General features: G+C 40.8%; 26 protein-coding genes and 5 pseudogenes (1 of these 31 running past the window's edge). 13 read left to right on the plus strand and 18 right to left on the minus strand.

Annotated elements, in window-relative coordinates:
• Positions 1-210 (plus strand): hypothetical protein (locus tag RMY32_RS12450; protein ID WP_322713448.1); only part of this gene is annotated, 210 nt, incomplete at its 5' end.
• Between the two features lie 110 nt (positions 211-320).
• Here RMY32_RS12450 and RMY32_RS12455 read toward each other — a convergent pair.
• Both RMY32_RS12455 and RMY32_RS12460 read right to left on the minus strand, forming a co-directional pair.
• A pseudogene (locus tag RMY32_RS12455) lies at positions 321-605 on the minus strand (hypothetical protein); the annotation flags it as partial.
• 553 nt (positions 606-1,158) lie between these two features.
• Positions 1,159-1,641 carry a tetratricopeptide repeat protein gene (locus RMY32_RS12460; protein ID WP_322713449.1) on the minus strand — a complete coding sequence of 161 codons (483 nt, stop codon included), beginning with the start codon at positions 1,639-1,641 and terminating at the stop codon, positions 1,159-1,161.
• A gap of 355 nt (positions 1,642-1,996) precedes the next feature.
• Here RMY32_RS12460 and RMY32_RS12465 point away from each other — a divergent pair, with 355 nt between their 5' ends.
• Complete coding sequence (locus tag RMY32_RS12465) at positions 1,997-2,152, plus strand: hypothetical protein (protein ID WP_322713450.1); 156 nt, start codon at positions 1,997-1,999, stop codon at positions 2,150-2,152.
• A gap of 530 nt (positions 2,153-2,682) precedes the next feature.
• Positions 2,683-3,087, plus strand: a complete 405-nt coding sequence (locus tag RMY32_RS12470; protein ID WP_322713451.1) for a DUF2294 domain-containing protein — start codon at positions 2,683-2,685, stop codon at positions 3,085-3,087.
• Here the strand turns inward: RMY32_RS12470 and RMY32_RS12475 are convergent.
• Positions 3,068-3,451: a PleD family two-component system response regulator gene (locus tag RMY32_RS12475; protein WP_322713452.1), complete on the minus strand. Its 384-nt coding sequence runs from the start codon at positions 3,449-3,451 to the stop codon at positions 3,068-3,070. The two genes, RMY32_RS12470 and RMY32_RS12475, sit on opposite strands and share 20 nt — an antisense overlap.
• Before the next feature lie 500 nt (positions 3,452-3,951).
• Complete coding sequence (locus tag RMY32_RS12480) at positions 3,952-5,256, minus strand: CCA tRNA nucleotidyltransferase (protein ID WP_322713453.1); 1,305 nt, start codon at positions 5,254-5,256, stop codon at positions 3,952-3,954.
• A gap of 86 nt (positions 5,257-5,342) precedes the next feature.
• Between RMY32_RS12480 and RMY32_RS12485 the strand changes: the two genes are divergently transcribed.
• On the plus strand, positions 5,343-5,591 hold the full coding sequence (locus tag RMY32_RS12485; RefSeq protein ID WP_118167283.1) for a Ycf34 family protein: 249 nt from the start codon (positions 5,343-5,345) through the stop codon (positions 5,589-5,591).
• A 32-nt stretch (positions 5,592-5,623) separates the two neighbouring features.
• Here RMY32_RS12485 and RMY32_RS12490 read toward each other — a convergent pair whose 3' ends face one another.
• Positions 5,624-5,794: a hypothetical protein gene (locus RMY32_RS12490; protein WP_322713454.1), complete on the minus strand. Its 171-nt coding sequence runs from the start codon at positions 5,792-5,794 to the stop codon at positions 5,624-5,626.
• An 11-nt stretch (positions 5,795-5,805) separates the two neighbouring features.
• Here RMY32_RS12490 and RMY32_RS12495 point away from each other — a divergent pair, with 11 nt between their 5' ends.
• The 4 genes and pseudogenes from RMY32_RS12495 to RMY32_RS12510 all read left to right on the plus strand — a co-directional run.
• On the plus strand, positions 5,806-6,381 hold the full coding sequence (locus RMY32_RS12495) for a 6-aminohexanoate hydrolase (protein ID WP_322713455.1): 576 nt from the start codon (positions 5,806-5,808) through the stop codon (positions 6,379-6,381).
• A 160-nt stretch (positions 6,382-6,541) separates the two neighbouring features.
• Positions 6,542-7,198, plus strand: a complete 657-nt coding sequence (gene tsaB, locus RMY32_RS12500; protein ID WP_322713456.1) for a tRNA (adenosine(37)-N6)-threonylcarbamoyltransferase complex dimerization subunit type 1 TsaB — start codon at positions 6,542-6,544, stop codon at positions 7,196-7,198.
• A gap of 436 nt (positions 7,199-7,634) precedes the next feature.
• A pseudogene (locus tag RMY32_RS12505) lies at positions 7,635-8,930 on the plus strand (NACHT domain-containing protein); the annotation flags it as partial.
• Between the two features lie 1,671 nt (positions 8,931-10,601).
• Positions 10,602-10,886: pseudogene (locus RMY32_RS12510) on the plus strand (DUF1257 domain-containing protein); the annotation flags it as partial.
• Positions 10,887-11,025: 139 nt separating this feature from the next.
• Here the strand turns inward: RMY32_RS12510 and RMY32_RS12515 are convergent.
• Positions 11,026-11,943, minus strand: coding sequence for an AEC family transporter (locus tag RMY32_RS12515; RefSeq protein ID WP_322713477.1), 918 nt, complete (start codon positions 11,941-11,943; stop codon positions 11,026-11,028).
• A 102-nt stretch (positions 11,944-12,045) separates the two neighbouring features.
• Between RMY32_RS12515 and RMY32_RS12520 the strand changes: the two genes are divergently transcribed.
• On the plus strand, positions 12,046-12,849 hold the full coding sequence (locus RMY32_RS12520; RefSeq protein WP_322713457.1) for a M15 family metallopeptidase: 804 nt from the start codon (positions 12,046-12,048) through the stop codon (positions 12,847-12,849).
• A gap of 42 nt (positions 12,850-12,891) precedes the next feature.
• On the opposite strand, the gene RMY32_RS12525 is transcribed toward RMY32_RS12520, so the two are convergent.
• From RMY32_RS12525 to mrdA (RMY32_RS12535), 3 genes are all read right to left on the minus strand, one after another.
• Entirely contained in the window at positions 12,892-13,926 is a 1,035-nt protein-coding gene (locus tag RMY32_RS12525; RefSeq protein WP_322713458.1) for a serine hydrolase domain-containing protein, read from the minus strand.
• 157 nt (positions 13,927-14,083) lie between these two features.
• A complete protein-coding gene (gene mrdA / locus RMY32_RS12530) occupies positions 14,084-15,922 on the minus strand; it encodes a penicillin-binding protein 2 (protein ID WP_322713459.1) in 1,839 nt (612 codons plus the stop codon).
• A 341-nt stretch (positions 15,923-16,263) separates the two neighbouring features.
• Entirely contained in the window at positions 16,264-18,111 is a 1,848-nt protein-coding gene (gene mrdA, locus RMY32_RS12535) for a penicillin-binding protein 2 (RefSeq protein WP_322713460.1), read from the minus strand.
• Positions 18,112-18,414: 303 nt separating this feature from the next.
• Here mrdA (RMY32_RS12535) and RMY32_RS12540 point away from each other — a divergent pair, with 303 nt between their 5' ends.
• On the plus strand, positions 18,415-19,542 hold the full coding sequence (locus tag RMY32_RS12540; RefSeq protein ID WP_322713461.1) for an ABC transporter ATP-binding protein: 1,128 nt from the start codon (positions 18,415-18,417) through the stop codon (positions 19,540-19,542).
• A 100-nt stretch (positions 19,543-19,642) separates the two neighbouring features.
• Here the strand turns inward: RMY32_RS12540 and RMY32_RS12545 are convergent, their stop codons facing one another.
• The 8 genes and pseudogenes from RMY32_RS12545 to RMY32_RS12580 form a co-directional block, all read right to left on the minus strand.
• On the minus strand, positions 19,643-20,383 hold the full coding sequence (locus RMY32_RS12545; protein ID WP_409882850.1) for a sensor histidine kinase: 741 nt from the start codon (positions 20,381-20,383) through the stop codon (positions 19,643-19,645).
• 71 nt (positions 20,384-20,454) lie between these two features.
• Complete coding sequence (locus RMY32_RS12550; RefSeq protein WP_322713462.1) at positions 20,455-21,663, minus strand: PAS domain S-box protein; 1,209 nt, start codon at positions 21,661-21,663, stop codon at positions 20,455-20,457.
• Between the two features lie 425 nt (positions 21,664-22,088).
• Positions 22,089-27,983 (minus strand): AAA family ATPase, encoded by a 5,895-nt coding sequence (locus RMY32_RS12555; protein WP_322713463.1) that lies wholly within the window; start codon positions 27,981-27,983, stop codon positions 22,089-22,091.
• 158 nt (positions 27,984-28,141) lie between these two features.
• On the minus strand, positions 28,142-33,994 hold the full coding sequence (locus tag RMY32_RS12560; protein WP_322713464.1) for an AAA family ATPase: 5,853 nt from the start codon (positions 33,992-33,994) through the stop codon (positions 28,142-28,144).
• A gap of 73 nt (positions 33,995-34,067) precedes the next feature.
• Complete coding sequence (locus tag RMY32_RS12565) at positions 34,068-39,899, minus strand: AAA family ATPase (RefSeq protein WP_322713465.1); 5,832 nt, start codon at positions 39,897-39,899, stop codon at positions 34,068-34,070.
• Between the two features lie 75 nt (positions 39,900-39,974).
• Positions 39,975-45,821: an AAA family ATPase gene (locus RMY32_RS12570; protein ID WP_322713466.1), complete on the minus strand. Its 5,847-nt coding sequence runs from the start codon at positions 45,819-45,821 to the stop codon at positions 39,975-39,977.
• A 78-nt stretch (positions 45,822-45,899) separates the two neighbouring features.
• A pseudogene (locus tag RMY32_RS12575) lies at positions 45,900-51,649 on the minus strand (AAA family ATPase).
• 75 nt (positions 51,650-51,724) lie between these two features.
• Positions 51,725-51,919: pseudogene (locus tag RMY32_RS12580) on the minus strand (ATP-binding protein); the annotation flags it as partial.
• Positions 51,920-52,294: 375 nt separating this feature from the next.
• Between RMY32_RS12580 and RMY32_RS12585 the strand changes: the two are divergent.
• From RMY32_RS12585 to RMY32_RS12595, 3 genes are read left to right on the plus strand one after another with little or no spacing between them, the layout of a single operon-like run.
• Positions 52,295-53,380, plus strand: a complete 1,086-nt coding sequence (locus tag RMY32_RS12585; RefSeq protein ID WP_322713468.1) for a spermidine/putrescine ABC transporter substrate-binding protein — start codon at positions 52,295-52,297, stop codon at positions 53,378-53,380.
• Positions 53,381-53,440: 60 nt separating this feature from the next.
• Positions 53,441-54,334 carry an ABC transporter permease gene (locus RMY32_RS12590; protein WP_322713478.1) on the plus strand — a complete coding sequence of 298 codons (894 nt, stop codon included), beginning with the start codon at positions 53,441-53,443 and terminating at the stop codon, positions 54,332-54,334.
• A 54-nt stretch (positions 54,335-54,388) separates the two neighbouring features.
• Positions 54,389-55,096, plus strand: a complete 708-nt coding sequence (locus RMY32_RS12595; protein ID WP_322713469.1) for a Uma2 family endonuclease — start codon at positions 54,389-54,391, stop codon at positions 55,094-55,096.
• A 56-nt stretch (positions 55,097-55,152) separates the two neighbouring features.
• On the opposite strand, the gene RMY32_RS12600 is transcribed toward RMY32_RS12595, so the two are convergent.
• Positions 55,153-57,671, minus strand: partial view of a response regulator gene (locus RMY32_RS12600; RefSeq protein WP_322713470.1) — the 3' portion only. Its footprint extends 1,102 nt past the window's final position; the window shows 2,519 of its 3,621 coding nt (coding positions 1,103-3,621); its start codon lies beyond the right edge, outside the window — the gene reads right to left on this strand; its stop codon occupies positions 55,153-55,155.

Here is a 57,671-nt window from a genome sequence, read left to right on the forward strand (position 1 = left end):
GAAGACACTGTTTGTAGGCGTTTTTTCAGTTCCTCTTCGCTCTCGGCGATCGCAATTTTAAATGGGCGGCTCATGGTTCTGTTAACTTACCTAGTTTGCTTCTCCCCATTATATGCAGATTCATTTTTAATTGGTATTAGAACAAAGTGTTGTTTTCCCAACACCGCCTTTATTGTTGTAGAAGGCATAAATACTAATGCTCATACGTAAGTTCCTTAAATAAAAATGGTGAAATTAGCTAAGTATAAAATAACATATAGTATAAATGATTGCATCGCTTTTACTAAAACACAACTAAAATGCGATCGCACCCCACAAAATCAACTCAAAGAATCTGGATATATCCCCAACCTCCGCAACTCTTGTGCCAGTCTTCGAGTGCGTTGTTCAGCAGTGATTCCTTATTTGTCATACCAATACAACCAATCCCGCGTAATTCCCTGATAGGTTCCCCGTTCATAACCAATTGGTAAACCTATCTCTGATAACCAAACGAAATTTCCTGGTTGCAATACATATTCACCATTTACAAAGCGATAACCTTCTAAAGGTGGTTTTCTTCGGCGTTGGCGATTGTAAACAACATAATATAAAACCTCTATATCCTCTTAGTCTCTCGATTTTCACAACTCATTTAGGATTGCTATAGTTAGAAAAACTTTTAGCTTAACAGAGTAAAAAAGATAAGATCGGCAAAAATTGTAATTGCTGAGTTGGGATGTGCAATAAGATACCAAGGGTCTTTTTTGAAAATTGCTGTAACTGTGGCTATGGCATTCACGGCATCCATGCCATAACTCATAAAAAAATCTACCGTATCCCCATCAACAATTAACTACCACTGAGCGCCTAAAGACCACTCCTCTTTGATAGTTACATCTTAAACTGTAGTCTTTGACCAGTGACATAGGCGCAGTCCGTCGTAGACATCGTTTAGAAAAATCCACCATGTTCTGCTTGTGCTATCTAGTTTGTACTAAAGTTAACTTTATTCAACCGAGAATTGTTAGTTGACAGTTGGTTGCTGTTAGTACAAACAGCAATAACACTGCTATTAATTCAGCTAGAAGTGTATTGAATAAAACTATGGCGAGTAAGGCGATGAATTGTTGTTGATGAGGATGATAACAGATTCATAAAACAGTATGATGCTCTCTCCTATCTGCCGTTGTAGCTGAATCTAAATGTACATTCTAGAATCAACTTTTGATTCACTAGAGAATAGGGCTGAATTTCTAAAGCACGTTGAAAAGCTTGGATAGCTTGACTATACTCTCCTATTGCTGCATAGCATAAGCCCATACCATGAAGCGCCCCAAAATGTATTGGATTTATCTGTACAACCATCTGACAATCAGCCAGAGATTTTTGATAATCGCCAATACTGTAATAGAGGAAAGCTCGACGATTCCAAGCTTCGGCAAAATCTGGCTGGTCTTTAATTAATGCCGTCAGCGCTGTTTCAGCTTCAGCAATTTCACCTGCATCTAGTAACTTTTGACTGCGGTCAATTATTTCCAGCCCATAGATTCCCTTTTGCTGAAACCAGATCCGCCAGATTTTTCTGGTTGCCTTGTCGCGCACTGTGGCATCCGGGTTTTTCAACTCTTCAAGTAAGGAATTGATAAATAAAGAATCCATGAATTTGAGATCAGTGAATATACCTTTGTATTAACTTTCTCACAAAATACATCGATTAAATCATTTTTCAACTCATCTTTAAATTAACTTTGATTAATCGTCAATTATGAAATTTATGTGTGATTTATTGTTTTCAACAATATGACTAATACCATACTAGATATTTAGAGTCATAAAAATAAAAACTGATTAAGGTAGCTAGCAGCTCCCTTTGGCGACATCAATGAACTTCTTGGCATTTGTCGGGAAAAGGGGGAAAGGTTTGTTATTTTCCCTTTCCCCTTTAACCTTTACCCTTTTCGCTTCTCTTGCAAAAAGCACTTTTGCAAGAGGTCTAATATACTAGAACTGCAATATGCAGTTAGACAAAGGTTGTTTGCAGGTAGATAGCAAGATTATGAAACCAGGCGGTAATTTGGTTATTACCAAAGCCGCAGTTGAGCCAGTTTGGTATTTACTAGGAATTACTAAGCGTTATGACATTAGACAATCACAGTTGCTTGGTCCGTAAAGAATATGATGGGCTTTTAAGAATTAATGCCAAATATGTTGTATTAGTTTTTTACAAATTATCTTAGTAGCTAATATACTCTTTAATAGAGCCTAAATTTATCTGCTTACTAGCTGCACCGGAAGGTATAGAGAGTCTTGTGATATACATTACATTCCGATGTAATATTATATGCCTCTGTCAGTGATGACCATTTGGATAAACATGGCTAATTAAGTACTGGGTTATGAGATACAAAGCACGGTAGCTACGCCTAAGCTTATGGAACACACAATAAGCTGATTACCCCAATCGAATGACGCTCAAATCCAGTTATTAACCTAACACTGCACAAATCGTAAGTTAACAAATTTTACTTCATTAAATATGGCAACATTCTTAAATAAATACAGACTAAATACATCACATTGATACAGTAACTTTATATAAAATAGTGATTAGTTTTCTTAGCTATTACATAATCATCTATAATATTGGATAATTTAATTATTTTCCCGATTAAAGCGATAAATATTACATAGTAGGTACTAATGATACAACCGACTATCGCACAATTAGAAACAGAAATATCAAAGCAAATTATCAAATTATATAATGATAGATTAGGAAAGTCTCCTAGCCAAATCATTTGTCATTTTTTTGATACTGAAATCGTAATTTCTATAGAAAACTCGGTTACTCAATCTGAACAAACTTTACTGAAAGGAGGTTATGATACTTTAGCTGAACAAGTACGATTATATTTAGAAAAAATAATTAAACCAGATTTAAAAAATTTGATTGAAGAAATTATTGGTCAACCTGTCATTTACCTGATGACAAACACAAATTTAAGAACAGGTCGTACTGGGATTGTTGTAATTCTCAAAGAATTACCCGAACTTGGTAATTTCGAACCTATTCCCAAGATAAATATTAGGAATTTAGCTGACTGATGTGGCGACTGATTACCACTTCTAATTGATTAAAATCATAGGGTTTAGTAATGCAATCATCAAATGCTGTGAGCATTGTGAAGCGCTCGTTTTGTACTGTTGTTATAGGTGTGACTGCAATGATTGGAATGGTAGCAGTTTTTGAGTCATCTTTGAGATTGTCAATGACTCGGTTCGCACTCAAATTAGATAGCTTCATATCTAGCAGAATTAAATCTGGTTGATGAGTTTGTGCCAACATCACAGCCCTCACCCCTTGTTTGGTACAAATACATGAAAAATTTAATATTCCTAAATGAGAATTAAGTAGCTCTAAATCATGTAAACTCTGTTCTACAACCAAAATTAAAGGTTGTTCATTCATAAGCACTTAATCCTGTCCAATAAAAGCTATTCATCAAAACTTCACCCATCAGAAAAATCTGAAAGTCTTTGTTTATAGCAAGTGTTTAATTGAATGTACCAATAACCAACTAAAGCATAAAAATCAATAGCTTAATATATGGTTCATTCGGTTGTCCATCAGTGCTAATTAGGAAATAACATCGTAAAGCAATCATAACATCAAGCACATATTAGCATAAATGATGTATGTGATTACAAGGATTGACCATAAGAGCTGATTCGGAAATAAAATCTGAAGGGTACTCAACTCATTGCTAGGTCTGAGTTTCAGCGAATAAGTGCTGTATTGACTGAAATTACTGAAACCCTTATTAAACAAGTACTTTACTTGAGTTTACAAATTAGCTCTAAAGATCGGTATTTTAACTCTGTTTTGTCACTCTTGGAAAACAATAATCGAAGCAAGATTTTGAAACTTTGATTGAGTCAACCTTTGAGCCTCAAATTAATTAAGTATATTTAACCATCAAGTAACTTACGTGCATAAGCGATCGCCTCTGTTGGAGTTGAAAGTTTCCCTTCAGCTTGTGCTACGCCAATTTCAGTTAGCAGTTGACCGATAATTGGCGAAGCTGGAATATCTAATGTTGTAATCAACTCCTTCCCGCTTACTAAAGGAGTGGGATGAGCGATCGCATCATCAGGGTTAAGGTAGCGGTCGATCAAAGGTGCTAAGATTTGGTAGCCCATTGCTTTAGTTTCCACTGCTGTCTGTAGTGACTTGTCACCAGATATTGCCTCTAGCAAATTATTAATTGCTACAGCTAGCACTGCCGTAGTCGGGAACACAATATCTGCATCATGAAACAAAAAGTATTGTTCTCGCAACGACATATTAACGACTTGAAATTGCGGTAACAGTTTCAAAGCAGTAGTTACACCTCGGATTTCGGCACGACTATAAGTTAGTTCCTGTAGTTCTATTTCTGCTAATTCTGGATCTGGGTTGACGAGACAAGCAAGTTTGGCAATACCTAGCCAAGTAGTTTTAATACTATCGCGGACATATTCTTGCAGTTGTACGCCTAGTTGTTGCCAATTTTCTGTGAGTAAGGCGGCAGCTGTGTCAACTGCTGCTAGTTTGAGCAAGCTTTCACGGGTGGCATTTTTGAAGAAAGGGGCAAGTAAACCATCTTCCCAAGCCATTGTAATCCAAGGAGTACCTTGAGAATTTGCCAGTAGATAGCCAATTTCTACCCTAACTCTTTCGGCTGCAACTTTGCTAAGATGTGATGCCAAAGAACGAATTGCGGCTTGGGTAGCTGGCTCAATAGTAAAACCTAGTTGGGCGGCTTGGCGATAACCCCGCATTAACCGCAAAGGGTCATCTTTTAGGTTCGCAGGTGATACCATTCGCAAAATGCCCTGTTGTAAGTCTATATAACCTTGCAGAGGATCGATAATTTCTTGCGTATGGGGATTATAAGCGATCGCATTTACCGTAAAGTCCCGTCTGTGTAAATCAACTTCTAAACTATTTCCTTCCTGTTGGGCAAAGTCAGCTGTAGCGTGGGGAAAAACCACACGCGCAATTTGTCGTTCGGCATCGAGTAACACAAAACCAGCTTTGTAATGATGAGCGATCGCTCTGGCTACCTTTACCGCTGTAGATGGTATAACAAAATCTAGATCCAGATATTCACGAGTTCTGCCCAGGATCGCATCTCGGACAGCACCACCTACCATGTAAGCGGGTTGTGGCAAGAATTCCAAGCTAAAAGGCCAATTTTCGGGAGCGAGGGTAGAAGGAATTGATTCGTGCATTGTAATAAAAATCAACCCAGCAACTCATGAATAACAGTTGGGCTTAAGTTAGATTAACAATAAAGGCCCCTGGAGTTGGTTCTATTATGTGTATTTGCGTGAACTGCCACTATGTAGACAGCTGTGTTACCTATCATGCCGTAGAAGGGCAGCACCAACAGCCTCACTTGACTGAAACACCAAATTTTGATCCGAATGAACCTTCTATCAATGTCAACATTCGGACTAAAGATGATGTGATTGAAATGGAATGGGATGTTGTTGGTTGTCTGAGCTTTAAACGGGAAACAGGTAAGTGGTCGAAATTGCGTCCTGGTGAATTAGTGCCGACTTGATAGAAAATGATTGGTGTATGTTACAGCTATTTTCAGCTAAATAGACCACGCGGTAGGGGCGCAAGACTTTGCGCCCCTACAACATATATGGTTAAATACATGATTTCTGCTGTAATGAGATTTTGTCCATCAGCGATCGTGAATTCATGATACAGAAACGAGATGTCAGGAAAGCGATCGTAGAAGATAAAAAAGTCAGCCAAGAGAAAACAGCATGACCAACACACAGCGACTAGACCATGTAGAAGATGAACTCGAAACTGTTAAGCGATTGCTAATATCTACTGCTAGCTACGCAGAATCGGCAAACAGGCGGCTTGATGAGTTGACTATAAAACAAGACCGTACCCAATCTCACCTTGATGAATTGACCATAAAACAAGACCGTACTCAATCTCACCTTGATGAATTGACCATAAAACAAGACCGTACTCAATCTCACCTTGATGAGTTGACCATAAAACAAGACCGTACTCAATCTCACCTCGATCAACTAGAGGTACGTATTGACCGGGTAGGGGCAAAGGTTGACCAACTTTCCGATCGGGTTGATAGTTTTATCACTTACACGCAACGCCTATTTACAAAGGCAGGCAGTGAAATAGAGGAAACAAAGGCACGAACTGAGCGATTAGAAGCACTCATGCTAAAGCTTGACCGCAATTTTGAGGAACAAAAATCTCAGTTTCAGGAGTTTCAACTGACTACAGGTGCTGCCTTAGAGCGAATTGACCGAGTTTTGGACTATCTATTGAGACAGCAAGGCGGTAATCTAAATCCCCCATCCTAGCTGCGATCGCTATTAGAAAGTCAACAGCATTGGCTCTCACAAACCTTGTAACAAGACTGTTTGACTGATTATTACTCAGTAGTTTTTTAATTAAGAACCGCTATGTTATATGCTTAAATAAATCACGTTAACTCTATAAAAATATATATTTTAAGTAACTTTGACAACGGAACTAGAAAACCTTGTAATAAATAAATACGCTTTAGCACTACACACCACCACTCCCGAATTGGGTTTGGCAATTAGTAATTTTGCAGGTGAAACTCGCTTTCAAATTTGGAATCTGGGGCGCGATCTATCTAGCTTAGTGCATCAATATTTAATTGAATTTATCAAACCGCAAACTTGGGCAGATTTGTCTTTTATCGCAGTTGCCAAAGGCCCTGGTGGCTTTACGGGAACTCGGATTGGTGTTGTCACCGCTCGGACTTTAGGGCAACAGTTAGATATTCCTGTATTTGCGATTTCAACTTTGGCTGCGGTAGCTTGGTCAGAAGTAGGTAAAAGTCAAAATCCCAAAACTATTGCTGTGGAAATGCCAGCACAACGTGGTCAAATTTTTGCTGCTATTTATCAGTTTCAGCCAGATACTTCTAAACTAAACGTGTGTTTGTCAGATAGAGTGTTGACACCAGAAGCATGGCAGGAAACTTTAGCAAGCTGGAACACTAATTATCAGCTGATTCAAGCCCAATCTGGGTTAGCAGCGACGGTGACAAGTATTTTGGAATTAGCTAATCTCGATTGGCAAGAGGGCAAGTGTCCTCATTGGTCAGAGGCTTTGCCATATTATGGACAGCATCCTGTAGAACTTTAACTGACATACGTCAATCTATTTGCCACGTTCTAAATAATCCTAATGAATCGCGCGCAAATAGCCTATCTATAGAGCAATACACTTGGTTTAAGGCTAAAACTATTTGTCAAAGTCAATTTTTTTTACGTAGATGCAAAGCGGCTTGCCGCAGGCTACCGCCAAGGAAGCAAAGAACACAAAGTAAGAGAAGGAAGAGGTTAAATTAGAATGATAAGAGGGAGCAACGCAATTTTCTGAAGTTAGACAAAAAAGGAGTAACGATGTTCCACCCAGCAGGAGGCGATCACTAAAGCATAGCTTTCAGTAAAATGTATAAAATGTTCAAGCAGTGCTGGGATTAAGGGAAGAATCGAAAATTTGGATAGGCAAGGGTATTATGGACTGGTTAGTTGTTTGGGGAGTTAGTAACGCTATCGGCTTTCTGTTTCAACCCGTAATGCAACAGTTTGCCCAGGATTTAGGAAAAGATTTGGCAAAAGATGTATTAAAAGACGTATTAAAGGGTATTCCTACGCAGTTTTCACAGAAATTTAAAAAGGAAGAAATACAAATTACTGCTGGTAAAGCAGTGAGAGAATTTCTGGAGTTGGTGCAAAATGATTTACTAGATAGTGGACTATCTGAACAACAAATTAAACAGTATAACCAGCCACTAAAGAAATTTCTAGAGCATGAAATTGTTAAAGAATTACTAGGAAGTGTCTTTAGTAGTGTTTTAAATCATCAATCTGAATTTTTAGAGACTAAGAGATTAGAAAAAATTTGGATTGAACTGAAATTGCTACCTCTACCAGATGATTTTAACTGGAAGAGGCTAAGTAATAAGTATATTATTAAAGTTAAAGAAATTGTCTTAGCATCCAATGCTTTTAGAGATATCTATAATTCTTACACCCTGGAAAAAATAAATGAAAACATAGAAAGAACTGCTGTTATCAACCCAGGTTTTGACTTATATAAATATCAAGAAGCAATTAAAGAACAATACAGCAATCTGAAGTTAGAGAGCTTAGATACGAGCGGTTACGCTTATAATAAACTGAAATTATGGCGGATGTTTATACCGCAAAATCTGCGGGAAGTTCACAAATTTTTACCCCAGGTTCATGAAATCCCCAAAGAGCATCAAAGGCGATTGAAAGAGACTAATCAACTAGAGGTAGAATCCTCCCAAACGGAGTCGGAAAGCTACAAACAAGCTTATTATCAACAATCTCCCCACTGGGTATTCGAGATTTGGAATGATAAGCAAAATAGTCGATATGTGGTAATTCTCGGCGATCCAGGCTCGGGTAAGTCTACTTTGTTGCAATACATTGCGCTTGAATGGGCAGAGTCACCAGTTAAAGACTTGCCGTTACTACCGATTCCACTGCTGATTGAATTATGCACTTACATTCGTAATCGGGACTCTGGTCAGTGTAAAGATTTTCTAGAATTCTTCCACAAAGGAGGTGGTATTATTTGTCGCTTAGATCAGCTTCAACTACATAAACTCTTAAAAGCAGGTAATGCAGTTGTGATGTTTGATGGTTTGGATGAGGTTTTTGATCCAGCGAAACGAGAGGATGTTATCACTGATATCCATCGCTTCACAAACGATTATTCACAAGTGCGCGTAATCGTAACATCTCGGGTAATTGGTTATAAGCCACAACGGTTCGGAAATGCTGGGTTTCGTCACTTTATGCTGCAAGATCTAGAGCAGTACCAAATTGATGACTTTATTCACCGATGGCACGAATTGACTTTCAACGATGAAGCTGAAAAAATCAGAAAGCGCGATCGCCTCCAAGCTGCCATCAATACCTCCTCTGCAATTAGGGAACTAGCAGGAAATCCTCTGCTACTGACAATGATGGCGATTCTTAACCGTAATCAGGAACTACCTAGAGATCGTCCAGAACTCTATAACCAAGCATCACGGGTACTGCTACATCAGTGGGATGTAGAACGTGCCTTAGTGGAAGACCACAGGTTAGATCCCAAAACGATTGACTACAAGGATAAGCAGGCAATGTTGCGTCATGTTGCTTGCCAGATGCAGGCAACAGAGAAAGGACTGGCTGCTAACTTGATTGTCGCCAATGATTTAGAAAAGATTTTGACTGATTATCTGAAAACCATAGAAGTTTCTCAGGCAAGAACTATTGCCAGGTTAATGAAAGAACAGCTGCGGACTCGCAACTTTATCTTGTGTTTTTTGGGTGCAGATTACTATGCTTTTGTCCACCGTACTTTTTTAGAATATTTCTGTGCTTGGGAGTTTGTATGGCAGTTTAAAGAAACGCAAGTTCTATCTATTGAGCAAATGAAAACTGAAGTTTTTGGCAAACATTCTCAGGATGATACTTGGCAGGAAGTACTGAGATTAATCGCTGGAATGATTGAACCAAAATTTGTCATTGATATTATTGAATACTTAATTGGAAGAAGTTGCGTTACAGAAATCAGCATAAATGGTATTAATAAAAAAGTTATTATATTAAAAGAAATTTTTACGAAAAATATATTTTTATCTGCAAAGATTATTTCAGAAGTAAGAAATCGTTTGGTGATTTCAGAAACTAGTGATTGGGTATTTAAAGAAATACAAAAATTAACTAAAGACGAAAGTCTAGAAGCTAAAACTCGTGTTCAGGGAGTTTTAGCAATATCTAATACTTGGCAAGATAATCCAGAAGCATTACTTTTTTTAAAAGATTTGGCTCTATCTACAACTTCCTCCTATGTGTCAAAGGAAGCAGTCATGGCACTGGCAAGAAGTTCTAAAGAAAATTCTGGAGCGTTATCTAATCTCAAAACTCTTGCTCAGTCTGGTAATCAAGTAGCAATAGTACAGTTAGCGCAGGTTGGCAGTGATGATCCTAGCACTTTAGAGATTCTTCAAACTCTTGCTCAGTCTGGTAATCAAACAGCAATGGCTGAGTTAGTGAGAGTTGGAGGTGATAATCCTAGCAGCCTACCTATTCTAAAAACCATTCTTAGATCTAATGTTAATGACAATATAAAATACGCAGCTATAGGAGCGTTAATGAGGTATTGGAAAGATGATCCTGAGATTTTGTTCATTATAAAAAAACTGGCTTGCTCTGGTGACAAAGTAGAAATAGAAGAATTGGCATTGAATTGGCAACACGATGTTGACACGTTATCTATCCTTAAAACTCTTGCTCGGTCAGGCAATGTAAGAGCAGCAATAGAGTTGTTCCTACTCGATAAGATTAATGCTAAAACTCTAAATTTTCTTAAAACAGCTATCAATTCTGATAGAGTTATTCAGGAGTTGAAAGGCACTATAAATCTCCAAGAATTGCAATCATTATTATTAGATAATGAAAGAGACATGAGCTTTAGAAAAAAGGATATCAGAAATATCAGATTGAAGAGAAGAGGAATAGAAATAGAGACAGGTCATTTTAGTACATTGCGTACCAAAATTACCAATCTTGAACGCTTGAAAGCATCTCTGCATAGCTTAGGTATCGAAGTCAAAAGTTATGCTGATGTCCGTGGCTCTAATGGACAGACAGTCAAAAGTGACATTGTTGCTGTTCTTGAAGGCAACTATGATATTGGTTGGTCAGTCAACAGCGATGGAAGTGTTGTCATGATTGCTGACTTGTGGGGTCTTGCCAAGAAGTACAACCAGACTGAACTTATCAATAGTATTAACCAGAGGTATGCAGCGATGATTCAAGGATACAAGCGTTTCTTGAGTTAGAACATTTTTCACATAGTTCCTATTCTGTCGCCGCCCCAATTTATTGATAAGATATGTTTTTCCCGGAGTTTTAAGGATTGCATCACAGTGCATAAATTCAAAATCAAAACAGCCACAGCCAAACTGGGAGAGTAACCAGTAATACTATAGCCCCAGCAGCTAAGGCAGTAACTGCCAGATCGCGATCGAGATTGAATGTCTCAGCAATTACCAGTGTGGCAAAAGCTGGAGGCATAGCCATTTGTAGCACGATTATCTTTGCGATCGCCCCAGTTAATCCAAATAGGGGTAAGATGCTACCCAATATCAAGGGAACTAGCAGCATTTTGATTCCTAAGCTTATCCCTACTTGTGGTAAGCTACGCCAAGATTTGAGCAACGCCAGACGCATTCCAATTAATACCAGGGATAAAGCTACACTACTCCAAGCAAATTTTTCTAACCAGAATTCTGCAACTGTGGGAATTGTCACCTGCCGAAACAGCAAGCCAAATCCGAAACCCCACAGAGCAGGATTAATTAAAATCGCCCTGGTAATCTGCCAATGATTCTGGACACTACCACCAAAACTAGCTGCTAGCAACACACCCAGAGCATAAGTTCCTGGGAATGTACCTAGTAAATCGTAAAATAACGCCCAAGCAAAGTATTCCTTGCCTACCATTGCCAAGGTAATGGGAAAACCAAGATAACCAGTATTACCCAACATTGCGGCTAATATCAAGCTAGCCTGAGTTGATGGTTGGGAAACAGTCTTTCTAAAATAGGCTTGGCCTTTTATCCCTAACCAAGCAAAAAATGCTCCTAGTAAAATAGCTAGGTAAGCGATCGCAGGTGCAATCCAAATTTGCCCTGATAAGCTAGATTGACGCAAAAACGATACTATGCTTATGGGTACTCCCACCCAAAAAAGAAACAGTCCTAAACGTGTAGGAACTGTTACAGGTAGTTTGCGTCCCAGGATAAAACCTACTAGGACTAATCCTCCCAGCTTGACGTATAGTTCTAAAAGGTTTGTCAAGATTGCGCCTAAGAACCACAGATGTAAAATGCTACCTGTTACGTCTACTTTTGTCCAGTGCAAAATCTCTTATGGCTATTCCACAAAAACAGGAGTTTACCCTTGAATAAGGCAGGGTTTTCTGGAAAACCGCAAAACTCATCGAATGACTTTGGTGATGATATTCCAGTGGCTGTACGCGATACCCCTGTTGCAGCACCGAAAATTTGGTTGCAACCCCGAATTATTTTGATTGGGGGAGTAACGGGATTTGTCCTGCTATCTTTAATTAGCGGTTTGTGGTTTTTTATGACTGCACCCAAAAAAACCGCCGATTCTCAACCTTTACCAGCTACTTCTACTCCGGCGACGACCGCAGCATCTAATAATTCCAGCGATACTGTGTTAGGGCATTTTCCATACCCAGAAGCCCCTGAGTCAGAACTAGTAACCATCTCCGCAAATAGGGGCATTAGAATGCGAAAAACTGCTGCCCAAAAATTTGAGGAGATGGTAGCAGCAGCCCGGAGTTCAGGTATAATATTAGTGCCAATTTCTGGCTTTCGCTCAGTCAAAGACCAAGAGCAGTTGTTTTTTGCTGTCGGCGCCCAGCGAAATCAAACGCCAGCAGAACGAGCCGCCCTCAGCGCTCCTCCTGGGCATAGCGAACATCACACGGGTTATGCAGTGGATGTTGGAGACGGATCGGTACCAGCAACTAATCTTCAAACTAACTTTGACAATACCAAGGCTTATCGGTGGCTACAAGCAAATGCAGCGCGTTTTGGCTTTGAAATGTCATTTCCCAAAGATAATGCTCAAGGTGTAAGTTATGAGCCTTGGCACTGGCGTTTTGTAGGCGATCGCAATAGTTTAGAAATGTTTTACAAAGCCAGAAACTTGAAACCCGCTAAGATATCACAATAGGAGCCAAAATAATTCGTAATTCGTAATTATTACCTCTGCTTCTCATAATGGAGGCTGAAGTACTACTTTCTTAAGCGCTGGACAATAATATCCAGCGATTTCTTTAGCGCTCGCATCTGGTCGGGAAATTTTATCTAGATTGCAAAGTAAAATTACGGTAATTTTGTCATCAATAAAGCGGGTAATGTTACTTGCAAATCCTAAAATTGACCCATTATGACCAACTACTCGGCGATCGCCATAATTAAATACCCACCAACCTAAACCTGCAACATATCTTAATTTTTCCCAATCATCACCCTGATTGGGAAAATGAGGAGTCCACATCAAATTCAAGGTTGATTGCTTTAGCAAAGTTTCACCACAAAGCGCCTGTTCCCACTTCACCATATCTTCCACACTGGAAAGTTGACCTCCAGCAGAATAGGTAACTGAGGGACTGTAATAAGGTTTGTTAACAAGCTTGCTGTTTAGCAACCGATAACCAGCAGCCCGGTGCGGCACTATGTCACTGGGATTATTCATCACGGTTGCATTCATTCCCAAAAAAGCAAAAATACGCTCCTGTAACAAATCTCCATAAGATTGTCCAGTTACCTTTTCTAGGAGCAAACCTAGCAGATAGTAGCCTGTGTTGTCATAGGCGCTAAACTCACCCGGTTGAAACTTGAGCGGTAGGTGAGTAACTAGAGCCAAAATTTCAGATTTCGATAAATTAAGATGGGTAATTTCCCAATAGTTTGGGGCATCGGTATAGCTAGGAATTCCAGACTGATGAGACAGAATATGTTGGATTGTGACATTTTGCCAAGCTAGGGGTACGTTGAGATAGTCTGCGAGCGCATCATCTAGCGAAATTACCTCTTGTTCCACCAGCATCATTACAGCTGTAGCGGTGAAAGTTTTACCGACAGACGCAATTTCATAAACTGTGTGTTCAGTAGCTGCAACAGAGTGTTCAGTATTCGCCAGTCCATAGCCCTTAACTAAAACAGGTTCACCTTCCTGCACCACTGCAACAGAAAGCCCCGGAATTTGATTTTGAGTCATTACAGCTCGAATATAGTCGTCAATCATAATTGACCTGATTTTATGTTTGGCGATGTGGAGATGAGGGGGCAGGAAAGCATAGGGGCAGGGGGACAAGGAGATAAACAAAACTCCTAACTCCTAACTCCTAACTCAGCACTCAGCACTCAGCACTCCTAACGCCCAATGCCCCCATGCCCTACGTTTAATTTCGTTTGCTATTTCCTGGGTTCTCAGGCGCTGGTTTCTGATACTTACCTGGATACTTGCGCTGAAAGTATTCCTCCATAATTTGTAAGATCATCGGCGCAGCAATGCTACCACCACCACCACCGGAATGTTCAGCAAATGCTACGATCGCAACTTCTGGCTGTTCAGCAGGTGCATACGCTCCAAACCAAGCGTGATTTTGCTTAACACGGCCTTTCCACGCTTCAGCAGTGCCACTCTTACCAGCCACTGCGGGAACTGTTGGCTGCTTCAAAGCTTTACCCGTACCTTCAGCTACTACTTTCCGTAGTCCCTGACGGAGAACACTTATAGTTGTCGGCTTCATATTTAAAGATGCTCGCCAGCTTTTTGCTTGTTCATTGTCTTTAAGCAAATGTGGCTGGACTCGATAGCCACCATTAGCGGGCACGGCAAACATGATGGCGACTTGTAAAGGTGTCGTTTGTAAAGCACCTTGACCAATTGACATATTAATGCTATCGCCTACAGTCCAAGGTATCTTCCAAGTTTTCTGCTTCCATGCCTCGTCTGGCACTAAACCCTTTGCTTCTTCGTTGACAAACTCAAAACCAGTTTTTTTACCAAATCCATACTTGCGAGTCCACTCAATTAAAGTTGGGCCGCCGACTCCGCGACCAATTTGATAAAAGAAGGTATCACTACTCCACTGTAATGCTCCGACAAAACCCAATGGCCCGAATCCGGCGTGATTCCATTCACCAAATCGTGTGCCGCCAAAACTCAAAGAACCGTAGGTTTGCAGAACTGTGCTAGGAGAAAATTTACCTGATTCTAGACCGGCTGTGGTGGTAACAATTTTGAAGGTGCTAGCGGGTGGAAAGGCGCTGAGGGCGCGATTCACCAAGGGATGATCGGCACCTTGGACAAATTCCCAATCTTTTTGGGTGAGTTTCTGCTTTGAGAAAATATTTGGGTCAAAGGTGGGGTGAGATACCATTGCTAAAACGGCACCGTTCTTGGGGTCAAGGGCAACGATCGCACCGTCGCGATCGCCTAAAGCTTTTTCTGCTGTCTTTTGCATATTTAAATCTATGGTCAAATGCAAATCGTTACCAGGTTTTGCCTGTTTCTCTCCCAAAACCCGGAGCGGGCGACCTGCACCATCCACTTCTACTTGCTGACCGCCCCATTCGCCCCGCAGAGTTTTCTCATAAGCTTTTTCAACTCCCATTTGACCAATTACATCACCCAATCTGTAGCCTTCTTGCTTCTTTTCTTTTAACTGATTGCCGGTCAGTTCTCGCGTATAACCTAATACATGGGCTAATTCCTTGGCGTGGGGGTAGTAACGAACCGCTTCTGTATGAATTTCTACGTCTTTAAGTTCAGTTTGATACTCTTTCAATGCTGTGATTTGCGCTTCGTTCAAATCACGAGCAATTCGGATTAGTGAAGAAGAGTTAGCACCTGCCTCTTCTAGTTTCTTTTCCATCTCTTCTTGGGGAACGTCGAGAATTTGAGATAGACGCGCTCCCACTAATGACCACGCTGGCTTGGTATGTGCCATCGGCCACAAATATACAGAGCGAGGATAGCGAGTACTGGCTAAAAGTTTGCCGTTGCGGTCAAAGATATTGCCTCGTTCTGGTTGTTTGGGGATCATCCGAATTCGATTTGACTCGGCTCGTTTTCGGTGGCTTGCTCCTTCAGTAATTTGCAAATATGCCAAGCGAATGCTGATTCCTGTCAGCATCAATAGAGTAAATATAATTAAAAATATCGGCTGGAAACTTTGTCCAACAGTACGTGTATTTTTTTGTCCGCCAAGTGGAGATGGTTTCAGGTAAGTCATAAGGAAAAGAGGATTGTAAAATTAAGATTATCTGTAAATAACTCTGCTAAATTTTTAACAGGTATTTAAGGGCAAACTAATTGGCAGTAATTAATTGTTTTAAATTGATACCATAAGCTCATCTCTTCTATTGTCTCGACCAAAAGCTTCTTAAATTTTGAACTTTGCACACTAGTGGTCTATCGCATTAATTTTGATGAGTTTGTAGTAAGCACAAAGCGTGCTTAAAAATCTAGGACTAAAGTTAAAGTCGTTACTACGAACTTGTTCATCCTTCAAAACTAATGGGATAGACTAGAAAATCTGACGCTGTATACCTGTTTAACTTTTGCTTTGCAGAACTAATCTCCAGTGCTATGTCCTGAACTTTGAGTTTTAGCTTCTGATGGGTCAGGCTGAGGTTTTTGATACTTACCTGGATATTTGTGCTGAAAATAAGCTTCTAGTACTTGTAAAACCATCGGCCCGCAAATAGTACCACCATGTTCGCCAGTATTTTCCCCAAAGGCCACAACCACAATTTCTGGCTTATTACTGGGCGCATAAGCACCAAACCATGTATGATTTGGGCGACCAACACCAGCTTCAGCTGTGCCACTCTTCCCGGACGCTGGGGCAATTGTCGGCACGTCTAAGCGCTTACCAGTACCTTCACTCACCACCTTTCGCAGTCCGTCGCGGAGAACTTTGATAGTTGTCGGCTTCATATTTAAAGATTCTCGCCAACTTTTTGCTTCTTCGTTATCTTTAAGCAAATGCGGTTGAACTCGATACCCACCGTTAGCAGGGACAGAAAACATAATCGCCGATTGCAGAGGTGTGACTTGCAAAGCGCCTTGACCAATTGACATATTAATGGTGTCGCCAACAGTCCAAGGCATTTTGAAAACTTTCCGCTTCCATGTTTCATCTGGAACCAAGCCTACTGATTCTTCATCACGAAATTCAATACCAGTTCTTTGACCAAACCCGTATTTACGGCTCCATTTGATTAGAGTTGGGCCGCCAACTTTTCTGCCAACTTGATAGAAGAAAGTATCGCTACTCATAGCGATCGCTCTGGGAAATCCCAATGGCCCGAATCCGGCGTGGTTCCACTCACCAAATGTCACCCCACCCACGGTAAGAGAACCAAAGGTTTGTAGTATTGAGTCAGGAGAAAATTCACCTGATTCGAGTCCAGCTGTCGTAGTCACAACTTTAAAAGTACTGGCGGGTGGAAAGGCACTCAGAGCGCGATTGACCAAGGGATGATCTTTACCTTGGACACTTTCCCAATCTTTTTGAGAGAGTTTTTGTTTGGAAAAGATATTTGGGTCAAAGGTGGGGTAAGATACCAACGCTAAAACAGCACCATTATTTGGATCGAGTGCTGCGATCGCACCTCGGTGATTTCCCAAAGCTTTTTCGGCTGCCTTTTGCACATCCAAATCTATGGTCAGGTGCAAATCATTACCAGCTTTTGCCTGTTTCTCCCCGATAACCCGGATTGGTCTACCCGCACCATCCACTTCCACTTGCTGACCGCCCCATTCGCCCCGTAGAGCTTTCTCATAAGCCTTTTCCACACCCATCTGACCGATGACATCTCCCAGTCGATAGCCTAACTCCTTCTTGCCTTTTAACTGGTCGGCGGTCAACTCTCGTGTATAACCTAGTACGTGCGCTAATTCCTTGCCGTGGGGATAATAACGTACAGAATCTGTATTAATTTCCACTTCTGGAAGTTCATTTTTATACTCCTTTAATGCCGTAATTTCTGCTTCATTTAAATCGCGAGCAACCCGGATGAGTGAAGAAGAATTAGCACCAGCTTGTTCTAATTTCTTTTCCATCTCATCCTGGGGAATGTTAAGAATTTGCGCTAGACGCGGGCCGACTACAGACCAAGAAGGCTTAGTATGCGCCATCGGCCACAAATATACAGAGCTAGGATAGCGAGTGCTAGCTAAAAGTTTGCCATTCCGGTCAAAAATATTGCCCCGTTCTGGTTGTTTGGGAATCATCCGAATTCGGTTTGCTTCAGCTCGTTCCCGGAGTTTTGGCCCATCAACTATTTGCAAGTAAGCCAAACGAGCCTCAATCCCACTGGTCATTAATAGGGTAAATACGATTAAAAATATTGATTGGACACCACGTCCAACTGTACGTGTATCTTTTTTGCTGCCAAGTGATGGGAATAAGGACATAAGTATTAATTCAAAATTCAAAATTCAAAATGAATAAATGCAATTATAGCCAGCCTTTTAGCAATTGCTAAGATGCAATTTTAAGACTTGTTAACTTAATTACAGATTATCTAAATTAAAAGCTTAGTGTCTAAATTTACCATTATCTTGATTTTATTACTGAGTACGAAATAATCGAGCGAGTATATTCTTGAACAATTGTTTTTGGCGGATACAATAAACCAAAGTGTCAAATATAGTCTGCCCAAAAGACTAGAGCAATTGACAAGATAACGTAAAGATCGCGGCATTCTACTGAGGATTATGGCTCAAATCGTCATGCAAAATCAGAGGGGGATAACAAGTTTTCAGCCACTTGATGTTGAACTGCGTAACGTCTTCAAGTTTTTTAACCAAGAACCAGCAGTAAATGGCATTGATTTGGATGTCAGACAAGGAGAATTTTTTAGTATTTTAGGCCCCTCCGGTTGTGGTAAAACAACAACACTACGCTTAATTGCTGGGTTTGAAATTGCTGACGCTGGTAAGGTGTTTATTCAGGGTCAGTCCATGACTAATGTGCCTCCTTACCGCCGACCCGTCAATACTGTATTTCAAAGTTACGCTCTATTTAACCACCTGAATGTCTGGAATAACATCGCCTTTGGACTGCGGTTAAAAAAAATACCCAAATCGAAAATTGAAGCTAGAGTCCAAGAAGCTTTAAAACTGGTGAAAATGGAAAGTTTGCGATCGCGTTTTCCTAATCAACTTTCTGGTGGTCAACAGCAGCGAGTAGCTTTAGCAAGGGCCCTAGTCAACCGTCCCACCGTGGTACTACTAGATGAACCTTTAGGGGCGTTAGATTTCAAACTACGTAAAGAAATGCAGGTTGAGTTATCAAATTTACACAAAGACTTGGGGTTAACCTTTGTGATGGTGACACACGACCAAGAAGAAGCATTGTCTTTGAGCGATCGCATTGCCGTAATGAATCAAGGCAAAATTGAACAAGTTGGCACTCCCAGCCAAATTTACGAACGTCCCTGTACATCCTTTGTTGCTGATTTTATTGGTGATACTAATTTATTCAGTGGTGAAATCGTCACGGTAGACTCCTCTAATATTAAAATTTCCACAAAAATGGGACTTTCAATTGTTATTAGCCGCACTGAGGATACACCAACTGAATTATCACAAGCTGTAGTAGTGAGTGTGCGTCCAGAAAAAATACAGCTTTCCTTGTATCCACCTAATTTGCCAGTTAACTGCTTTGAAGGACGGCTGGTTAACGTTATGTATTTGGGCACACACGTTAATTATGTTATGGAATTAACAAATGGTATTAGCATTAATGTGTTGCAACCTAATACTCTTGGCACTTTACCAGACCGCGACACACTTATTTATGCCTGGTGGGCAGAAACTGATTGTTTAGCTATTAGTCAATAGTTAATGGTTTATAGAAAGCGGTGGCAAGTCAGTCAACCTTATGAAAAAGGAGTACAACCGCCCCACAAGGGATTATAACCTTACAGTTGCAAAAAAAATCTTAATGCTGAATTGGAATTGTAATTACAAACTCCGTTCCTGCTGCTGGTGATGAATGACATTCCAATTTGCCACCATGTGTTTCTGTAATGATTTGATAACTGATAAACATTCCCATACCTGTTCCCTTACCTACAGGCTTGTTGGTGAAAAACGGATTAAAAACTTGTTGTTGAATCTGTTCTGACATACCTATTCCATTATCAGCGATCGCAATTCTTACCCAACTGGAATCTATCACTGAGGTACGAATGGCGATCGTAGGACTTAACAACCCAGATGTGAAATTGTCTATTCTTAATTGTGCATTCTCAATTGTCCATTCTTCTAAAGCATCAATGGCATTCGCTAATATATTCATAAATACCTGATTGAGCTGTCGGCCATAGTATTCCACTAAAGGTAATGTGCCGTAGTCTTTGATGACTTGAATGGCTGGAAGCTTTGTTGTTTCTTGCAAGCGATGTTGCAATACCATTAGAGTACTATCGATGCTTTCATGAATATCCACTGCTTTAAACTCGGCTTCATCTATGCGTGAGAAGGTTCGTAACGACAGCACAATCTGACGGATGCGCTGAGTACCAACTTTCATCGAACTCAATATTCTTGGTAAATCTTTTTGGATGTACTCTAGGTCAATTTCCTCACACAAAGCCTGAAATTCCGACTTATTACCAGATTGCTGCTGATGGTGAATTATTCGCAACAGGTCTTGAGTATATTCCTCAATATACAGCACTTTGCAACTAAATGAGGTACAGAACCAAGGATTCGCAAATCAAATTATTCTTCTCCCTCCTGCCTCCTGCCTCAAAACCAGTGAATTTGTACCTCATGCAAAAGAAAACTGCTGTAAGTGAGATTACCGTGAATAAAATTAACGGGGTTGTTGATTTCGTGAGCAACTCCAGCCACAAGTTGACCCAGACTAGACATTTTTTCTGCTTGAATCATTTGTGCTTGAGTTTGTCTAAGTTCTTGAAGAGTTTGTGCTAAATTTTCTGTTTTTTGTCGCAATTGGTCTTCCATCTGTTTGCGTTCACTGATATCCCTGGCGACACAAACAACGGTGTTTTCGCTCATGCTGGCAATATTCGCCTCAAACCAAACCTCTTGCTCGCCTATAGGCAAGCTATATTCTACCTTCACAGTTTTTTGAGTTAAGAGTGCTTGTTGAATAGAGTTGAGAAAATAGTCGGCACAAGCAGAGGGTAAAACCTCATATATTTTTGTGCCCAGCAGTTCCGCAGGAGGTTGGTAGAGTAAGGGCGCACCACTAGGAGCGATTTTTAAGTATCTTCCTTCGGCATCCAAGACAAGAATCACATCCTGCATAGCGTTGAACAAAGCGAGTAATTCTGCTTGCGAGGCTTTGATTAATTCTTCAGCTTGTTTGCGACTGCTGATATCGCTAATAGCGCCATGAAGACCAATAATTTCACCATCTGAATCGAAAATTGGCGAAGCCACTGACCTCATCCAGCACCAATTTCCATCCTTTTTTTGGTGGCGAAATTCTATTGCGATTCGCTGCCCCTTAGTTTCCACCATTTCTTGAATTTTTCTCTGGGCTAGGGGGAAATCATCAGGATGAAGCAGGGGGGCAAAGGGTTGACCGAGTAGGTCTGAAGGTTCCCATCCTAAAACATTTTTATATTGTGGTGAGACATAAGTAAAAAGACCTTCCACTGACATAGAAAAAATCAGGTCGCTGATATTTTCCACGAGTTGGCGATACTTAGCCTCACTCTCAGCCAAAGCAGTTGCCGCCGCTTGATGATGCCGTCCGCTAATTTTATTTGCTGATTCTACAAAGGTAGAATTATCTGTCAATTTCGACTGTAATTCTATCAGTTGTAAATCCTGTGGGACTTCATCAGTAACTAATTCCCAAATTTGATGTTGTTCGGCTAACAGTGTAGTTGAATAAAGGTCTTGTAATGCTTCTAGCTGTTGCAGTAATTGGGCATTTTGCTGACGTAAAAGCAATATTTCTTCATTAATTTTTTCAGTACACATATTCAACTCCGATTCAGTTTACTTAGAGCCAGTCCTGAGTCAGGCAGGACTTATACCAATTCAAAATTCACGCATTAAGAAAGTGAGAATTAGCATAGGTTTTATGGTTTGCATCTGTATCATATTTTTTGTGAATTGGTATTACGTAAAAATTGCTAAAAACTTAATTTATCCAACTGCCTTTTTTTCCAGAGGCTTCCGCTAAGGTAAAGCGTCTCAGAAGATGCCTTTTCTACATAAACGCTACGCGATCGCCTGCAAGTGAAGTGACAGAATAGACTTCTTGGCATTTGTCGGGAAAAGGAGAAAAGGTTCTGTATTGTTCCCTTCCCCTTTAACATGAGTCCCTTTTCCCCAAGAGTACAAAAAGCACTTTTGCCAAGAGGTCTAATCTTCTTAGCTAAAGTTAGTCTACTCAGTACTGTTTATTGCCGCACTGGAATTGCGATCGCAAACTCTGTCCCTTTTCCTGGGAAGGAGTTGCAGTGTATTGAACCCCCGTGTTTTTCCACAACAATTCGACGGGCGATCGCTAATCCTAAACCCGTTCCTTTTCCCACAGATTTGGTTGTAAACAAATGGTCAAATATCTTTTGTTTGACTGTTTCATTCATGCCATTAGCATTATCAGCAATCGTTATTGTAACTCGATCGTCTTGCAATGAGGTTTTAATTGTAATCTTGTTAGGATTTTCTTTAATTTCTGCAAAACTTCGCCCAGTATTCGACTCATCTAAGGCATCAATAGCATTAGCGAGGATATTCATAAACACCTGGTTTAATTGTCCAGGAAAACATTCAACTTCAGGCAAATTTCCATAATCGGTTATTACTTCAATTGCTGGACGTTGCTCGTTGACTTTGAGACGATGTTTGAGAATTAAAATTGTACTTTCAATCCCTTCATGAATTTTAAATGCCACTTTGTAATCTTTATCAGCGCGGGAGAAAGTTCTTAAACTAGTACTGATATTTTTCAGGCGATCGCACGCCATCACCATTGAATCTATTACCTTTGGTAAATCTTCTAAACTATAATCTAAGTCAATTTCTTCTGCATGGTCAATAATTTCAGCACCCGGATTAGGTAAACTTTCTTGATAAAGTTTCAAGTGTTGCACAACATCAGCAATAGTAGGTTTAGCTTGTTTGAGGCTTGCAGCAATAAAGCCCAAAGGATTATTCATTTCATGGGCTACGCCAGCAACTAAATTACCCAGTGCAGACATTTTCTCATTTTGAACAATTTGTAATTGGGCTTGCTGTAAATCTGCTAAGGCTGTTCCGAGTGCTTGAGATTTTTCTGTCACCGCTGATTCAGCTTGTTTGCGATCGCTAATATTAATCGTTGTCCCAACTACGCGATAAACTTTGCCCGTCTCATCTTTTAAAGGGCTGAGTGTGGTTAAAAACCAAATTTTCTGGTCATTAAATGTTAGACATTCTTCATAGGTGATGGGTATTCCAGTTTGGAAACAATGCAGATATTTTTGCTCGATTGCTGCAACTTCATCAGGAGCCATTAATTCTTGCGGACTTTTACCCAGCACTTGGGAAGCAGGTATACCAATCACTAATTCGCAAGATTTACTCCATCCTGTGTACTCATACCTACCATTATCTCGGATATCAGTCACAAATATCAGACAGCCAACACCTTCGTAAATACTACTGAGGAACTTTTCTCGCTCTTGGAGATGATTATATAACTGGGCATTTTCCAAAGAAATTGCAGCTTGAGTGCAGAGGAAATTTACAATAGAAAGGCGATCGCTAGTAAATACGCCTTGAGTCAGTTGATTTTCTAGGTAAAGAATCCCTACTAAACGCCCTTGATTAAGAATCGGGGTACATAATACACTCTGGGGTTGTGTTCGCTGCATATATTCCCCAATCAACCCAATGGTATCTGTTTTGCAATTGTCTATAACAACTGTTTGTTGGGTATTTTTGACGTAATTGATAATTTTTGCAGGAATCTCTTGACAATTAGCGAGTGATTGTGGCTCCAGAATGGTTTGTATTTGGTCATGATTGATAAAGGTAATTGCCCTAACTTGCCAATTATCACCAGATACTTTCTTCAATAAGGGTTCTCCCTGCACGGTAGTGTCCTCATCTTGGGGAAGAATTAGTACAACTTTCTTCGCGCCAGAGTTTTCTAGGATAATGTGGGTCAAGCTGGCAATGAGTCGATCTAATTTCAGAGAACTGGAGATAGCTTGAGCGGCTTTGAGGACAGAGGTAAAATCTAATGTCTGGGAAATACCAGTACTGCCAGTGGTAGAAGTGCGAGTAGATGAGGAAGTGCCACGAAAGCTAATAGTTTCTAAGGTATTGAAGTTGATTCGTTGCTGTTGCAGAATTGATTGGAGTAGTTGGGGATAGCGTTTTTCTAAGTCTTCTATTTTGGCTTTTGCACCCCAACGAGCGTAGCAGTAGTATGCTTCTTGCATATATGCTTGGGCAACTCTTTCTTTACCCCAATCGAGATAAAATTTGGCTACTAATTCATTGCTAAGTGCTTCTTCTTGGATGTAGCCGTTGGCTGTAGCTAGAGTTATGGCGCGATCGTAATGTTCAAGCGCTTCTGTTTTATTGCCCAAAACTCGTTGTTTTTCAGCCTCAACTAAATGCCATTTATGCAGATGATTTGTGGGAGCATTTTGCGCACAACGGTACAGAGTGGTTTGATGGATTTCTACCTGGGCGAGAATTACGGAAAGCTCCATTTCTGGCTGGGTGGAAAATAGGGCTAGGTGCGTCAGGGCTGCAAAGAAATGGGAAATCGGAATAAAAATCAATCCTGATACGGCGAGTAAATACTCCTTACCTTCGTCAATGTAAGCGATCGCAGCTTTGTAATCACCAAAATAATAGGCAAGCAACAGTTTGTAGATATACAACTCAGCCATCACCGTGAGTTCATTAGCCTGACGATGTTTGGGAATCATCACCGTTTCATCGTAGATACTGCCGCTCAAACAATCGGGCTGAATTTGGGTTTCCCTAAAGTTCTGTGCCGCCTGCCGCATAATACTCACATAAGTCTGGGCAGAATGTTGCTTCGCCTGAGTTAAGGCGGCGTTGTAACTTGCTATATCTAATTCCAAATTGCTAAGTTCAGAGCCACTCCAAAAGACCGCATAGCTGTAACAACATACGTTATAACCAGCGTGTAAAAAATCGCCAGTTTCCATCCCAGAGGTAAAACCAGCTTTCAGCAACGGTATTGTTGCCGAGAGAGCTTCTTGGTGATGTTGAATAAAGCCACCAAACAACATGGAAATTATGGATTTGAATTCCCGCACATTGAACCGATCTAGCAAATTCAATGCCAATTGCCCAAAACCGTAGCCCCCTTCAACCTCTCCCAAAAATGCACACAGCACCATTCCGTGCAGCGCATACCCCACAGTGGAGGCGGGCGTATTCCCAAACTGAAGCGATAGGCTGACCATTGTGGAGCTAATCAGGGGCAATAAACCCGGCATTCCTTGGAAAACAGGTGCAAACAACATTCCTAACAGTTGCATGGCTGCCTGTGCTTGGAGATCGGTCATCACTGGTAAGTCAGCTAGTTCCTCAATTCGTTTGCCTGCGAGTTGACTAGCAAGCACTTGTAAAGCTTTACCAATCTCAGCATTGTTTGGCTCGATGGGTAGCTCAACCCCCAATTGCTTTAAGGCATCTCTGCCAACTGCGATCGCTTCTAATAGTCTACTTTGGGCTGTCTGGGCAGCAATTTGAATTTCGTAAATTTTAACTTTGTCTAAAATCGTCTGGGCTGATTGCAACACTATTGCTGCTATCTCTTCCATGCCATCAAAGTCAGCATTTAAGTAGGCGGCTTCGGCGGCGGCAACATAGAGACTCAAGGTCAATTCATATCGATCTTGCCAGCAATTCACTGTGAGTAGCTCAATCCCGGTCTGTAAATAGGCTTTGGCAGCAGCATAAGCAGTAGAATTTTTAGCTTTACCTCCTGCTGCTAAGTTAAGTCGAGCCAAAGCTTCTCGCTCGTTTGATTGGACAATCAACTCTTGCCCTAAATTCAAATGTCCAACAATATCAAACAGTTTTTCTTCTTGTTCTATTTGAGAGGAATTTTGTAAAAGTAATTGACCAATTTTGAGATGAGTTGCTTGTTTTTGGTTATCAGGAATTAGAGAATAGGCAGCTTGTTGTACTCTGTCATGCAAAAATCTATATTTGGCTAATTGTTTATTGGTATTCCCAGTTGACAGCGCCAAGCGATCGTGATTTTCTCCCTGATAAAATTTATAAACATCACTAATTGGTAGAATCAACCCTTCTTGTAAAGCTTTCCATAAACTAGCAGCTGTTTCAATTTCTGATGACTCCCAAACAATCGCCAAAGTTGCTAAATCAAATTGATTACCAATGCAAGCGGCTAGCTGCAATACATTTTGAGTTGATTGAGGCAGTCTTCGTAATTGAAATACCATGAATTTTACAACATCATCTGTCACCGCTTGCTGATTTATTTGGGTAATATCACATTGCCACCCGCCCGTAGCCCTGCCTTGGTAAGGGGGGGTGAATTCAATTAATCCATCTTGGTGTAATGCCTTGAGAAACTGGATGGCAAAAAACGGATTACCTTGAGTTTTCTGAAATACCAATTGAGAAACAGGTAACGCCGAATCTTTTGTACATTTCAGTGTATCAGCAACTAATTGATTTACTTGCGATTGACTCAGAGGCGCTAAAGTAATCGTATTAATTGTAGCTGCTGTTTTTTGGATATCATTCAAAGTCAAAATTAATGGATGTGCTGAATTGATTTCGTTATCACGATAAGCACCAATTAAGAAAAGATGTTTGGTATCAGCCATTAATAACTGTATTAACATCAACGATGCTGAATCTGCCCATTGCAAATCATCTAAAAACATCACTAATGGATGTTTTTCACTGGTAAAGACTTGGGTAAATTTCTGAAATAATAAATTAAACCGATTTTGGGCGGCAGTTCCTGATAATTCTGTAGCAGGTGGTTGTTGACCAATAATTCTTTCTAATTCGGGGATAACTTCAATAATTACCTGGCCATTATCACCTACAGCCGCTAAGATATTGGTTTTAAATTGCTGGATTTGAGCATCGCTTTCGGTTAATAATTGCCCCATTAAATCGCGGAAGGCTTGCACAAAAGCACTAAAGGGAATATTTCGTTGAAATTGGTCATATTTCCCTTTGATAAAATAACCGCGTTTTTTGACGATAGGTTTATGAACTTCGTTAACTACAACGGTTTTCCCAATACCCGAAAAACCAGCCACCAGCATCATTTCTGTCGCACCTGTACTAACGCGCTCAAATGCTTGCAGGAGAGTTTCTACTTCTGTTTCTCGTCCATAAAGTTTATCAGGAATAATAAAGCGATCGCACAGATCCCGTTGAGCAATTGGGAAATGCTTAATTTCACCAGTTTCTTGGAGTTGAGATAAACAAGTTTCTAAATCAAATTTCAATCCTAATGCACTTTGATAGCGGTCCTCAGCATTTTTTGCCATTAATTTCATGACAATATCTGACAACACTTGCGGAATCTCTTCACTTTTAACTTCCTGAAAAGATGGTGGAAGTTTTGCTAGATGACAATGTACCAACTCCATCGGATCGTTTGAATGGAACGGTAACTCACCCGTAAGTAGTTCATAAAAAGTGACACCTAAAGAATAGAAATCAGTCCGGTAGTCAATCCCTCGATTCATTCTTCCTGTTTGTTCGGGAGAAATATAACCAAGTGTCCCTTCCAAGACATTGGGATTCATCAGTGTTTGAGTTTCCCGTGGTAGTAAGGATGCAATACTAAAGTCAATTAATTTAACTTGTTTGGTGTCTGGATTAATTAAAACATTGGCGGGTTTGATATCTTTATGAATAATCCGATCGCGATACAATATATCTAAGGTGTTGCACAGTGCGATCGCTATTTCTAAAAACTCCATCAAAGATTCTAAGTTTCGCCCAATTTTCCACTCCCCACTCCTTAATCCCCAATCCTTGAGAGAAATCCCCCCAAAATCTTCCATTACCAACGCATAACCATTTTGATACGGTTCTAGGCTATAAGTTTGGACGATCAGAGGTGAGTTGAGATTTTTCGCTATGATGTACTGATTGCGAAACGACAAAAGTTCGCCAAAACTCGGATAAGGATTTTTCAGCAGTTTGATCGTTACGGGTAATGAGTCAGTCTCTCGATACCCTCGATAAACGATGGTTCTAGAACCATTGTAGAGTTCTTCGCTAACCTGATAGCCAGGAATATTGACTCTCGTACTAACCATACTGCTAAATCTTTAAGACTCCAGATATAGTGTTCCCAGATATCAAGCGAACCCGTCGCTCCACGACTTGAAATTTTGAGAATTTAGACTCAAAGAAAATCGGTGCTCATCCCATCCCTTTTCTACGAGACGCAGCGCGAACAAGGAGTGTCTGAGATTCATACCGGAATTTCAATTGTAAATTCTGTACCTTGACCCAGAACCGAGTTAAAACTTAATTTTCCACCGTGGGTTTCTTCAACGATTTGACGAGCGATCGCCAACCCTAAACCCGTCCCTTTACCAACAGCTTTCGTCGTAAATAAATGGTCAAATATTTTTTGTTTAACTGATTCGCTCATCCCTTTGCCATTATCAGTAATGGAAACTTTAATTAGATTCTTTTCGACTGAGGTTGTAATTGTAATGCAGTTAGGATTGGCTTTAATTTCTTCAAAGCTGAGTCCATGATTAGATTCATCTAATGCATCAATAGCATTAGCAAAAATATTCATAAATACCTGATTTAATTGGCCGGGGAAACATTCTACTTGAGGTAAATTACCGTAGTTTGCAACAACTTGAATCGCCGGACGTTGTTCATTGGCCTTGAGACGATGTTTGAGAATTAAAATTGTGCTATCAATGCCTTCGTGGATATTGAAAGGTACTTTGTAGTCTTGATCGGCACGAGAGAAAGTTCTCAAACTGGTGCTGATGTTCTTTAGCCTGTCACACGCCATAGACATAGAATCAATCATCTTGGGTAAGTCTTCTAAGCTATAATCCAAGTCGATTTCTTCGGCGTGGTCTTCGATTTCATCGCTTTTGTTGGGTAAACTTTCTTGATATAGTCTGAGATGTTCAACAATATCAGCGATAGTAGGTTTCGCTTGTTTGAGACTAGCAGCAATAAAACCAAGGGGATTATTCATTTCGTGAGCTACACCCGCAACTAAGTTTCCGAGTGCAGACATTTTCTCAGTTTGCACCATTTGTAATTGTGCTTGTTGCAGGTTTTGTAAAGCAGTTTCTAGCTCTTGTGCTTTTTGTTGAAGTTGGACTTCGGCAAGTTTGCGATCGCGTAGCGCAACTTGCTGTTCTGTAATATCATCTGCTAGGGAAGCAACTCCGATTAACTCGCCATCTGCATTTACAAGCGGATTGTTATACCAAGCACAAATAATAATTTTACCATCCTTTGTCATATTTTCATTGATACTGTAATTGCCGCCCTCCTGCGATATAATTTCGACGCTGACTTGCTCCATTTCTGCTTGAATTATTTCAGGAATGATGAATTTGAATCCACAACCCAAAGCCTCTTGTTTGCTGTAGCCAAAGATTCTTTCTGCGCCTGGGTTCCAGTCAGTAACGTGATAATTAATATCCCACTCGATGACTGCTAATGGAGTTTGCTGAACCAATAGCTGGAGTTTTTGCTGGGATGCTTGGAAGACAGACTGGGCGGCGTTTAATTCCTCAAGCGATCGCTCTAGCTGTTGGGAATACTCTAGCGATCGCTCATAAAGTCGGGCATTTTCCAAAGAAATTGCGGCTTGGGCGCAGAGTAAATTCAGCAGTTCGACGCGATCGCCACTAAATGCCCCCGTTGTTAAATTATTTTCGAGATATAAAATGCCTAGCAACTTGCCTTGACGCAAAATCGGGCTGCACAAGATACTTTTCGGCTGTTGACGTATGATGTATGGGTCGTTGGCTAAGGTGGGATCTGCTGTTGCATCCAGCAACACAACAGTCTGCTGGTTGTGCAAGACTTTGTAAATCAGTTTGTGAGGAATATCCTGGCTCTCTTCAATGGGAATACGCTGCAAGACAACAGGATTTGAACCTGTGGTAATCGATCCTTTGATTAACAGGCGATTGTCCAGCATCAGCATGAACACACATTTATCAGCCCCCGCATTTTCTATGACAATGGAAAGCAACGATAAGAGCAGTTTTTCTAGTTCGATTTCGCCTGAGATAGTTTGAGAAGCTTTGAGAATGGCTTTTAAATCTAGGCTATGTGAGACACTACTGCTAGAACTCGTAGAACTGGTGGAGGCGACACTCCCCAAGGCAAAGATGGTTTCGTAGGTGGACAAGGGAGAACGGGTTTGCTGTAATATGAGGGCAAGTAATTGGGGATAGCGTTTTTCTAAGTCGGCGACTTTGGCTTTTGCACCCCAACGGGCATAACCATAGTAAGCTTCAGTCAGATATTCCTGAGCTATGCGTTGTTTGCCCCACTCCAGGTAAAACTTTGCTGCTAGTTCGTTGGCTAAGGCTTCTTCGTTGATAAACTGATGTTCTTTAGCAAGACTTATGGCTTGGTCATAACATTCACTGGCTGCGGCTTTTTCACCCAAAACTCGATGACGTTCAGCCTCCACTAGATACCATTTATGCAAATGATTCATCGGGGCATTTTGCGCTGATTGATAGAGAGCAGTTTGATGGGTGACGGCAACAGCAAGGATTTGGGCTTGTTCTGATTCTGGATGGCTGGGGTAGAGTGCCAGATAAGTTAGCGCGGCATAAAAATGGAAAATCCGAATAAAAAACATTCCCGATACTGCCATCAAATAGGACTTGCCTTGAATGATGTAGTCCAGGGCGGCCTGATAATTGCCAAAATAGTAGGCAAGCAGCAGTTTGTAGGTGTAGACAATGGCGATCGAGGTGAGATCGTTATCCTGGTGGTGCTTTGGCAGCATCACCGTTTCATCGTAGATAGTGCCAGTTAAGCAATCGGGTTGGCTGACTGTTTCTCTCAAATGCTCTAGCGTTTGCAACACCATATCCGAATAAATATGCGCGGATTCTTGTTTCATCTGAGCCAGGACAGCATTGTAAGCAATCAATTCGGATGATAATGCGTCCACTTCTACACCTGCGAAAAGCCCATTACAGGCGTAAGCTGATACATTGTAGCCAGCGTAGAGAAAATCGCCTGTTTCTATGCCAGTGGTGTAGCCATTTTTGAACGTCGGTAGCACTGCTCTGAGCGCTTGCTGGTGATGTTGGATGAAAGCTCCAAACAAATCTAGAGTCACGGACTTCATGGACTGAGCATTTAACTTCTCCAGCAACAAGAGCGCTAATCTACCAAACTCGTAGCCTGTTTTGGCTTCGCCCAAAAAGGCACACAGCACCATGCCATGCAGTGCATATCCTACCGTCGAGGCGGGGGCATTGCCAAACTGGAGCGATAACTTCACCATCGTTGCGCCCAAGAGGGGGAGTAAACTTGGCATTCCTAGCAACATGGGTGCAAACAACACTCCTAATAGTTGCATCGCGGCGATCGCAGTGCGATCGCTCATCCTGGGTAAATTCACTAGGGCAGATGGATTTTTGCTGCCCTCAAGGCTTGCAAGGTCTTCTAGCACTTTGCCGATTTGGGCTTCATCTGGTGTACTGGGGAGATCCACCCCTAATTGACTCAGCGCATCTCTTCCCACTGCGATCGCTTCTAATACTTGGCTCTGGGCCATTTGGGCCGCGATTTGAATTTCGTAGATTTTCACTTTGTCGAAAATTGTCTGTGCTTGCTGCAATACGAATGCAGCAAGATGTTCCATGCCTTCCAAGTCACCATTCAAATAAGCTACTTCCGCACCCGTAACATACAGATTCAGAGTCAATTCATACTGATGTTGCCAGCAGTTTGTCTGAAGTAACTCAATCCCAGTTTGCAAATAAACTCTTGCTGCGGCGTAAGCTGTAGAATTTCTCGCCTTCACTCCAGCTTGCAAATTCAGTTTAGCTAATGCCTCGCGTTCCCTTGATTGACTAATTAACTCAATTCCTAAATTCAAATGCCCCACAATATCGAACAGTTTTTCTTCTTGTTCTAGCTCGGATAAATTTTCTAGCAGTAACTGTCCTATTTTGAAATGAGTTGCTGTTTTTTGGTCGTCGGGAATCAGAGAATAAGCCGCTTGTTGGACGCGATCGTGTATAAATTTGTATGTAACAGTTTCTTGATTTTCTTGAGTAATTGCAAGACTATCTTGCCCAACATAAAATTTATAAACATCACCAATTGGTACAATCAATCCTGATTGTAATGCTTTCCACAAAGCATCTGCCGTCTCAATTTGGGATTGTTGAGAAATAATTGCCAAAGTTGCTAAATTAAATGAGTTACCAATACAAGCAGCTAACGGCAATACATCTTGAGTTGATGGCGGTAGTTTTCGCAATTGAAAACTCATAAATTTTACCACATCATCTGTAACCGCTTGCGTTGTTACTTGGGCAAGATCGCATTGCCAACAGCTTAATTTAACATCAAATTTAATTAGTCCATCTTGATGTAACGCTTTGAAAAACTGCGTTGCAAAAAATGGATTTCCCTGAGTCTTTTGATAGAGCAATATAGAAAGATTCAATGCCAAATATTCTGGACATTTGAGTGTATCAGCAACTAATTTATTTACTTGCACTTGACTTAGTGGTACTAAAATAATTGTATTAATTATTGCTTGATTTTTCTGAATTTCACTCAAAGTTAGCATTAATGGATGTGCTGGCTGGACTTCGTTATCGCGGTACGCACCAATGATGAAAAGATGACTTGTATCAGCCATTAATAACTGCATTAATTTCAGTGATGCTGAATCTGCCCATTGCAAATCATCTAAAAACATTACTAAGGGATGCTCTGCACTGGTAAAGACTTTAGTAAAATTTTGAAAGAGTAAATTAAAGCGATTTTGTGCCGCTATTCCTGATAATTCCAGTGCGGGTGGTTGTTCGCCAATAATTCTTGATAATTCGGGAATAACTTCAATAATTACTTGCCCATTTTCGCCAACAGCTTCTAAAATATTATTCTTCCATTGTTCTAGTTGGACATCACTTTCGGTTAATAATTGCTCCATTAAATCCCGGAATGCTTGCACAAAGGCACTGAAGGGAATATTGCGTTGAAATTGGTCAAATTTACCTTTAATAAAATAGCCGCGTTGTCTGACAATCGGTTTATGCACTTCGTTGATAACCGCTGTTTTCCCAATTCCTGAAAACCCTGCAACGAGCATCATTTCTGTTGCGCCATTACTGACTCTATCAAATGCTTGGAGGAGAGTTAATACTTCGGCTTCTCTGCCATAGAGTTTATCGGGGATAATGAAGCGATCGCACACATCACGCTGTGCAATTTCAAAACCTTCAATATTACCATAAACTTGTAGCTGAGACAAACATTTTTCTAAATCAAACTTCAGTCCCAAGGCACTTTGATATCGATCTTCGGCATTTTTTGCCATCAATTTCATCACAATATCGCAAATAACTTGGGGAATATCTTCTCTATTTTTTAAAATTTGTGGAAGTTTAGCAATATGACAATGCACCAATTCCATTGGCTCGTTTGATGCAAAAGGTAAATTTCCTGTAATTAACTCGTAAAATGTCACACCCAAAGAATAAAAATCAGTTCGGTAATCAATCCCCCGATTCATTCTGCCTGTTTGTTCTGGAGAAATATAAGCGAGTGTTCCTTCTAAGATATTGGGATTGACTAGCGTTTGGGTTTCCCTTGGTAATAAAGATGCAATACTAAAGTCGATTAATTTAACTTGTTTAGTTTCGGGATTAATGACAATATTGCTAGGTTTTATGTCTTTGTGAATAATCCGTTCGTGGTATAGTATATCTAAGGTATTGCATAGTGCGATCGCAATTTCTAAAAATTCCTGTAGAGATTTTCCCCTTTCCTTGATTCCCCATTCCTTGAGGGAAATCCCCCCAAAGTCTTCCATCACTAGCGCATAGCCATTTTGATAGGGTTCTAGGCTATAAGTTTGGACTATTAGCGGTGAGTTGAGATTTTTAGCTATGGTGTACTGATTCCGAAACGACAAGAGTTCGCCAAAACTCGGATGAGGATTTTTCAGCAGTTTAATAACTATAGGTAATGAGTCAGTCTCTCGATACCCTCGATAAACAATGGTTCTAGAACCATTGTAGAGTTCTTCGCTAACCTTGTATCCAGGAATATTGACAAGAGTGCTAACCATACTGCTAAATCTTCAAGACTTCCGAATTTAGTATTCCCAGATGTCTGAAGTTGTTTACTAAACGAGCCAAAAATTACACTGGAAATTCAATCACAAATTCTGTACCTTCACCAAGAACAGAGTTGCAACTCAATTTACCGCCGTGGGTTGATTCAACGATTTGTCGAGCGATCGCCAACCCCAAACCCGTACCTTTACCAACAGCTTTTGTAGTAAATAAATGCTCAAAAATCTTTTGTTTAACTGATTCGCTTATTCCTTTGCCATTATCAGCAATGGTAATTTTTACAACCCTATCTGCCAGTGAAGTATTAATTGTAATGCAATTAGGATTTGTTTGAATTTCCTGAAAACTGCATCCAATATTCGACTCATCTATTGCATCAATAGCATTAGCGAGAATATTCATAAACACCTGATTTAATTGGCCAGGAAAACATTCAATTTGCGGTAAATTACCGTAGTTAGTTATCACTTCAATAGCTGGACGTTGTTGGTTAGCTTTGAGGCGATGTTTGAGAATAAGAAGGGTGCTATCAATACCTTCATGAATATTAAATAGCACTTTATAATCTTGATCGGCACGAGAAAAAGTGCAGAGTGAAGTGCTGATTTGTTTCAGCCTGTTGCACGCCATTGTCATAGATACAATTACCTTAGATGCGTCTTCTAAGCTATATTCCAAATCGATTTGCTCGGCATGGTCAATAATTTCTTCACTGCTATTTGGGAAAGTTTTTTGATAGAGTCTCAGGTGTTCGGTAAGCTCGGTAATGACGGGTTGAGTTTGTTGCAGGCTAGCAGCAATAAAGCCCAAAGGATTATTCATTTCGTGAGCAACACCAGCAACTAAATTACCCAAAGCAGACATTTTCTCACTTTGGATCGTTTGTAATTGGGCGTTTTGCAAATCGGTTAGCGCCTGTTGTAATAAGAGCGATTTTTCCTCTAAAGCAAGTTCTGCTTTTCGGCGTTCGCTAATATCCAACAAGAATCCATCCCAAACTATAGTTCCATCGGCTTTTTGTTCTATTCGGGCTTGGGAGTGAATCCATTTAATCACCCCAGATAGTGTAATAATTCGCCCTGACCAGTCAAAATCAGTTAAGGTCTGCATTGAGTCAATAACAGACTGCTGGTAACTTGCGACATCATCTGGATGCATTCTCTCGAAGAGCAGCTGCACATTAGCGATCGCTTGTTCGGCTGTAATTTCGTATAGTTCATAACATTCTCTACTCATATAGGTGAGAGACATTGCACCATCAGCAAATATCTGATACTGATAAACAACGCCAGGAACATTATCTACAAGTTTCTCAAAGCGAGAGTTACTCGCACTCAATTCGGCAAGCGATCGCTCTAACTGTTGGGCATATTCTAAGGAACGTTCGTAGAGTCGAGCATTTTCTAGGGAAATGGCAGCTTGAGCGCAGATTAAATTCAGCAGTTCGACGCGATCGCTGGTGAACGCTCCCATTGCTAAATTATTTTCTAGATATAAAATGCCCTTCAACTGACCTTGATGCAAAATTGGACTGCACAAGATACTCTTGGGTTGCTGACGAACTATATACGGATCGTTAGCTAAGGTGGGATCTGCTGTCGCATCTACCAGGACAACAGTCTGCCTGTTGTGCAAGACTTTGTAAATCAGCTTCAGGGGAATATCTTGGCTCTCTTCAATGGGAATGCGCTGCAATACAATTGGTTGTGCCCCCTCAACAATTAACCCTTTGACCAACAAGCGATCGTCTCGCAACAGCATCAACACGCATTTATCGGCCCCTGCATCTTCGATGACGATTTTAAGCAACGATGAAAGCAGTTTTTCAAGTTCGATTTGCTCTGAGAGAGTTTGGGAAGCTTTGAGAATAGCGGCTAAATCTAGGGAATCAGAACTGCTGCTAGAAGTGGCCGAACTGGTGTATGTAACGCTCCCCAAAGCGAAAATGGTTTCGTTAATTGAAAGGGGAGAACGGGTTTGCTGTAATATTGCAGCAAGTAGTTGAGGATAGCGTTTTTCTAAATCAGCGACCTTGGCTTTGGCTCCCCAACGAACATAGCCATAGTAGGCTGGAATCATATACTCCTGAGCAATCCGCTCCTTATCCCATTCTAGGTAAAACTTTGCTGCTAGTTCGTTGGCGAGTGCTTCAATTTGGCTAAAGTGATTTTCTTTGGCTGCGGTAATGGCGCGATCGTAACAGGCGATCGCATCTGCGTAGTTACCAGAAACTCTTGCCATTTCAGCCCCAAGCAACAGCGATTGATGCAAAAAGTTCTCTGGACAAGTCTCGGCCCAGGTTTCTAGAAGCTGGCGGTGCTGCTGCATCACATTCCAGTACTGCTGTTGATTCTCTGGTGTTGCTTTTGGATAAAGTGCAGCTAAACTAAGTGGGTAATAGAAGTGGAATAAAACGATCGGAAACAGACCAAGATTAGAAGCCAGGGTTTTTTCAGCAATCGCAGCAACTTCCAGGGCATCGGCATAGCGACCGTACAAGTACAATAGCTGGAGTTTCAAGAAACAATACCAATTGATCCCAGCTTCAAAATTATTCTTCTGCCAAGCATCAAGACAGACAATCTGGCGATCGCGGCGATCGACTAGCAGATCGGGTTCTGCTAATAAACCTTGCAGGTGCAACAGAAATTGTTGCTGGAGGTTAAATGTCAGCGTCATGTTCGCGTTATTTACTTGTTGCACATAGCTCAAGTATTTCTCGGTTTCGGCATACACCTCTGATAAGCAATCGCCCTTCAACAGCATCGTCCAAATCAGACATATTACTGCCCAAATGCCAAACCCAATATCACCTGTTTCATAACTAATCTGAACAGATTGTTGGTAAACTGCGATGTTTTCAACTAGTGGTCTGTTGTAGGGATTGATTGTATGACCAAAAACGTTATTGGTTTTAGGAATGAACTTGGCACTATTGAATTGGCGATCGAGCTTTCGCCCCAAGGTAGCGAACTCATAAGCACTGCGATAGTCTCCCTGAATCGTCAGCATCATCCCATACAAACAGTAAGCGCAACCCGAACTTTCGGCATTGCCATAGGTGAATGAAGTCTGAACCATTAACAGGATACTGAGAATTGTTAGCGCTTGATTGCCACCGACATAAGCAGCTCCCCATAAATCGGGGAGGATTGACATACATACCTTCTTTGCCGGATCGGTCATCGCAGGCAGATCGAATAAATCTGCAGGTTGCACAGTTTCCAGTTTGACGCGGATCTCTTTGAGTATGCTTTCAATCAGCGCTTGCTGACTTGCATCAGTTGTCGGAATGCTCATGCCCATAACACTCAAGCCACTCAGTGCAGCCTCATAAGCGGCGAGTAGATTCTCTCCCTGATTGGATCTTAGGGCTAATTGCAGCCCATAAATGTCTGCTAGCTCGAATTTATTCTCGACGTACTGTAATGCCTGATGGAAGAGTCGTTCTGCTTCCTCAAAGCGTCCTGTGATGTATTCGCACTCTGCACATTCCCGATAAAGCTGAAACGTGAGGTCGTAGGCAGTCTGCCAACTATCTTCTGGAAGGATTTCCATGCCGATCGCACAGTATTTAATGGCTGCTTTATAAGCTGTGGAAACTTTTGCTTTTTTGCCAGCAATCAGATTCAACTGCGCTAACTCATATCGCTCCTCGATCCGATCGATCAGAGCAATTCCATTGTTCAACTGATTAACAATATCAAAAACATTCAGTTCTATAACTTCAGGTGCGGTATTTTGCAACAGCAATTGCCCAATTTTGAGATGAGTCGCTTGCTTTCGATCGTCAGGAATCAGAGAATAAGCAGCTTGCTGGACGCGATCGTGCAGGAACCGATAGGTCGGATTAACTGTCTCTCCTTGGGACTTTTGGGCATCGTGAAAAAACTTGTAAATCTGACTCGTGGGTAAAATCAAGCCTAACTGCAAAGCTTTCCACAATGCTGTGGCTGCATCGGTTGGCGATCGTTCTGAAACAATCGCCAATGTTTCCAGATCGAACTGTGCCCCCACACAAGCAGCCAGCTTCAATATCTCTTGAGTGGTTTGTGGCAACTTTTGTAATTGCTGCGCCATGAATTCAACCACATCATCAGTAAGCGAGAGCAATTTCACCGACACCATATCGCACTGCCAGTGTCCAACTTGCAGGTTATATGTAATGTAGTTTTCCTGATGCAAAGCTCTGAGAAATTGGGTAGCAAAGAAAGGATTGCCTTTGGTTTTTTGATAAACTAACTCTGCTAGGGGTTGTGCTAGAACTGTGGAACAACTAAGGGTGTCGGCAACCAAACAATCGATCTGAGATTGACTTAACGGGGCGAGGGTAAGGGTACTGATAGTTGCCTCAGCTTTCTTCATCTCCTCCAGTATCAGCATTAGCGGATGGCTGGGAAAGACTTCGTTATCTCGGTATGCCCCGATTGTTAGCAGGGAATCCACCTCGCTTTGACTCATCAACACTTGCATTAAGCTTAATGAGGCTGAATCTGCCCACTGCAAGTCATCGAAGAATATCACTAACGGATGTTCTAGTGTAGCGAACGCGGCAATAAATTTCACAAATACCAAGTTGAAGCGGTTCTGGGCGGCACTACCATTGAGTTCTGGGGCTGATGGTTGTTTGCCGATAATCTGCTCTAGTTCGGGAATGACTTCAATTAGAACTTGCCCATTTTCACCTAAAGCACAGAGGATTTTCTCTTTCCACTGCGCCAGTCGCTCATCAGTTTCGCTTAACAATTGTTCCATTAAATCTCGGAATGCCTGTACAAAAGCACTCAACGGGATATTGCGGTTAAACTGGTCAAATTTGCCTTTGATAAAGTAGCCGCGTTGTCTGACAATCGGCTTATGCACTTCGTTGACAATAGCAGTTTTGCCAATCCCCGAAAACCCAGCAACCAGCATCATTTCTGTTGCGCCAAGGCTGACTCGCTCAAATGCTTGCAGGAGAGTTTGAACCTCCATGTCTCTGCCATAAAGTTTATCGGGGATGATGAAGCGATCGCACACATCCCTACTCGCTATTTCAAAGCTCTCAATCTTACCCGAAACTTGTAACTGAGTTAAACAATTTTCTAAATCAAACTTTAATCCCAACGCACTCTGATATCGATTTTCGGCGTTTTTCGCCATTAATTTATTGACAATCTCCGAGAGTACAAATGGGATTTGTCGGTTAATGTCATATACTAGCAGTGGAAGTTTTGCAATATGACAATGCACTAACTCCATCAGATCGTTTGATGCAAAAGGTAATTCTCCCGTAAGTAATTCGTAGAAAGTTACGCCGAGTGAATATAAGTCTGTGCGATAGTCAATCCCCCGATTCATTCTGCCTGTTTGTTCCGGGGAAATATAAGCAAGTGTCCCTTCTAATACATTAGGATTGATTACTGTCTGCGTTTCTTGTGGTAGCAAAGATGCAATACTAAAGTCAATTAATTTAACTTGTTTGGTTGCGGGATTAATTAATATATTGCTGGGTTTAATGTCTTTGTGGATGATGCGCTCGTGGTAGAGTAAATCTAAGGTATTGCAGAGGGCGATCGCAATAACTAAAAATTCTTGTAGAGATTGTCGGCTTTGGCTGAGTTGCCATTCTTTGAGAGAATTTCCCCCAAAATCTTCCATTACCAGCGCATAGCCATTCTGATAGGCTTGGAGGCAGTAGCTTTGGACGATTAGCGGTGAGTTGAGATTTTTCGCAATGGCGTACTGATTGCGAAACGACAAAAGTTCGCCAAAACTGGGATAGGGATTTTTCAGCAGTTTGATCGTTACTGGTAAGGAATCAGCTTCCCGATACCCTCGATAAACTAGGGTTCTCGAACCATTGTAGAGTTCTTCAGTTATCTGATATCCGGGAATCCTAACAAGAGTGCTGACCATACTGCTGAAGGAATGACGATTTACAGATATAGTGTTCCCAGATATATTGAGTGTTTGATAAACAAGAGCAAAGATTTACATTGCAATTTCAACGATAAATTCTGTACCTTCACCGAGAACAGAGTTGCAACTCAATTTGCCACCGTGAGTTGATTCAACGATTTGCTTTGCGATCGCCAACCCTAACCCCGTTCCTTTACCTACACATTTCGTAGTAAATAAATGGTCAAAAATCTTTTGTTTTACCGATTCACTCATTCCCTGACCATTATCTGCAATAGCAATTTTTACAAAATTATTTTCCACTGAAGTGCTAATAGTAATTTGGTTGGAATTGGCTTGAATATCTTCAAAACTTCGCCCAATATTCGACTCATCTATTGCATCAATAGCATTAGCAATAATATTCATAAATACCTGATTTAATTGTCCGGGAAAACATTCAAGTGGCGGTAAATTGCTGTAGTTAGTGATAACTTCAATTGCCGGACGTTCAGGGTTAGCTTTGAGACGATGTTTCAAAATTAAAATCGTGCTATCAATACCTTCGTGGATATTAAAAGGCACTTTGTAATCGCGATCGGCACGAGAAAAAGTTCTCAAACTGGTGCTGATGTTTTTCAGCCTGTCGCACGCCATCGTCATCGAATCAAGCATTTTTGGCAAGTCTTCTAAGCTATATTCCAAGTCAATTTCTGACTCGTGGTCGAGGATTTCTTCACTCTTATCGGGTAAAGTTTCTTGATAAAGTTTCAAGTGTTCGACAATATCGGCGATCGTGGGTTTAGCTTGTTTAATACTGGCAGAAATAAAACCCAAAGGATTATTCATTTCGTGGGCTACCCCAGCAACTAAGTTACCCAAAGCAGACATCTTTTCACTTTGGATAGTTTGTAATTGGGCGTTTTGCAAATCAGTTAGTGCTTGTTCTAAGTCGAGTGATTTTTGCTCTAAAGCAAGTTCAGCAATTTTGCGTTTGTGAAGTGCTGCTTGCTGTTCGCTAATATCCAAAAATAAGCCATCCCAAACCATAGACCCATCAGCAAATTTTTGGACTCTTGATTCACCATGAATCCACTTGATAATTCCAGAGGGTGTAACAATTCGTCCAGACCATTGCCAAGGAGATGAGGCTTGAATCGAATCAATCTGGGACTGCTGATAACTCACGACATCATCTGCATACACCAGATTGTTGAAAAACTGCCAATTAGATATGGCTTGCTCTGGGGTAATTTCCAGCAAGCTGTAACAGTCGGCACTAATGTAACTCAACGATATAACCCCATTGGCACTCATGCTGTATTGATAAACTACTCCAGGTACATTGTTTACTAAGTTATGAAAGCGAGACTGTGCAGCACTCAATTCGGTAAACGATCGCTCTAATTGTTGGGCATATTCTAAGGAACGTTCGTAAAGTCGAGCATTTTCCAAGGAAATTGCAGCTTGAGCGCAGATAAAATTCAGGAGTTCGATGCGATCGCTGGTGAACGCACCTGTTGCTAAGTTATTTTCTAGATATAAAATGCCTCTCAACTTGCCTTGATGCAAAATCGGGCTACACAAAATACTCTTGGGCTGCTGACGGATGATATAGGGGTCGTTGGCTAAGGTGGAATCTGCTGTTGCATCCAACAGGACAATAGTCTGGCTGTTGTGCAAGACTTTGTAAATGAGCTTTTGGGGAATATCCTGACTCTCCTCCACAGGAATTTTCTGCAACACTACTGGTTCTGTTCCCAGAGTCATTGACCCTTTAATCAACAGGCGACTGTCTCGCAACAGCATTAACACGCATTTATCAGCCCCAGCATTTTCGATGACGATTCTCAGTAACGATGCAAGCAGTTTCTCCAGTTCGATTTCACTGGAGATAGTGTGAGAGGCTTTGAGAATCGCTTTTAAATCTAGGATATCTGAGACACTACTGCTAGAACTCGTAGAACTTGTGGAGGTGACAGTCCCCAAAGCGAAGATGGTTTCGTTAATTGAAAAGGCCGAACGAGTTTGCTGTAATATGGGGGCAAGTAATTGCGGATAGCGTTTTTCCAAATCGGCAACTTTGGCTTTTGCACCCCATTTGGCGTAACAATAGTAAGCTTCTTGCATATAGCCGGCGGCAACTTTTGCTTTACCCCAACCCAGGTAGAATTTAGCTGCCAGTTCATTAGCTAAGGCTTCTTCTTGGATGTAGCCATTGGCTTTAGCAAAAGAAATAGCGCGATCGTAATAATCCCCTGCTGCGTAATTGTTGCCTAATACCCGATATTTTTCTGCCTCTACCAAATCCACTTTATGCTGGTAATTCATGGGTGCATGATGCGCCCATTGCTGTAACCGGGTTTGGTTTTCTGTTACACTCTGCAATGCTGCTGATGTTTCTTCTAACTGTGGATTCAATTGTGCCAAAGTCAGCAGCGAATCATAAAGATAAAATACTGGTTCGCTGACTAATCCTGCACCAGCCATAAAATAGCGCCTGACTTCAATAGCATGATTTTTCGCTGGCTCAATTTCTCCAAACAAGAAACAAAGCATTAATTTATACAAATGGAAAATATACAATCCATATCCATCATTGGTAGATTGTAGCTGCTGGAGAAATTCTGTTTCTTCAAGGGCTTTCCCAGACAAAAGGGTTGTATGTTCTGAAAAACCCAGCAGATTTAAAACCGGTTGCCAATAAATCCGACAATAATTTGCGGTTGTCAATTGATTTATTTGCATCAAACTATGGCAGTAAGCGCAAATATCCTGCTCTAAGGTAGCCAGGGGTTGATTACACCAAAAAGAATTAAGACAAAAAGTGTGCCCATTATATCCAGCAAGTACTAGGTTTCCAAATTCTAGGGCACTGGTGTAACCTTCTTGCAACATGGGTAGTGTTTCTTTAACGTGAGATTTGCGGTGTACGATAAATATCCCCAAAATCATCAAAATCTCTGTCTTACTCGCTTTGGCATCGAGTTTTGAGATAATCTGGAGTGCCAAAGAACCAAACTGTGTTCCTGTATCCACGACTTGGAAGAAATTGCAGAGAATATTGCCATAGTTCGCATAGCCGAAAGTAGAAGTCGATGTGTTACCGTACTGAATCGAGAGTTTAACGGACAAAGTATTCAGCAATGGGTACAACGTTGAGCCAGTGAGGTAAGCTGCTGGGCTGATGATATTGACAATCTTGAGAGTAGCGAGTTTTTCTGCATCCCTCATCTGTGGTAAGTGAACCAAATCGGCAATTTGCCGATCGCCAATCAGTTCCTCAATCTCTTGGATTTCCTGTTGCAAATCTGATGGTGTGGGTGTTTCAGGAAAAGTAGCACCAAGCTGTTGTAAGACTGGTTGGGCGATCGCGATCGCTGAGGTCAATTTACTTTGGAAAATATGCGATTGAATTCTAATGCAATAAACATTAACCTTTTCTAATAAAGAATGTGCCTGTTGAATAACAGTATCAATGAACTGTTCCATCACCTCAAAATTACCATTTAGCAGTGCTACTTCTGCCGCTAATTCATGCAAGGCGAGGGTCATTTCATACTGCTGCTGCCAAGTATTTTCTCCTAACAAAGACAATCCCACTGTGATATATTCACGCGCTGCTTGATAGGCGGTGGAATTTTTGGCTTTGCGAGATGCAATCAAATTAAGTTGTGCTAGTTCATCTCGTTGAGTTTGTTCGCTAATTAAAGCCGTGCCGTAATTTAATTGATTGACGATTTCAAAAATCCGGTCTTCTCTTGCTTGTGCGGAAATCTGTTGCAGCAGCAGTTGTCCGATTTGGTAATGAGTCGTCTGTTTTTGGTCATCAGGAATCAGGGAATAAGCTGCTTGCTGTACTCGGTCATGTAAGAATTTGTATGTAACAATCAGTTGATTTTCCGATGTACGTGCTTGATTTTCTTGCCCGACATAAAACTTATAAACATCACCAATTGGTAAAATCAACCCTTCTTGCAAAGCTTTCCACAAAGCCGCAGCCGTCTCAATTTCCGATTGCTGCGAAACAATCGCCAAAGTTGCTAAATCAAAAGAGTTGCCAATACAAGCCGCTAATTGCAAGACATCTTGAGTTGATCGCGGTAATTTTTGCAGTTGCAAACTCATAAAAGTTACAACGTCATCTGTAACTGCTTGAGCTGTCACTTCTGATAGATTGCATTGCCAACAGCCTATCTCAAAGTCAAATTGAATTAATCCATCTTGATGTAATGCTTTAAGAAACTGTGTGGCAAAAAATGGATTTCCTTGAGTTTTTTGATAAATCAATACAGAAAGATTCCATGCTAAATCTTCTGAACATTTGAGCGTGTCAGCTACTAACTTATTTACTTGTACTTGGCTCAGTGGTGCTAAAGTAATCGTATTAATCTTTGCTTGTGATTTCGCAATTTCATTCAAAGTCAACATCAATGGATGTGTTGGATTGACTTCGTTATCGCGGTAGGCACCGATAATAAAAAGATGACTTGTATCAGCCATTAATAGCTGCATTAACTTCAGCGATGCCGAATCTGCCCATTGCAAGTCATCTAAAAATATTACTAAGGGATGTGATGCACTGGTAAAGACTTGGGTAAACTTTTGGAATAATAAATTAAAGCGATTTTCTGCCGCCGTTCCTGATAACTCTATCGCTGGTGGTTGTTCGCCAATAATTCTTGACAGTTCGGGAATGACTTCAATAATTACCTGCCCATTTTCACCAACAGCCTCTAATATTTTAGTTTTCCATTGCTGAATCTGGACATCACTTTCTGTTAATAATTGCTCCATTAAATCCCGGAATGCTTGCACAAAAGCACTGAAGGGAATTTTGCGTTGAAATTGGTCGTATTTACCTTTGATAAAATAGCCGCGTTGTCTGACAATTGGTTTATGGACTTCGTTGACAACCGCAGTTTTACCAATTCCAGAAAACCCGGCAACAAGCATCATTTCTGTTGCACCAAGACTGACTCTATCAAATGCTTGCAGTAGAGTTTGAACTTCAGCTTCTCGTCCATAAATTTTATCAGGGATGAGGAAGCGATCGCACACATCATGCTGTGCAATTTCAAAGGATTTAATTTCACCAGTTGCTTCTAGCTGCTGTAAACAATTCTCTAAGTCAAACTTTAATCCTAATGCACTTTGATATCTATCTTCAGCATTTTTCGCCATCAATTTCATGACAATCTCACCCAGAACTGAAGGAAGTTCTATTTTGGAATTACTTAACTTTTCTGGGAGTTTTGCCAAATGAGAATGTACCAACTCCATTGGGTCATTAGCTTGAAAAGGTAACTCTCGTGTAAGTAATTCATAAAAAGTTACACCGAGGGAATAGAAATCTGTGCGATAATCAATCCCACGATTCATTCTCCCTGTTTGTTCTGGAGATATATAAGCTAGCGTTCCTTCTAAAACATTAGGATTAACTAGTGTTTGGGTTTCTCGTGGGAGTAAAGATGCAATACTAAAGTCAATTAATTTAACTTGTTTGGTTTCGGGATTAATTAATATATTGCTGGGTTTAATATCTTTATGAATGATGCGCTCGCGGTAGAGTATATCTAATGTGTTGCAGAGTGCGATCGCAAGAACTAAAAATTCTTGTAGAGATTCTCGGCTTTGGCTGAGTTGCCATTCTTTGAGGGAGATTCCCCCAAAATCTTCCATTACCAGCGCATAGCCATTTTGATAGGCTTGGAGGCAGTAGCTTTGGACGATTAGCGGTGAGTTGAGATTTTTCGCAATGGTGTACTGATTGCGAAACGACAAAAGTTCGCTGAAACTGGGATATGGATTTTTCAGTAGTTTAATTGTTACTGGTAATGAGTCACTCTCTCGATACCCTCGATAAACCAGCGTTCTCGAACCATTGTAGAGTTCTTCGCTAACCTTGTATCCAGGAATATTTACAAAAGTGCTAACCATGCTGCTAAATCTTTAAGACTCCAAATTTAGTATTCCCAGATGTCTGAAGTTGTTTACTAAACGAGCCAAAAATTATACTTAAATTTCAACGATAAATTCTGTCCCCTTACCCAGAACTGAGTTAAAATGCAATTTTCCGTTGTGAGTCTCTTCGACGATTTGTTTTGCGATCGCCAACCCTAACCCCGTTCCTTTACCTACAGATTTTGTCGTAAATAAATGATCAAATATTTTTGATTTTACTTCTTCAGTCATTCCCTTACCATTATCTGCAATTGCAATTTTCAATAGCTTGTTTTCGACTGATGTTGTAATTTTAATGCAATTAGGATTGGCTTTAATATATTCAAAACTCCGCCCAATACTCGACTCATCTAAAGCATCAATCGCATTAGCAAGAAGATTCATAAACACTTGATTTAATTGTCCGGGGAAGCATTCAATTTCAGGTAAATTGCCGTAGTTAGTGACAACTTCAATCGCCGGGCGTTGGTCGTTGGCTTTCAAACGATGTTTGAGAATGAGAATGGTACTATCAATACCTTCGTGAATTTTGAATGGCACTTTATAATCTTTATCGGCACGAGAGAAAGTGCGAAGACTAGTGCTAATATTTTTCAGGCGATCGCACGCCATCCTCATCGAATCAATTACTTTAGATAAGTCTTCTAAACTATATTCCAAATCAATCTCTGCGGCATGTTCTTCGATTTCTTCACTCTTGTTTGGGAAAGTTTCTTGATATAATTTCAGATGTTCGGTCAGATCGGTAATTGTGGGTTTAGTTTGTTGAAGACTAGCAGAAATAAAACCGAGAGGATTATTCATTTCGTGAGCAACACCAGCAACTAAGTTACCCAACGCAGACATTTTCTCACTTTGAACAATTTGTAATTGCGCTTGTTGCAAGCCAAGTTCGGCAATTTTGCGATCGCTGATATCTAAAAACAATCCATCCCAAACCAATGAGCCATCCGGGCGCTGTTCAACTCTAGATTCGCCGTGAAGCCATTTGACGATTCCTGACGGAGTGACGATTCGCCCTTCCCACCACCAGGAAGATCGAGCTTGAACGGTGTCAGTGTAAGTTTGTAGGTAAGAAGCCACATCATCTGGATGTATCATTTTGTCGAGAAAATCGGGATCGGCAGCAGCTTTTTCTGGGGTAATTTCGTACAAGCTGTAACAGTCGGCACTGATGTAGTTTAACGAGAGGATGCCATCAGCACTCATCTGGTATTGACAAACCACCCCAGGCACGTTGTCTACTAAGTTGTGGAAGCGAGATTGAGCCGTATTCAACTCCTCAAGCGATCGCTCTAGCTTTTGAGCATATTCTAAAGAACTTTCATAAAGTCGAGCATTTTCTAGAGAAATTGCCGCTTGAGCGCAGATTAAATTTAGGAGTTGGACGCGTTCGCCCTTGGCGTTGGCGGAGCCATCGCTTGTGAACGCTCCCGTTACTAAATTATTTTCTAGATATAAAATGCCTATAAACTCACCTTGATGTAAAATCGGGCTGCACAAGATACTAGAAGGCTGCTGACGAATGATATACGGGTCGTTGGCTAAGTTAGGATCGGCTGTTGCATCAACTATTACGGCAGTCTGCTTGTTGTTCTTGACTTTGTAAATCAGCTTGTGGGGAATGTCCTGGCTATCCTCAACCATAAGGTGCTGCAACACGACTAGCTTTGAACCCTCAATCATTGAGCCTTCGATCAGTAGGTGTTCGTCTTGCAAGAGCATTAACACGCACTTATCAGCTCCCGCATTTTCCATGACGATTCTAAGCAAAGATGAAAGCAATTTGGATAGTTCGATTTCGCCTGAGATAGTTTGAGAAGCTTTGAGAATGGCAGCTAAATCCAAGGAATCGGAGATGCTGGTGGAAGAACTGGTAGAGGTAACTGTTCCGGTGGCGAAGACAGTTTCGTTCACCGAGAGAGCAGTACGAGTTTGTTGTAGGATGGAAGCCAGCAGTTGGGGATAGCGTCTTTCCAAGTCGGCAACTTTGGCTTTGGCTCCCCAACGAGCATAGCCATAGTAGGCATGGGTGAGGTAGTCTTGGGCAATTTTTTCTTTGCCCCAATCGAGGTAAAATTTGGCTGCCAGCTCATTAGCTAATGCTGCTTCATGGGTATAGCCGTTGGTTTTAGCAAGAGCGATCGCGCGATCGTAGAACTCCACAGCTGTGGCTCGTTGGTGCAGAACCCGCGCTGTTTCTGCCGCAACTAAATCAGCTTTATGCTGAAAGTTCTCTGGTGCATGGGTAGCCCACAAGGTAAGTCGTTGCTGTTGCAGCTCCACATCAGCTAACCGTTGGGCTAACGTGGCAGAGTCAGCAGTTGGCTGGAGGGACAACAAGGCTAATGCCCGATAGAAAGGAATCTGAGTGGTGACGAATAATCCAGCGCCACCCTGTTCATATTGGGTAGCCAACTCGGCACAGGTAAGCGTGACCTCGTAATCATTAAATAGATAATGCAAGATGGTTTTTGCAGTATAGAACAAAAAGAGTGCTGTAAAGGCATGGGCTGCCTCCATCGGAGCCACTTGTTGCTGCTCGTTGAATCTCTTCCCAATCAGTTGTTTGGGGTCAGCCACATCCCCCATCAAATTCTCGACAAACTGTCCCCACAAGGAAGTGATAAAGTATGAGATTTCCTGTTGCAAACTTTGGGTGGTTGAATGTAGTAGTCTTGTTTTTTATAAAAATTAGCAAATGGTTCTCCTATAGTGCAAATATTCATGCAATACTGAGATGCACAATAACAAGCATATTCAAGATCGCCTGTTTCTAATCCTGTTTGAACACTGTTCGCCAGACACTCAATGCGATCGCGTTCTCTTTCTTTCCAGTGCCGAATGAAACCATAAAAGACGTTATTAACTTTACAGGTCAACTCAGCATTTTCATTCTGCTCCAACACATACATCGCTAATGTACCAAAGCGATAACCTAATTCGAGATCGGCAGCGGTGGCACAGAGCGACATCCCATAGAGCGAATAAGCTAATGCACCCAAGGCTGAGTTGCCATGAGTGACGGACAGATTCAGCATGGTCACAATTACTTTAGGCAATAATTCAGGATTGGTAAAGAGGGCTGGTGCCCAGAGATTACTCAGTAAGCTCAATGCTGCTTGGATGCGGCGATCGCTGAGGGCGGGTAGGGTATAGAGCCGATCGACATCAAGGTTGGGTAAGGGGGCATCGTCGAGGGGAATTTCCAGTAATGCCAGCACTTTTAGACCCACATCTAATGAGGCGGGAAACTGTTTTTGGGCAACCAACAGTTGAATTTGAATTTCGTAGGCTTTGAGGCGATCAAGAATGGTTTGGGCTTGCTGGATGACGATTTCAATCTGCTGTTGGGCAGCAGCAAATTGGGTATTGAGATAGTAAACTTCTGCCAGTAGGGTATGCAGTTGCAGCATCAGTGAATAATGGATTTGCCACACATCGGCACTCATTAAACCAAGCGCAGTTTGCAAATACCCACAGGCGGCATCATAGGCCACCGATGCTTTGGCTTTTTGCGCCGCTGCTAAATTCATCTGTGCTAAATCTTCCCGTTCTTTGGCATCTTGCAGCAGGGGAATCCCCGCATTCAACTGGTTAATGATATTGAACAGGTTTTGCTCTCGCTCTTGTGCCGATGTATTTTGCAAGAGCAACTGCCCGATTTTGAGGTGGGTGGCTTGTTTTTCATCCTCTGGAATCAGGGAATAAGCTGCTTGCTGTACTCTGTCGTGCAAGAATTTGTAAGTAACAGTCTGTTGATTTTCTAATGTACGTGCAAGACTTTCTTGCCCAATATAAAACTTATAAACATCGCCAATCGGTAAAATCAACCCTTCTTGTAATGCTTTCCACAAAGCAGCAGCCGTCTCGATGACTGATTGTTCCGAAACAATTGCCAATGTTTCTAAATCAAAACAATTGCCAATACAAGCAGCTAGCTGCAATACATCTTGAGTCGAGTGCGGTAGTTTTCCTAACTGCAACCCCATGAATTCAACAACGTTATCCGTAACCGCTTCAGTCTTCACTTGTGCAATGTCACATTGCCAACAGCCTAACTCCACATCAAATTGAATCAGTTCTTCTTGATGCAATGCTTTGAAAAACTGTGTGGCAAAAAATGGATTTCCCTGAGTTTTTTGATAGATCGATATAGAAAGATTCCATACCAAATCTTCTGAACATTTGAGCGTGTCAGCAACTAATTGATTGACTGTGGCTTGACTTAATGGTGCTAAGGTAATTGTATTAATTGTGAAGAGTGTCTTTTGTAGTTCCTTCAAAGTCAATACTAATGGATGTCCTGGTGTCACTTCGTTATCACGGTACGCACCAATAATGAAAAGATGACTTGTATCAGCCATTAATAGCTGCATTAAATTCAGTGATGCTAAATCTGCCCATTGCAAATCATCTAAAAACATTACTAAGGGATGATCTGCACTGGTAAAGACTTTAGTAAAATTTTGAAAGAGTAAATTAAAGCGATTTTGTGCTGCCGTTCCTGATAATTCCACTGCGGGTGGTTGTTCGCCAATAATTCTTGATAATTCGGGAATGACTTCAATAATGACTTGCCCATTTTCGCCAACCGCTTCTAAAATATTATTCTTCCATTGCTCTAGTTGGACATCACTTTCGGTTAATAATTGCTCCATTAAATCCCGGAATGCTTGCACAAAGGCACTGAAGGGAATATTGCGTTGAAATTGGTCAAATTTACCTTTAATAAAATAGCCGCGTTGTCTGACAATTGGTTTATGCACTTCATTGACAACCGCTGTTTTCCCAATTCCTGAAAACCCAGCTACCAGCATCATTTCTGTTGCACCAAGGCTGACTCTATCAAATGCTTGCAGCAGAGTTTGAACTTCAGCTTCTCGTCCATAAATTTTATCAGGGATGAGGAAGCGATCGCACACATCCCTACTTGCAATTTCAAAGCTTTCAATCGAACCCGTTTTTTGTAGCTGATGTAGACAATTCTCTAAATCAAACTTTAATCCCAAAGCACTTTGATATCTATCTTCAGCATTTTTCGCCATCAATTTGCTGATGATTTGTGAGATAACCGAGGGAATTTCGCAATTAATTTCGTGTACTAATAGTGCTGTTTTGGCAATATGAGAATGCACCAACTCCATTGGGTCGTTGGAGGCAAAAGGTAATTCTCCTGTAAGTAATTCGTAGAAGGTTACGCCGAGTGAATAGAAGTCTGTGCGGTAGTCTATCCCCCGATTCATTCTGCCTGTTTGTTCGGGGGAAATGTAAGCAAGTGTCCCTTCTAACACATTGGGATTGACGAGGGTTTGGGTTTCTCTTGGCAGTAAAGATGCAATACTAAAGTCGATTAATTTAACTTGTTTAGTTTCGGGATTAATTAATATATTGCTGGGTTTAATATCTTTATGAATGATGCGTTCCCGATACAATATATCTAAGGTCTTGCATAGTGCGATCGCAATTTCTAAAAACTCCTGTAAAGATTGTAAATTACCCCTAAATTTCCATTCATTGAGAGAAATCCCGCCAAAATCTTCCATCACCAATGCATAGCCATTTTGGTAAGGTTCTAGGCTATAAGTTTGAACTATTAGAGGTGAATTCAGATTTTTGGCAATGGTGTATTGATTGCGAAATAACAAGAGTTCGCTGAAACTGGGATAGGTATTTTTCAGTAGTTTAATGACTATCGCTAAAGAGTCAGTTTCTCGATATCCTTGATAAACTAGGGTTCTCGAACCATTGTAGAGTTCTTCAGTTATACGATATCTGGGAATCCTAACAAAAGTGCTGACCATACTGCTGAAAAAGTTACGATTTACAGAGATAGTATTCCCAGATATCTCAAGTGATTTAGAAACCAGAATAAAAGTTTACATCGGAATTTCAATGATAAATTCTGTTCCTTCACCCAAAACAGAGTTGCAACTCAATTTGCCGCCGTGGGTTGATTCGACGATTTGTCGGGCGATCGCCAACCCTAAACCTGTACCTTTACCTATAGATTTTGTCGTAAATCAATGGTCAAATATTTTCGATTTTATTTGTTCATTCATTCCCTTGTCATTGAAAGCAAAAATTTTGTTATGAATCCAAAACTCCTGTCACAGTTTTAACTGGTAACGTAATGACAAACTCTGTGATTTTTGCTAGTACAGAAGTGCAGTTCAGCTTGCCACACTGAGTTTCCTTGATAATTTGGCGTTAGCGTTCGCAAAGCGTCTCGTAGAGAAGCTCACCGAAGGTATCGCTAGCTTTGTTAATTTTTATAACTCAAGCTTGATGAAAAACCGTGCCTAACACTAGCTAACAAGAGTAACTTATTAACAGTTGCACAGGTAGATACACTTAAGTTAATCTTTAAACTATCTATGGGTACTCCAATTAAAGGCAGATTTAGAATCAATCGACAACAATACAAAAAATGATTAACTATTAACTTAATGATTAACAGACGCCAATTTTTAAAAGGGGTGACAGCACTTTCTAGCTTATCTTTAGGTGGTTGTGGCTGGAGGCTGGCTGAAGTACGTGCTAATTCTAATACCAATAGTCAGCGCGACCAACTTTATATCTTTACCTGGACGCAATATACTGACAATCAATTATTGAAAACTTTTAGCGCTCAAACTGGCATAAAAGTGCTGGCAGATGTCTATGATTCCAATGATGTCATGCTGGCTAAATTGCAAGCTGGAGGCGGTGGCACTTACAGCATCATCAATCCATCTGATTATATGGTGCAGAAGATGGTAGACAAAGGTTTGCTAACAGAAATCAATCACGATCGCTTAATCGGTCTAGAGAATTTATTTCCCCGGTTTGAAAATCCTAGTTACGATCCCAATAACCGCTATAGTATCCCTTTTAACTGGGGGACAACAGGTTTACTTTACAATTCTGAAAAAATTAAAGATGTACCCCAAGACTGGGATTACCTTTGGCAAAATCAAGAGCAACTTAATCAGCGAATGACTTTGCTCAATGATGTTCGAGAAGTGATGGGTGCAACCTTACGAATGCTCGGTTATTCTTACAACTCAAAAAATGAACAAGAAATCAAACAAGCTTATGAAAAATTGAAAGCTCTAAAACCTGCGATCGCCCGTTTTGACACCGACGCTTGGCAAAATCAAATTCTGGCAGGAGATTTATTATTGGCAATGTGTTATTCAGCAGATGCAGTGAAAATCTCTCAAGAAAACCCTAAACTCAAATATGTGATTCCTCACAGTGGTTCTTCATTATGGACAGACACTATTGTAATTCCCAACACAGCCCCCAACCAAGCTGGAGCCTATGCTTGGATTAACATGATTTTGCAACCAGAAATCGCAGCCCAAATCACTCAACGCCTGAATATTTCTACGCCGAATAGCGCTGGATTTGAGCAATTACCAAAAACAATTCAAAACAACACTAATTTGTTTCCGCCAGAGTCACTGTTAAAAAATTGTGAACGTGTTACACCTGTAGGAGAATTTGAAGAGGTTTACGATCGTTATTGGACTCAATTAACTAGCAGTTAAAAGAATTAGGAGTTAAGAGTAGAGACGCGATTAATCGCGTCTGTACAGGAGTTAGGAGTGATTAATTTGGAAAAAAATGAAATTTCTAAAATAGAAAAGTTGCAGTATCCCGTGAGAAATTGGCTGCAACCTTTGGTATTGCTTGCACCATCTGGGATTTGGTTATTACTTTTGTTGGTGCTGCCAGCTTTGATCATTTTCGAGTTAAGTTTAGTTGCAGATATCCGACCGGGAGATTTGGTCAATCCCAACGGATTCAAAAACTACATCCGAATATTTGACTCCCTTTACGTGCAAGTAATTTGGCGATCGCTATTTTTTGCGTTTGGCACTACGATAATTTGTTTAATTTTGGGGTTCCCCGTCGCCTATTGGATTGCTCAAATAGCACCGCAGCGTTGGCGAAATTTGCTGCTATTAGCCTTTGTTCTCCCTTTGTGGACTTCTTCGTTACTGCGTTCTTATGCTTGGATTACAATTCTTCGTCCTACTGGTTTATTAAACAGTTTACTCAGCAATTTAGGCTTGCCTACTTGGGAATTACTTAACAATAGTCAAGCTGTATTGATTGGCATGAGTTACAGCTTATTACCTTATATGGTTTTAATTTTATATGCTTCTCTCGAAAAACTAGACAAGCGGTTGCTAGAAGCCGCGGCTGATTTAGGTGCAAATCCGGTGGAAACTTTTTTCCAAGTAACCGTACCGCAAATTTTTTCGGGAATTGCGGCTGCTTCCATGCTTGTATTTATCACAGGATTGGGGGATTTTGTCGATCCAGAATTACTCGGTGGTGCTTCTAGTATGACAGCAGCGCGGTTAGTTTATAATCAGTTTCTTGGAGCAACCCAAAATTGGGGATTTGGTTCAGCCTTGAGTATGACGTTAATTTTGCTTGTTAGTATTGCGATCGCACTTTTAATTAAGTTTGGCGAAGCTACACCCAAACGTTAAAATTTTGGTCACTCATTTATAATAAAGGCATCAAACGCCAACGAGACAACGGTTATGCTCTCACCCGATCTCAAAAATGCGTTACCAACTACCGATGAACTTCCCTGTTCAGACGATACCCCAGTGGATAACGAAGACCAAAACTTTTTGCCCAATATTTTACTCTTCTTACTTAACTCCATTTGGGCAAATCGCATGGATTGGTACTTCGGAGTAGATATGGGAGTGTATCACACCACAGGAGTAAATCCCAGAGTACCTGTAGTCCCAGATGCTTTTTTAAGTCTGGGAGTAGAACGGAAAAAGGGTGGTAAATCACGCAAAAGTTACGCAGTTTGGGAAGAAAATGGGATAGTTCCAATATTCACATTAGAAATGGTATCCCATACTCCAGGAGGTGAATACGACGAAAAGCTAGATATATATAGAAAACTCGGCGTATTGTACTACGTAATTTATAACCCTGAGTTTTGGCGACGCGACCAACATCAACCCTTGGAAGTGTATAAGTTGCTCAATGGAAACTACCAATTACAAATAGGTGAACCTTATTTGATGCCAGAGGTGGGTTTAGGTATTGGGCGACACCAAACTGTAATTGGCGGCATTCAACAGGAGTTTTTATGTTGGTATGACGAGCAAGGAAAGCGCTATTTGACAGATGCAGAACAGGCACAACAAGAACGACAAAGGGCTGAACAATTAGCCGAGTATTTACGTTCTCTAGGTGTAGATCCAAATAATTTACCTCATAATTCGTAATTCGTAATACTCGCCAAAGGCGAGAAGCAAGCTACGTAATTCGTAATTAAAAATTGTTAATTATTTTTCACTATGAGTAAACGATCTAAATCATCTGTATTATTGTTCATTAACTCTTTAATTTTAGAGATAAACTCATGCTCTAAAAAAGGCTTGGTTAAGTAAGCTTTTGCACCTAATTCTTTAGCAAGCTGGCGATGTTTTTCAGCGCTGCGAGAAGTAAGAATCACAACCGGAATTTTTGCTAAATTTGTGTATTGGCGGAAATTGCTCAACAACTCAAAACCATTCATTCTTGGCATCTCTAAATCGGAGACGACAACTTGAATTTCAGGATGTAACTGCAATTTTTCTAGAGCTTCTACACCATTTTGAGCTTGTATTACTTGATAACCAGATTTTTGGAGAGTTAGAGAGAGAGTTTGCCGGAGACTAATTGCATCATCTACTACTAAAACAACTTTTGGTGATTTATAATCTGGCTCTTGAGAATCACTGGATTGGGTTTCTATAGTTGTTGTGGAAGTCGATGCCGCAAGTAATAGTGTAGATGAAAAAGTATGCCCTGATATTGGCAAGGCTTTTATATTTGACACAAAAGCTACTGGTAGGGGTCTGATATCAAGTGTTGTTTGTTGGATTTCGCTAGATTTTATCAACAACAAAGCATCAATTACTAAAATGAGATTACCATTAGCTAAACTACTACAACCATAAATGTATTTTGGCGGTGCGATCGCATTTCCTAAAGGTCTGATTACCAGTTCTTGTTCGCCGATTATCTGGTCAACTTCTAAAGCAATCTTTCCCTGATTTCGCTGTAGCAAAAGCACCGGATTCTTTGCTATGCTTGGGTTTGAAGTATTTGAAGTATTGTATGGAGTCTCATTATTAATAAATGAACCATTATAATTAATCAACTTTGAAAGTTGACGAAGGCTGACCATAGTCTCATCATTGTCTATATTCAAATGTAATACTTTTTTCCCTTCAATTTCTTTAATCTGTTGTTCGGAGGGAATCAATATTTTTTCGATACTGTCTAACATCAGACCATAAACAACACCTTTGGCTTGAACTAGCATTAACTTCTCTGTAGTCATAGAAAAAGGAATTTTGAGGATGAATATTGTTCCTTGGTTGGGTAAGGATTGAACTGAAATCGAGCCGTTGAGCGCGTGCATTTGAGTACGCACAATATCTAAACCCATACCGCGCCCAGAAATTTCACTTACTTTATTTGCAGTAGTAAATCCAGGCGAAAATATCAAATCTAAAAGTTCAGGTTCAGCCAGACTAGAAGCATAGTTTCTAGTTTTTTCTTCAGTTTGTATGGGATAAAGTTCGGCAGCTTTTCTACGAATTCTGTCTAAATTCAATCCCTGACCATCATCACGAACTTCTATAACAGTTTGGCTACCCTGATGATAAGCGCAGATTTCGATTAAACCTTCTTCTGGTTTACCAAGCTCTCGGCGAACTTGCGGAGCTTCAATACCGTGGTCAAAAGCATTACGCACTAAGTGTAACAAAGGATCGTAGAGCTTTTCTGCGATCGCTTTATCTACCAGTACTTCACTACCAGTAAGTTTCAATTCAACAAGTTTGGCATGGACATTCCCCAATTTATTTACCATATGAGGGAAACGATTCAGAATATTGCCCAAAGGCGACATTCGTGCTTCGACTAAGCTATCTATAATATTAAGAGTTAAATTCTCTTTTTGATCGCTAATTTGACTAGCTTGTGTCAGAAGCAAGTCAAGAGATTCTGTGGTTTCTTGTAGTTGCAGTGTCTCTTCTATTGCTTCATGCAATGTCATGTGAAATTCTGTATATACATCCATTTCTAGAGAGTCAAAATCCACTGCAAAACTTGGCGTTTGTTCTGATGTAATGTTTTGTATTTGTAAAGGTAAATCGCGTAACTCATTTAAAGTTGTTTGGTGTCTAGTGAGTTGTTGTACTAGCTGCTCAATTATTTCTTTGACTTGCTCATCTTGTAAACTACGCCGTTTTTGGGAAATCAGCAATTCTCCTGCTAGATAATTGAGGTGTTGCAGTCTCTCTGTATCTACGCGAATAAATGAAGGTTGGCGAAAGTTTTTAGTTTGAACATACTGTGATTTATCTTCTATCTCTTTGTTGATTTGTGTAGCTATATCAGGCATGACTTCAATAGCTGTTTCCGAAACTTCTATAACTATCTGCTCGCTGACAGTTAATGAATCAAGCTTTCCTGAATAATTATCAGTCTGGGTTGTTACGACTTCAATAGCAAGATTTTGCCTAGCTTCTTCTCCCCATATTGCTTCTAGCAAGTTATCAGTTGATTGAGAAAATACAATCTCTTTAATCACTAACAGATTTTGTAACTTTGGACTATCAAGCCAATTTTTTTCTTCGCTAGTAACAGGAGGATAACTTTTATATTCTTTTGCTAATTTGTGAATTTGGTTTTGTAATAATTTAATTGCTGAAAGGTGGCTATCAGATGCTTTCAAAGAATACTGAAATTTTGCAACTGCAAATAGGATAATTAAGATTATGCCACGTCGATAAATACAAAGACTTT

The organism is Nostoc sp. ChiSLP03a, assembly GCF_034531215.2.
Classification (GTDB): domain Bacteria; phylum Cyanobacteriota; class Cyanobacteriia; order Cyanobacteriales; family Nostocaceae; genus Nostoc.

What these genes read in the sequence shown, in the direction of transcription:
- RMY32_RS12460 (WP_322713449.1), bottom strand. Translation starts at nt 1,641, where the DNA reads ATGGATTCTTTATTTATCAATTCCTTACTTGAAGAGTTGAAAAACCCG.
- RMY32_RS12465 (WP_322713450.1), top strand. Translation starts at nt 1,997, where the DNA reads ATGCAGTTAGACAAAGGTTGTTTGCAGGTAGATAGCAAGATTATGAAA.
- RMY32_RS12470 (WP_322713451.1), top strand. Translation starts at nt 2,683, where the DNA reads ATGATACAACCGACTATCGCACAATTAGAAACAGAAATATCAAAGCAA.
- RMY32_RS12475 (WP_322713452.1), bottom strand. Translation starts at nt 3,451, where the DNA reads ATGAATGAACAACCTTTAATTTTGGTTGTAGAACAGAGTTTACATGAT.
- RMY32_RS12480 (WP_322713453.1), bottom strand. Translation starts at nt 5,256, where the DNA reads ATGCACGAATCAATTCCTTCTACCCTCGCTCCCGAAAATTGGCCTTTT.
- RMY32_RS12485 (WP_118167283.1), top strand. Translation starts at nt 5,343, where the DNA reads ATGTGTATTTGCGTGAACTGCCACTATGTAGACAGCTGTGTTACCTAT.
- RMY32_RS12495 (WP_322713455.1), top strand. Translation starts at nt 5,806, where the DNA reads ATGACCAACACACAGCGACTAGACCATGTAGAAGATGAACTCGAAACT.
- RMY32_RS12525 (WP_322713458.1), bottom strand. Translation starts at nt 13,926, where the DNA reads ATGATTGACGACTATATTCGAGCTGTAATGACTCAAAATCAAATTCCG.
- mrdA (WP_322713459.1), bottom strand. Translation starts at nt 15,922, where the DNA reads ATGACTTACCTGAAACCATCTCCACTTGGCGGACAAAAAAATACACGT.
- mrdA (WP_322713460.1), bottom strand. Translation starts at nt 18,111, where the DNA reads ATGTCCTTATTCCCATCACTTGGCAGCAAAAAAGATACACGTACAGTT.
- RMY32_RS12540 (WP_322713461.1), top strand. Translation starts at nt 18,415, where the DNA reads ATGGCTCAAATCGTCATGCAAAATCAGAGGGGGATAACAAGTTTTCAG.
- RMY32_RS12550 (WP_322713462.1), bottom strand. Translation starts at nt 21,663, where the DNA reads ATGTGTACTGAAAAAATTAATGAAGAAATATTGCTTTTACGTCAGCAA.
- RMY32_RS12555 (WP_322713463.1), bottom strand. Translation starts at nt 27,983, where the DNA reads ATGGTTAGTACGAGAGTCAATATTCCTGGCTATCAGGTTAGCGAAGAA.
- RMY32_RS12560 (WP_322713464.1), bottom strand. Translation starts at nt 33,994, where the DNA reads ATGGTTAGCACTCTTGTCAATATTCCTGGATACAAGGTTAGCGAAGAA.
- RMY32_RS12565 (WP_322713465.1), bottom strand. Translation starts at nt 39,899, where the DNA reads ATGGTCAGCACTCTTGTTAGGATTCCCGGATATCAGATAACTGAAGAA.
- RMY32_RS12570 (WP_322713466.1), bottom strand. Translation starts at nt 45,821, where the DNA reads ATGGTTAGCACTTTTGTAAATATTCCTGGATACAAGGTTAGCGAAGAA.
- RMY32_RS12585 (WP_322713468.1), top strand. Translation starts at nt 52,295, where the DNA reads ATGATTAACAGACGCCAATTTTTAAAAGGGGTGACAGCACTTTCTAGC.
- RMY32_RS12595 (WP_322713469.1), top strand. Translation starts at nt 54,389, where the DNA reads ATGCTCTCACCCGATCTCAAAAATGCGTTACCAACTACCGATGAACTT.